Source organism: Streptococcus equinus, assembly GCF_900101445.1.
Classification (GTDB): Bacteria; Bacillota; Bacilli; order Lactobacillales; family Streptococcaceae; genus Streptococcus; species Streptococcus equinus_B.
In genome coordinates this window covers 1,095,085-1,152,755 of the sequence record NZ_FNKE01000001.1, presented here as the reverse complement: position 1 = coordinate 1,152,755, position 57,671 = coordinate 1,095,085, and the positions used below count along the sequence as shown (strand labels likewise).

59 protein-coding genes and 1 riboswitch (2 of these 60 only partly in view) are annotated in these 57,671 nt (G+C 38.1%); of the genes, 47 read left to right on the top strand and 12 right to left on the bottom strand.

The features are described 5' to 3' along the window. The 7 genes from der to greA all read left to right on the top strand — a co-directional run. Positions 1-921 carry the 3' portion of a ribosome biogenesis GTPase Der gene (gene der / locus BLR83_RS05765; RefSeq protein WP_039696382.1) on the top strand. The gene continues 390 nt to the left of window position 1, outside the view, so the window shows 921 of its 1,311 coding nt (coding positions 391-1,311); the start codon falls outside the window, past its left edge; the stop codon is at positions 919-921. 428 nt (positions 922-1,349) lie between these two features. Beyond that, positions 1,350-4,442, top strand: coding sequence for a pilus expression-regulating Snf2 family helicase (locus tag BLR83_RS05760; RefSeq protein ID WP_074560812.1), 3,093 nt, complete (start codon positions 1,350-1,352; stop codon positions 4,440-4,442). A gap of 251 nt (positions 4,443-4,693) precedes the next feature. Further along, positions 4,694-5,287, top strand: coding sequence for a divisome accessory protein ZapJ (locus BLR83_RS05755; protein ID WP_074560811.1), 594 nt, complete (start codon positions 4,694-4,696; stop codon positions 5,285-5,287). A gap of 32 nt (positions 5,288-5,319) precedes the next feature. Further along, on the top strand, positions 5,320-6,651 hold the full coding sequence (gene murC, locus BLR83_RS05750) for a UDP-N-acetylmuramate--L-alanine ligase (protein ID WP_074560810.1): 1,332 nt from the start codon (positions 5,320-5,322) through the stop codon (positions 6,649-6,651). Between the two features lie 54 nt (positions 6,652-6,705). After that, on the top strand, positions 6,706-7,200 hold the full coding sequence (locus BLR83_RS05745; RefSeq protein WP_074560809.1) for a GNAT family N-acetyltransferase: 495 nt from the start codon (positions 6,706-6,708) through the stop codon (positions 7,198-7,200). A 107-nt stretch (positions 7,201-7,307) separates the two neighbouring features. Beyond that, positions 7,308-8,999 (top strand): endolytic transglycosylase MltG, encoded by a 1,692-nt coding sequence (gene mltG / locus BLR83_RS05740; RefSeq protein WP_074560808.1) that lies wholly within the window; start codon positions 7,308-7,310, stop codon positions 8,997-8,999. A gap of 83 nt (positions 9,000-9,082) precedes the next feature. Continuing rightward, on the top strand, positions 9,083-9,565 hold the full coding sequence (gene greA, locus BLR83_RS05735) for a transcription elongation factor GreA (protein WP_020917348.1): 483 nt from the start codon (positions 9,083-9,085) through the stop codon (positions 9,563-9,565). A 95-nt stretch (positions 9,566-9,660) separates the two neighbouring features. Here the strand turns inward: greA and yidC are convergent, their stop codons facing one another. Together yidC and BLR83_RS05725 are read right to left on the bottom strand one after the other, a co-directional pair. Beyond that, positions 9,661-10,578 (bottom strand): membrane protein insertase YidC, encoded by a 918-nt coding sequence (gene yidC / locus BLR83_RS05730; protein WP_074560807.1) that lies wholly within the window; start codon positions 10,576-10,578, stop codon positions 9,661-9,663. A gap of 86 nt (positions 10,579-10,664) precedes the next feature. After that, a complete protein-coding gene (locus tag BLR83_RS05725) occupies positions 10,665-10,943 on the bottom strand; it encodes an acylphosphatase (protein ID WP_074560806.1) in 279 nt (92 codons plus the stop codon). A gap of 35 nt (positions 10,944-10,978) precedes the next feature. Here BLR83_RS05725 and BLR83_RS05720 point away from each other — a divergent pair, with 35 nt between their 5' ends. From BLR83_RS05720 to yidD, 14 genes are all read left to right on the top strand, one after another. After that, complete coding sequence (locus BLR83_RS05720) at positions 10,979-11,719, top strand: TrmH family RNA methyltransferase (RefSeq protein WP_074560805.1); 741 nt, start codon at positions 10,979-10,981, stop codon at positions 11,717-11,719. A 93-nt stretch (positions 11,720-11,812) separates the two neighbouring features. After that, positions 11,813-12,316, top strand: coding sequence for an HDIG domain-containing metalloprotein (locus BLR83_RS05715; protein WP_039696389.1), 504 nt, complete (start codon positions 11,813-11,815; stop codon positions 12,314-12,316). Positions 12,317-12,347: 31 nt separating this feature from the next. Beyond that, positions 12,348-13,040: a Bax inhibitor-1/YccA family protein gene (locus tag BLR83_RS05710; RefSeq protein WP_006532901.1), complete on the top strand. Its 693-nt coding sequence runs from the start codon at positions 12,348-12,350 to the stop codon at positions 13,038-13,040. Between the two features lie 122 nt (positions 13,041-13,162). Continuing rightward, on the top strand, positions 13,163-14,404 hold the full coding sequence (locus BLR83_RS05705) for a diaminopimelate decarboxylase (RefSeq protein WP_074560804.1): 1,242 nt from the start codon (positions 13,163-13,165) through the stop codon (positions 14,402-14,404). Positions 14,405-14,543: 139 nt separating this feature from the next. After that, positions 14,544-14,786, top strand: coding sequence for a YneF family protein (locus tag BLR83_RS05700; protein WP_006532899.1), 243 nt, complete (start codon positions 14,544-14,546; stop codon positions 14,784-14,786). Positions 14,787-14,969: 183 nt separating this feature from the next. Then, complete coding sequence (racE, locus tag BLR83_RS05695) at positions 14,970-15,779, top strand: glutamate racemase (RefSeq protein WP_074560803.1); 810 nt, start codon at positions 14,970-14,972, stop codon at positions 15,777-15,779. A 17-nt stretch (positions 15,780-15,796) separates the two neighbouring features. Then, entirely contained in the window at positions 15,797-16,825 is a 1,029-nt protein-coding gene (locus tag BLR83_RS05690) for a nucleoside-triphosphate diphosphatase (protein ID WP_006532897.1), read from the top strand. Next, positions 16,807-17,328 (top strand): metallophosphoesterase, encoded by a 522-nt coding sequence (locus BLR83_RS05685; RefSeq protein ID WP_074560802.1) that lies wholly within the window; start codon positions 16,807-16,809, stop codon positions 17,326-17,328. The genes BLR83_RS05690 and BLR83_RS05685 overlap by 19 nt, the downstream gene beginning before the upstream one ends. After that, positions 17,325-17,792 (top strand): cyclic-di-AMP-binding protein CbpB, encoded by a 468-nt coding sequence (gene cbpB, locus BLR83_RS05680; RefSeq protein WP_006532895.1) that lies wholly within the window; start codon positions 17,325-17,327, stop codon positions 17,790-17,792. The genes BLR83_RS05685 and cbpB overlap by 4 nt, the downstream gene beginning before the upstream one ends. Next, positions 17,785-18,525: a site-specific tyrosine recombinase XerD gene (gene xerD / locus BLR83_RS05675; protein WP_074560801.1), complete on the top strand. Its 741-nt coding sequence runs from the start codon at positions 17,785-17,787 to the stop codon at positions 18,523-18,525. The genes cbpB and xerD overlap by 8 nt, the downstream gene beginning before the upstream one ends. Beyond that, positions 18,525-19,229 (top strand): segregation/condensation protein A, encoded by a 705-nt coding sequence (locus BLR83_RS05670; protein ID WP_039696395.1) that lies wholly within the window; start codon positions 18,525-18,527, stop codon positions 19,227-19,229. The genes xerD and BLR83_RS05670 overlap by 1 nt, the downstream gene beginning before the upstream one ends. 48 nt (positions 19,230-19,277) lie before the next feature. Continuing rightward, positions 19,278-19,874, top strand: a complete 597-nt coding sequence (gene scpB, locus BLR83_RS05665; RefSeq protein WP_074560800.1) for an SMC-Scp complex subunit ScpB — start codon at positions 19,278-19,280, stop codon at positions 19,872-19,874. Between the two features lie 30 nt (positions 19,875-19,904). Further along, on the top strand, positions 19,905-20,630 hold the full coding sequence (locus BLR83_RS05660; RefSeq protein ID WP_003066095.1) for a pseudouridine synthase: 726 nt from the start codon (positions 19,905-19,907) through the stop codon (positions 20,628-20,630). Next, positions 20,627-20,890, top strand: a complete 264-nt coding sequence (gene yidD, locus BLR83_RS05655; protein WP_074560799.1) for a membrane protein insertion efficiency factor YidD — start codon at positions 20,627-20,629, stop codon at positions 20,888-20,890. Before BLR83_RS05660 ends, yidD begins: the two co-directional genes overlap by 4 nt. Before the next feature lie 19 nt (positions 20,891-20,909). Here the strand turns inward: yidD and BLR83_RS05650 are convergent, their stop codons facing one another. Further along, on the bottom strand, positions 20,910-22,349 hold the full coding sequence (locus BLR83_RS05650) for a TrkH family potassium uptake protein (protein WP_074560798.1): 1,440 nt from the start codon (positions 22,347-22,349) through the stop codon (positions 20,910-20,912). A gap of 3 nt (positions 22,350-22,352) precedes the next feature. Next, positions 22,353-23,702 (bottom strand): Trk system potassium transporter TrkA, encoded by a 1,350-nt coding sequence (gene trkA, locus BLR83_RS05645; protein WP_074560797.1) that lies wholly within the window; start codon positions 23,700-23,702, stop codon positions 22,353-22,355. A 203-nt stretch (positions 23,703-23,905) separates the two neighbouring features. On the opposite strand from trkA, the gene BLR83_RS05640 reads away from it, so the two are divergent. From BLR83_RS05640 to BLR83_RS05615, 6 genes are all read left to right on the top strand, one after another. Then, the gene (locus BLR83_RS05640) at positions 23,906-25,753 is read left to right on the top strand and encodes an APC family permease (protein ID WP_074560796.1); all 1,848 of its coding nucleotides are present in this window, start codon (positions 23,906-23,908) and stop codon (positions 25,751-25,753) included. A gap of 282 nt (positions 25,754-26,035) precedes the next feature. After that, positions 26,036-26,581 (top strand): tRNA (cytidine(34)-2'-O)-methyltransferase, encoded by a 546-nt coding sequence (locus BLR83_RS05635; protein ID WP_074560795.1) that lies wholly within the window; start codon positions 26,036-26,038, stop codon positions 26,579-26,581. A 124-nt stretch (positions 26,582-26,705) separates the two neighbouring features. Continuing rightward, positions 26,706-26,862: riboswitch (FMN riboswitch) on the top strand. A 78-nt stretch (positions 26,863-26,940) separates the two neighbouring features. Beyond that, positions 26,941-27,507 (top strand): ECF transporter S component, encoded by a 567-nt coding sequence (locus BLR83_RS05630; RefSeq protein WP_074560794.1) that lies wholly within the window; start codon positions 26,941-26,943, stop codon positions 27,505-27,507. 175 nt (positions 27,508-27,682) lie between these two features. Then, entirely contained in the window at positions 27,683-28,339 is a 657-nt protein-coding gene (locus BLR83_RS05625; protein ID WP_074560793.1) for a phosphatase PAP2 family protein, read from the top strand. Between the two features lie 82 nt (positions 28,340-28,421). Next, a complete protein-coding gene (locus BLR83_RS05620; RefSeq protein WP_074560792.1) occupies positions 28,422-29,360 on the top strand; it encodes a tRNA modification radical SAM protein MnmL/YtqA in 939 nt (312 codons plus the stop codon). Beyond that, on the top strand, positions 29,357-29,905 hold the full coding sequence (locus BLR83_RS05615; protein WP_074560791.1) for a tRNA 5-(aminomethyl)-2-thiouridylate-methyltransferase MnmM: 549 nt from the start codon (positions 29,357-29,359) through the stop codon (positions 29,903-29,905). The genes BLR83_RS05620 and BLR83_RS05615 overlap by 4 nt, the downstream gene beginning before the upstream one ends. A gap of 42 nt (positions 29,906-29,947) precedes the next feature. Here BLR83_RS05615 and BLR83_RS05610 read toward each other — a convergent pair whose 3' ends face one another. Then, positions 29,948-30,730, bottom strand: a complete 783-nt coding sequence (locus BLR83_RS05610) for an ABC transporter ATP-binding protein (RefSeq protein ID WP_074560790.1) — start codon at positions 30,728-30,730, stop codon at positions 29,948-29,950. Positions 30,731-30,924: 194 nt separating this feature from the next. Between BLR83_RS05610 and BLR83_RS05605 the strand changes: the two genes are divergently transcribed. The 5 genes from BLR83_RS05605 (at position 30,925) to BLR83_RS05585 (ending at position 37,099) form a co-directional block, all read left to right on the top strand. After that, positions 30,925-32,847, top strand: a complete 1,923-nt coding sequence (locus BLR83_RS05605) for a sugar MFS transporter (protein ID WP_074560789.1) — start codon at positions 30,925-30,927, stop codon at positions 32,845-32,847. A 180-nt stretch (positions 32,848-33,027) separates the two neighbouring features. Next, positions 33,028-34,359, top strand: coding sequence for a hemolysin family protein (locus BLR83_RS05600; protein WP_074560788.1), 1,332 nt, complete (start codon positions 33,028-33,030; stop codon positions 34,357-34,359). A 167-nt stretch (positions 34,360-34,526) separates the two neighbouring features. Then, positions 34,527-35,315, top strand: a complete 789-nt coding sequence (pflA, locus tag BLR83_RS05595; protein ID WP_039696405.1) for a pyruvate formate-lyase-activating protein — start codon at positions 34,527-34,529, stop codon at positions 35,313-35,315. A 60-nt stretch (positions 35,316-35,375) separates the two neighbouring features. Beyond that, positions 35,376-36,017: a hypothetical protein gene (locus BLR83_RS05590; protein WP_074560787.1), complete on the top strand. Its 642-nt coding sequence runs from the start codon at positions 35,376-35,378 to the stop codon at positions 36,015-36,017. A 149-nt stretch (positions 36,018-36,166) separates the two neighbouring features. Then, positions 36,167-37,099 carry a manganese-dependent inorganic pyrophosphatase gene (locus tag BLR83_RS05585; protein ID WP_074560786.1) on the top strand — a complete coding sequence of 311 codons (933 nt, stop codon included), beginning with the start codon at positions 36,167-36,169 and terminating at the stop codon, positions 37,097-37,099. Between the two features lie 49 nt (positions 37,100-37,148). Here the strand turns inward: BLR83_RS05585 and yaaA are convergent, their stop codons facing one another. Then, on the bottom strand, positions 37,149-37,880 hold the full coding sequence (gene yaaA, locus BLR83_RS05580; RefSeq protein WP_074560785.1) for a peroxide stress protein YaaA: 732 nt from the start codon (positions 37,878-37,880) through the stop codon (positions 37,149-37,151). Positions 37,881-37,988: 108 nt separating this feature from the next. Here yaaA and BLR83_RS05575 point away from each other — a divergent pair, with 108 nt between their 5' ends. Beyond that, positions 37,989-38,513 carry a YiiX/YebB-like N1pC/P60 family cysteine hydrolase gene (locus tag BLR83_RS05575; RefSeq protein ID WP_074560784.1) on the top strand — a complete coding sequence of 175 codons (525 nt, stop codon included), beginning with the start codon at positions 37,989-37,991 and terminating at the stop codon, positions 38,511-38,513. Next, positions 38,497-39,150, top strand: coding sequence for a DUF1803 domain-containing protein (locus BLR83_RS05570; protein WP_074560783.1), 654 nt, complete (start codon positions 38,497-38,499; stop codon positions 39,148-39,150). The genes BLR83_RS05575 and BLR83_RS05570 overlap by 17 nt, the downstream gene beginning before the upstream one ends. Positions 39,151-39,178: 28 nt before the next feature. On the opposite strand, the gene BLR83_RS05565 is transcribed toward BLR83_RS05570, so the two are convergent. The 5 genes from BLR83_RS05565 to BLR83_RS05545 form a co-directional block, all read right to left on the bottom strand. Then, positions 39,179-40,183, bottom strand: coding sequence for a FecCD family ABC transporter permease (locus tag BLR83_RS05565; RefSeq protein WP_074560782.1), 1,005 nt, complete (start codon positions 40,181-40,183; stop codon positions 39,179-39,181). Beyond that, positions 40,180-41,202, bottom strand: coding sequence for a FecCD family ABC transporter permease (locus tag BLR83_RS05560; RefSeq protein WP_074560781.1), 1,023 nt, complete (start codon positions 41,200-41,202; stop codon positions 40,180-40,182). Before BLR83_RS05560 ends, BLR83_RS05565 begins: the two co-directional genes overlap by 4 nt. A gap of 35 nt (positions 41,203-41,237) precedes the next feature. Beyond that, complete coding sequence (locus BLR83_RS05555; RefSeq protein WP_074560780.1) at positions 41,238-42,170, bottom strand: ABC transporter substrate-binding protein; 933 nt, start codon at positions 42,168-42,170, stop codon at positions 41,238-41,240. A gap of 19 nt (positions 42,171-42,189) precedes the next feature. After that, on the bottom strand, positions 42,190-42,972 hold the full coding sequence (locus tag BLR83_RS05550) for an ABC transporter ATP-binding protein (RefSeq protein ID WP_074560779.1): 783 nt from the start codon (positions 42,970-42,972) through the stop codon (positions 42,190-42,192). Positions 42,973-43,138: 166 nt separating this feature from the next. Next, entirely contained in the window at positions 43,139-44,590 is a 1,452-nt protein-coding gene (locus tag BLR83_RS05545) for a UDP-N-acetylmuramoyl-L-alanyl-D-glutamate--L-lysine ligase (protein ID WP_074560778.1), read from the bottom strand. Between the two features lie 96 nt (positions 44,591-44,686). On the opposite strand from BLR83_RS05545, the gene BLR83_RS05540 reads away from it, so the two are divergent. From BLR83_RS05540 to upp, 4 genes are all read left to right on the top strand, one after another. Further along, positions 44,687-46,321 (top strand): putative polysaccharide biosynthesis protein, encoded by a 1,635-nt coding sequence (locus BLR83_RS05540; RefSeq protein WP_074560777.1) that lies wholly within the window; start codon positions 44,687-44,689, stop codon positions 46,319-46,321. A 267-nt stretch (positions 46,322-46,588) separates the two neighbouring features. Continuing rightward, on the top strand, positions 46,589-47,683 hold the full coding sequence (locus tag BLR83_RS05535; RefSeq protein WP_074560776.1) for a cystathionine gamma-synthase: 1,095 nt from the start codon (positions 46,589-46,591) through the stop codon (positions 47,681-47,683). Position 47,684: 1 nt separating this feature from the next. Continuing rightward, complete coding sequence (locus BLR83_RS05530) at positions 47,685-48,848, top strand: MalY/PatB family protein (RefSeq protein ID WP_074560775.1); 1,164 nt, start codon at positions 47,685-47,687, stop codon at positions 48,846-48,848. A 149-nt stretch (positions 48,849-48,997) separates the two neighbouring features. Next, positions 48,998-49,627, top strand: a complete 630-nt coding sequence (gene upp, locus BLR83_RS05525) for a uracil phosphoribosyltransferase (RefSeq protein WP_021142946.1) — start codon at positions 48,998-49,000, stop codon at positions 49,625-49,627. Between the two features lie 70 nt (positions 49,628-49,697). Here upp and BLR83_RS05520 read toward each other — a convergent pair whose 3' ends face one another. Beyond that, a complete protein-coding gene (locus BLR83_RS05520; RefSeq protein WP_074560774.1) occupies positions 49,698-50,567 on the bottom strand; it encodes a LysR family transcriptional regulator in 870 nt (289 codons plus the stop codon). A gap of 113 nt (positions 50,568-50,680) precedes the next feature. Between BLR83_RS05520 and BLR83_RS05515 the strand changes: the two genes are divergently transcribed. The 9 genes from BLR83_RS05515 to BLR83_RS05475 all read left to right on the top strand — a co-directional run. Then, complete coding sequence (locus BLR83_RS05515; protein WP_074560773.1) at positions 50,681-51,574, top strand: DMT family transporter; 894 nt, start codon at positions 50,681-50,683, stop codon at positions 51,572-51,574. Positions 51,575-51,703: 129 nt separating this feature from the next. Further along, positions 51,704-52,294 carry an ATP-dependent Clp protease proteolytic subunit gene (locus BLR83_RS05510; RefSeq protein WP_039696423.1) on the top strand — a complete coding sequence of 197 codons (591 nt, stop codon included), beginning with the start codon at positions 51,704-51,706 and terminating at the stop codon, positions 52,292-52,294. Positions 52,295-52,395: 101 nt separating this feature from the next. Further along, positions 52,396-52,836 (top strand): YlbF/YmcA family competence regulator, encoded by a 441-nt coding sequence (locus BLR83_RS05505; protein WP_074560772.1) that lies wholly within the window; start codon positions 52,396-52,398, stop codon positions 52,834-52,836. Then, positions 52,829-53,080: a YlbG family protein gene (locus BLR83_RS05500; RefSeq protein ID WP_020917301.1), complete on the top strand. Its 252-nt coding sequence runs from the start codon at positions 52,829-52,831 to the stop codon at positions 53,078-53,080. The genes BLR83_RS05505 and BLR83_RS05500 overlap by 8 nt, the downstream gene beginning before the upstream one ends. Before the next feature lie 111 nt (positions 53,081-53,191). Continuing rightward, positions 53,192-54,370: an ABC transporter substrate-binding protein gene (locus tag BLR83_RS05495; protein ID WP_074560771.1), complete on the top strand. Its 1,179-nt coding sequence runs from the start codon at positions 53,192-53,194 to the stop codon at positions 54,368-54,370. Between the two features lie 57 nt (positions 54,371-54,427). Next, positions 54,428-55,312, top strand: a complete 885-nt coding sequence (locus BLR83_RS05490; RefSeq protein ID WP_074560770.1) for a branched-chain amino acid ABC transporter permease — start codon at positions 54,428-54,430, stop codon at positions 55,310-55,312. A gap of 3 nt (positions 55,313-55,315) precedes the next feature. Beyond that, the gene (locus tag BLR83_RS05485; protein WP_074560769.1) at positions 55,316-56,269 is read left to right on the top strand and encodes a branched-chain amino acid ABC transporter permease; all 954 of its coding nucleotides are present in this window, start codon (positions 55,316-55,318) and stop codon (positions 56,267-56,269) included. After that, the gene (locus BLR83_RS05480; protein ID WP_074560768.1) at positions 56,269-57,033 is read left to right on the top strand and encodes an ABC transporter ATP-binding protein; all 765 of its coding nucleotides are present in this window, start codon (positions 56,269-56,271) and stop codon (positions 57,031-57,033) included. The genes BLR83_RS05485 and BLR83_RS05480 overlap by 1 nt, the downstream gene beginning before the upstream one ends. Then, positions 57,033-57,671, top strand: partial view of an ABC transporter ATP-binding protein gene (locus tag BLR83_RS05475; protein WP_074560767.1) — the 5' portion only. It continues 72 nt past the right edge of the window; 639 of the gene's 711 nt are visible here — the first part of the coding sequence; its start codon is at positions 57,033-57,035; its stop codon lies beyond the right edge, outside the window. The genes BLR83_RS05480 and BLR83_RS05475 overlap by 1 nt, the downstream gene beginning before the upstream one ends.

Here is a 57,671-nt window from a genome sequence, read left to right as displayed (position 1 = left end):
TACGATTTCTACTCACTTGGTCTTGGCGATCCATACCCAGTTTCATCTGTTCACGGGATTGGTACAGGGGACGTTTTGGATGCAATCGTTGAAAACCTTCCAGTGGAAGAAGAAGACGAAAATCCAGACATTATCAAGTTCAGTTTGATTGGACGTCCAAACGTTGGTAAATCAAGCTTGATTAATGCGATTCTTGGTGAAGAACGTGTTATCGCAAGCCCAATTGCTGGTACAACACGTGATGCCATTGATACTAACTTTACTGACAGCGAAGGTCAAGAATACACAATGATTGATACTGCTGGTATGCGTAAATCTGGTAAAGTTTATGAAAACACTGAAAAATACTCAGTCATGCGTTCAATGCGTGCCATTGACCGTTCAGATATCGTTCTTATGGTCATTAACGCTGAAGAAGGTATTCGTGAATACGATAAACGTATCGCAGGTTTTGCTCATGAAGCTGGTAAAGGGATTATCATTGTTGTTAACAAATGGGATACTATCGAAAAAAATAACCACACTGTAGCAAAATGGGAAGAAGACATTCGTGATCAATTCCAATTCTTGTCATACGCACCAATCATCTTCGTATCAGCAGCAACAAAACAACGTTTGAACAAATTGCCTGAAATGATTAAGAAAATCAGTGAAAGCCAAAACAAACGTATCCCATCAGCTGTTCTTAACGATGTTATCATGGATGCGATTGCTATTAACCCAACACCAACAGATAAAGGTAAACGTTTGAAAATCTTCTACGGCACACAAGTTTCCGTTAAACCACCAACGTTTGTTATCTTTGTTAACGAAGAAGAGCTTATGCACTTCTCATACATGCGTTTCTTGGAAAATCAAATCCGTGCTGCTTTCGGTTTCGAAGGTACACCAATCAACTTGATTGCCCGCAAACGCAAATAAGATTAAAAAGCACCTTAAAGGGTGCTTTTAAAATGTACTCAAGATTATTTTTTAATCTAAATATTGATACACTTCAATTTTTAGATTTCATTTGCGAGCGAAGCGAGCATTAGACGATACTTTACGCCGTGGTGAAAGTGGCTAGAACTTAATAAAGTTAGCCACCCGAAAGTTTTGAGACCTTAGGCTCAAAACTTAGGCATGGAATTCCTTGGATTCCTTCAACAGTCCACTGGACTGTTGAACCTACCGACGGCACCACCTAAGTAAAGTATCAAAAAAATTTTTTTCTTCAGGTTAAGTGCACCCGTTAGGGTGCTTTTTTGATATATCTTCAGAAAATAATAAAACTGATTAATCATTTTTTCAAGCTAAAGAGAGTTGAATTTGATATAATTAAAGGATAAGGAAAAAGGTGGTGGCTTAGATTGGGTAGAATGATTCCAGGTCGAATTCGCAATCAAGGTATAGAACTTTACGAACAAGGTTTGGTTGATATTATCAGTAAGCGAGAAGATTTAATTCAGGCAAAGGTGGGCACACATCATCTTCAATATTCACTAGAAGATGAGCAAGTAAGGTGTGACTGTGACTTTTTTGCCAAGAAAAAATATTGTGAGCATTTAGCAGCCGTAGAATACTATCTTAAGAATAATACGGAAGGAAAAGAGTTATCAGATGAATTAAGCTCACATCAAGAAACACAGCAAGAAACCAAGAAAAATACCTCTTTTGGTAGTGTTTTTTTGGATGGCTTGGTGATTAATGATGACGATACCACAAAATATCGCCTGGCAGCTCATGGTAATCAAAGCCCATATTCATCAGATTATTGGTGGACGTTGAAAATCAATCGATTGCCAGATGACCGCGCTTATGTTGTCCGAGACATTAAAGCTTTTTTAAACGCTGTTAAAAATGAGGGCTATTATCAGATTGGAAAAAATTATTTTGAACCCTTGTCATTGATTCAATTTGATGAAGCCAGCCAAGAGTTGATTCAATTCTTATGGCGAATGATTCCAGATGGTGATCATCTTGATGTTGACTACATCTTACCAAATCATGGTCGAAATCTTTCATTGACAAGTGGAACTTTTGAAGAAGGTATCAACCTCTTTAATGACCTTTATGATTTTTCATTTGAACACAATCATCAAACTTATGGGCAGCTGATTTTTAGACCACTAAGTGGTTCAGAAGACTTAATTCAATTTAAAGTGGTGGTTCACCGTCAATCGATTGAATTAATCATTAGTGAAAAAGAATATCAACCGCTCTTTAATAATGCCTTTTTGTTCACAAATGGGTTTATTTATAGTTTGAATTTGAAGCAACAAAAGATTTTAACGGCCATTCGCAGTTTGCCAATTGAAGCGGATTTGGCGAAACATTTGTTCTTTGATTTAGACGACCAAGCAAAATTAGCTGCTAGCCTTTTAGATTTTAAAGAACTGGGCAAAGTGGAAGCACCGAAGAGTTTTGATATTCGTGATTTCAAAGTAGCCTTTTATTTAGAACTTAATGAATACCGAGAAGTTGCCTTGCATGTTTCTTTTGACTATGGTAATGTCACTGTTCATAGCAAACGTGAGCTTGAGGAATTACCGTTTGCCAGTCATTTTAAACATGAAGAAAAAGTCTTTAGAACTTTGGAAGCTAATGGTTTTTCAGCCTCATTCTTGTCTTATCATGCGCCGCTAGCTGATAAGGATTTGTACGATTTCTTCACACGAACTTTGGGACAATTAGCACGACTAGGTCAGGTTACTTTGTCTGATGAGCTTGAAGAGATGCGTCAATTTGAAGAACCACAGGTTTCTGTTCATACTAAAGGTGGTTTGCTTGATATCTCATTTGATTTTTCAACGGTTTTTGAAAATGATATTGATGATGCCTTAGAAGCACTCTTTAAAAATCAGCCTTATTTTGTCAATGGAGCTGGTAAGTTAGTTGTCTTTGATGAAGAGACTCAGCGTGTTAGTAGCACTCTTCAAAACTTGCGTGCTAAACAACTGGATAATGGGCATTTGCAGCTAGATGCTATTTCAGCTTTCCAAATTTCAGATTTGTTCCAAGGAAATGACCGCATTTCTTTCTCAAAAGAATTTGAACAATTGGCTCATGATTTAACCCACCCAGAAGAATTTGAGGTCACTTTGCCACCTCTACAAACACAATTGCGTGATTACCAAATGACTGGTGTTCGTTGGATGTCCATGCTTGACCACTACGGCTTTGGTGGTATTCTAGCCGATGATATGGGACTGGGTAAAACCCTTCAAACCATTGCTTTTCTAGCTTCGCATCTAACAGAAGAAAAGCGTATTTTAATCCTGTCACCGTCAAGTTTGATTTATAACTGGAAAGATGAATTCACTCGCTTTGCGCCTGAGATTGATGTGGCTGTATCTTATGGCTTAAAAGCTGTGCGTGATGAGATTATCGCTGAAAATCATCAGGTAGTGATTACAAGCTATTCTTCTTTCCGCCAAGATTTTGCGGAATACAATCAGTTGAATTTTGATTATTTGATTTTGGATGAAGCACAGGTGATGAAAAATACGCAAACGAAGATTGCGCATTACTTGCGTCAATTTGAAGTTAAGAATTGCTTCGCCCTTTCTGGAACACCGATTGAAAATAAACTCCTTGAAATTTGGTCAATTTTCCAAATTGTTTTACCAGGTTTATTACCAGATAAAAAACATTTCTTAAAAATGGATGCCAAACAAGTCGCTCGATTTATCAAGCCATTTATCATGCGCCGTCGTAAAGAAGAAGTCTTGCCAGAGTTGCCTGATTTGATCGAAATCAATTATCCAAATGAGCTAGATCGCAAGCAAAAAGCTATTTATCTTGCTCAGCTTCGTCAAATGCAAGAAACCATTGCTGGCGCTTCTGATGCTGACATTAATCGTCGCAAAATCGAGATTTTGTCAGGAATTACTCGCTTACGTCAAATCTGTGATACCCCAGCTCTCTTTATGGATTATCAAGGAGAAAGTGGGAAACTTGATAGCCTTCGTGATTTGTTAACGCAAATCAAGGAAAATGGTCACCGAGCACTTATCTTCTCACAATTCCGTGGCATGCTAGATATTGCTGAAAAAGAGATTGAAGAACTAGGTTTAACTTCTTATAAGATTACTGGTTCAACCCCAGCTAATGCTCGCCAAGAAATGACGCGTGCCTTTAACAATGGCTCAAAAGATACCTTCTTGATTTCTTTGAAAGCAGGAGGAGTTGGCTTGAACCTGACAGGGGCTGATACCGTTATTTTGATTGACCTTTGGTGGAACCCAGCGGTGGAAATGCAAGCCATTAGCCGTGCTCACCGTATTGGTCAAAAAGAAAATGTTGAAGTTTATCGTTTGATTACGCGCGGGACTATTGAAGAAAAAATCCTTGAAATGCAAGAAAGTAAGAAAAATCTTGTCACGACAGTTCTTGATGGTAATGAAACAAGAGCAAGCATGACCATTGAAGAAATCAAGGAAATCCTAGGATTAGAGCACTAAACTTAAAGTCAGTCTGCCTTAACGGAGACTGACTTTCTTTTTATGAAAACTTTGAAAAATAGGCTGAATTAGTTTATAATAAAAATGCTACAAAGTTGGAGCTACGTTTAAAAAGTTAGGGGCTTAGGCCTAGTTTTTAAGCGCTAGCATTTAGTTACTAGGACAAGGGGTTATCGAGGATAAGTTCCCTGTATTTCTTAGTGAGTGATGATAATTAATAAACATAACACGTTAAGAAAGGATGTGACACTGTGATTAGAAATCAGAGACGCTTTCCACTTGTTGCAGACGGAGAGCCAGTTAGCAATCCACCAAAAGTAATGGCTTTATATGAAAATGAAGATTTGATTACCAATATTCACGGTGCTTATCAAGATAAAAACTATGATGATGTTACTAGAGACTATAATTTTGTTGGCAAAGATGAAAAAGATGCCAGTCGAATGGAATCAGTGACTCAAGGTAAATCTTATGCTGAGTTAGCGCGTGAAGAAGCAAGACGTGATATTCGAAGAAAGCGTCAAGCTTATCTTTCAAAAGAAGTTAAAGCGCCTTCTAAAGCAGCTTTCCAGCAACAGCTTAAGGCAACATTGCCTAAGAAAACGGCAAAGCCTACAAGTAGTTTGAGTCATTTAGCTGAAAGATTGCATCAAGATGATTATATCTTGGCAGAAATTCCCGTAACCTATAAAAAGCCAGATAATTCATCAACAACTAAACCTAAGAAAAATAATTATGACTTCTTAAAAGAAAGTCAAATTTATAATAAGGAAGCCTTGCAAAGTCAAAGAGAACACAAAGTTGCTCAAGAGTTGAATTTAACACGCTTTGACGATGCAAAATAAACTGCACTGCAGTTGTATATAGAGGAGAAAACATGTCTAAAACCTATCATTTTATCGGAATTAAAGGATCTGGTATGAGTGCTCTTGCTTTGATGTTGCACCAAATGGGACACAAAGTTCAAGGAAGTGACGTTAGTAAATACTATTTCACACAACGTGGTTTAGAACAAGCAGGAATTGAAATTCTTCCATTTTCTGAAGATAACATCACATCAGATGTTGAATTAATTGCCGGTAATGCTTTCCGTGAAGATAACAATGTCGAAATTGCCTATGCTGTCAAAAATGGTTTCAAATTCAAACGTTACCATGAATTTCTAGGTGATTTCATGCGCCAATTCACAAGCTTTGGTGTAGCTGGTGCGCACGGAAAAACATCAACAACAGGTTTGATGGCACATGTTCTTAAAAACATTACAGATACATCATACTTAATCGGTGATGGTACTGGACGTGGTTCAGCTAACAGCAATTACTTTGTCTTTGAATCTGACGAATACCAACGTCACTTCATGCCTTACCACCCAGAATACTCAATCATCACAAACATCGACTTTGATCACCCTGACTATTTCAAGAGCATTGATGATGTCTTTGATGCTTTCAACGATTATGCAAAACAAGTTCAAAAAGCTTTGTTCTTGTTTGGTGATGATCCATACCTTCGTAAAATCACATCTGATGCAGATATTTACTACTATGGATTTAAAGATAGCGATGATTTCATGGCTTATGATGTTGTTCGTACAACAAACGGTTCTGCTTTCAAAGTAAAACACGGTGATGAAGAACTTGGTTCATTCCACCTTCCAGCCTTTGGTCGTCACAATATCTTGAACGCGACAGCTGTTATTGCTAACCTTTACGTAGCTGGTATTGATATGGAATTGGTAGCAGAACACATGAAGACATTTGCTGGTGTTAAACGTCGTTTCACTGAAAAAGTGATTAACAACACAACAATCATTGATGACTTTGCTCACCATCCAACTGAAATCGTTGCGACGCTTGATGCCGCACGTCAAAAATACCCAAGCAAAGAAATCGTAGCTGTTTTCCAACCACACACATTCACACGTACAATTGCACTTTTGGATGAATTCGCTAATGCTTTGAATCAAGCTGATTCAGTTTACTTAGCACCAATCTATGGTTCAGCACGTGAAGTTGACCACGGTGATGTTAAAGTTGAAGACTTGGCTGTTAAAATCAATAAATCAGCTAAAGTTATCAGCCTTGATAATGTCTCACCATTGCTTGACCATGATAATGCTGTTTATGTCTTCATGGGTGCTGGTGATATCCAAATGTATGAACGTTCATTTGAAGAATTGTTGGCAAGCTTGGCTAACAACACACAATAATAACCAATTATCTTGAAAAGGAGCGAAAGCTCTTTTTCTTTTGTGGGGGATTTTATGATTATCAGAAATGTACGCCTTGAGGATTTAGAGGCTATCGTAGCTATTGAACGTAAGAATTTTTCTGCGCAAGAAGCAGCAAGTCAAGAAGATATGAAAGAGCGCATTTTGACTATTCCAGATACTTTCTTGGTAGCTGAGCTTGATGGAGAGATTTGTGGCTATATTGAAGGTCCGGTGATTGGTCAACGTTATTTAACAGATGATTTATTTCATCATGTCGTTGAAAATCCTAAGCAAGGAGGCTTTATTGCCATTACTAGTCTTTCAGTAGCACCTGATTTTAAGAATCAAGGTATTGGCATGGCTTTGCTGGCTACAATGAAAGATTTAGCGGTTGCTAGGAAGCGTACTGGTCTTACCTTGACCTGTCATGAACAACTTATCCCTTACTATGAGAGAAATGGTTTTATCGATGAAGGTGAATCAGACTCAACTCATGGCGGTTCTACTTGGTTTAATATGGTTTGGGAGTCTCCAGTAGTAGCTTAAGAAGCGAGAAAGCGATTGTTAAGAATAGATAACAAAGACTGCTGCGAGTTGATTTTCACTATATTTTAGGATATAATGGCGATTGATTAAGAGTAGGAGGATAAGCTTTGACCGAATTTAACGACGATAAGCCAAAAACTCAGAAAGAAAAAAGTTTTAAGGAGCAAATTTTAGCTGAACTTGAAGAAGCTAATCGCTTACGCAAGCAACATGATTTAGAACTTCGCCAAAAGGAAAAAGAAGCAGAAGAATTTGCACGTCGAACGGCTGAACTAATGGCTGAATACGAAGCTGAAGATCGGAGAGAGCGTCAAGAGGCTAAGATCCGAGAGGAAAAACGCCGCCTTGAAGAAAAAGCTAAATCAGCTTTGGCTGAGAATCAGATTGAAACTAAAATAGATAATCAAAAAATTAAAGACGTACTGAGAAATATCGATCAAACTTTCAACCCTGATGGAGCAGGGTCAGCTAAGGCTGATGATGAACAAGAAAGTTATCTTGTGAGAGCAACGGATGGTGTGGGTTATGACGGTAATCCAGATATTTCTGATAAACCTTCAGGTGAGTCTGAATCAAAAGATAATCTTCAATTTGAGCAAGATTCTGAGCAATCAGAAGAGACTGATACAGACTTGGAGAACAAAGTGGGAACAAAACGCAGAAGAAAACGTCAAAAAACAGATAGCCTAGCAGGAAAAATTGCTTTATTCTTAATTTCAGCAATTATTATTGCTTTGATTGCCACAGGTTTCTTTGTATACCGTTATGTTGATAGTTCTATTAAGCCACTTGATAGTTCATCGAAGAAATACATTACGGTTGATATTCCAGAAGGCTCTGGAAATAAATACATCGGACAAATCCTTGAGAAATCTGGTGTGATTAAGAGCGCAACTGTTTTTAATTACTATACAAAATTTAAAAATTATAGTAATTTCCAAAGCGGGTATTATAATTTGCAACCAAGCATGGACTTGGATGAGATTTGTAAACAGCTTAAAGAAGGTGGAACCCCTCAACCAGAAAAACCATCACTTGGTAAAATCTTGGTAACGGAAGGATATACCATTAAGCAAATTTCTGAAGCTGTGACTAAAAATTCAGCTAAGAAACATGCCTCAACGCCATATAAGGCAGATGAGTTCTTGAAAGTTGTTCAAGATGACGCCTTTATTTCAAAAATGGCAGCTAAATATCCAAAACTTTTAGGCAGTCTTCCTGATGCCGATAAAGTAACTTATCGACTAGAAGGTTACCTTTTCCCAGCAACTTACAGTTATTATGAAAAAACAAGTATGGAAGATATTGTTGAAGATATGATTTCAACAATGGATTCTTACATGTCTCAGTATTATGATGCTATTGCTGCAAAAGGAATGACCGTCAATGATGTTCTCACACTTGCTTCATTAGTTGAAAAAGAAGGTTCAACTGACGATGATCGTAGAAATATCGCTAGTGTCTTCTATAACCGCATGAATAATAACATGCCTCTTCAAAGTAACATTGCTATCTTGTATGCGATGGGTAAACTTGGCGAAGAGACAAGTTTAGCGGCTGATGCAAGTATTGACACATCGATTGATTCACCGTATAATGTTTATACTAACACTGGTTTGATGCCTGGTCCGGTAGATGCTCCTAGCTTGTCAGCTATCGAGGCAACTGTTAACCCTGCTTCAACGAACTACTATTATTTCGTTGCAGATGTTAAGACAGGTAAGGTCTATTACTCAGAAAACTTTGATGATCACCAAGCTAATGTTGAAAAATATGTTAATAGTCAAATAAATGAATAATTGATGACAAACATGGTGTGACTAACATCATGTTTGTATTTGTAGATTATCCAAAAAATAAATTTTTAGAAAAGAGATAGAAAATGGCAGAAAAAACTTATCCAATGACCCTTGCTGAAAAAGAACAACTTGAACAAGAATTAGAAGAACTAAAATTAGTTCGTCGTCCAGAAGTTGTTGAACGTATTAAAATCGCTCGTTCATATGGTGACCTTTCAGAAAACTCTGAGTACGATGCAGCCAAAGATGAACAAGCATTCGTTGAAGGTCAAATCCAAATCATTGAAACTAAAATCCGTTATGCTGAAATCATTGATAGCGACGCTGTAGCTAAAGATGAAGTTGCTATCGGTAAAACAGTTACTGTTCAAGAAGTTGGAACAACTGATAAAGATGTTTATCATATCGTTGGTGCTGCTGGTGCTGATATCTTCTCAGGTCGCATCTCTAACGAAAGCCCAATCGCTCAAGCTTTGATTGGTAAAAAAACAGGTGACATCGTGACAATCGAATCACCTGCTGGAAACTACGATGTTGAAATCATCAGCGTTGAAAAAACTGCTTAATCATAAAAAAGGCTGTTAAGCCTTTTTTTGTTTGTTCTGTTAGTAAAAGAAAATTAAAACACCAGAAATAATTTTCTGGTGTTTTGGTTTATGGATTATTTACGGTGACGTTGTTTACCAGCGTTGCGGTTACTTTTCTTAGGTTTATTAAGTTGAGTAGTTGCTGCGGCAGGTGTAACGTCTTTGCGTTTAGTTGATTTGTAAGTTTTTGGAGGATTCTTTTCAAATTCTTCAGCGATTTGTTTACGAAGTTTTGGTTTAATGATAAACATTGTAATCAATTGTTGAATGATTGAGAAGAAACCACCGACCAACCAGTAAAGTAGAACACTTGCTGGCATGCTCATACCGAAGAAGACCATCATGAGCGGCATGACATACATTGTTCCTTTCATGGCAGCACGTTGTTCTTCAGCGACAGCTTGCATTGATAACCATGATTGGAAGAAGTAGAGGATAGCGATGACAGCTGTTAGTGGCATGCTACGGCTTCCAAGGTCAATGCCTAGGAAAGTACTTTCAGAAACACCTTGTGTGTATTGAGCTGCGAAGTACATAGCTGAGAAGAATGGCATTTGAACAAGAAGTGGAAGACATCCCATACCACCAAGCATGTTAATGCCGTTTTCTTTTTGCGCAGCCATTAATTCTGTTTGGGCAGCCAATTTTTCTTCTTGAGTAGTTGCATTACGCATGCGTTCGTTGATTGGTGCAAAGATTGGTTTTAAGTAAGCCATCTTTTCTGATTGGTAGCTTGCTTTCCATGATTGGTAAAGTCCAAGCGGAAGAATGATACAACGAACAATGATTGTTACTAAGATAATGGCTAAGCCAAAACCAAGGTCCATGTTGTTGGCAAAGTACTGAATCAGTTTTGCCATTGGTTCACCAAGCACATGCCAAATAGTCCCTGTTGGGTTACCATGTGAATCTCGGCTGACACAACCACTTAGTAAGAACAATAACGATAAGCTTAGTCCTGAAAAGAGGACGCGATTTAGTTTCTTTTTCAATTGATTGTTTCCTTTTATTATAATACCCTATTATTTTACTGTTTTTTCTGTATTTTCTCAATACGTCTGTAGTCTTATTTATAGAATTAGTTGGCAATTTGAAAATCAGTATAATCTTTAAAATTTGCCACTTTGACATCAACGTAGGTTACTTTTGCCCACTTGGATGGTCCTTTTCGAATTTCTTGGATAAATTTTGCCATTTTAGCGGAATCGTCGGACTGGGCGAGGATTTCAACGGTACCATCATCATTATTCCAGACGCGACCGTAAATATCACCTAGGCTTTGAGCAAGGGCGAAAGTCGAATAACGAAAACCGACTCCTTGAACTCGACCTGAGACAATTAGACGAACTTTTTTCATCTCAAATTCCTCCTATTATATGCTATAATCTTCTTATGACTATTATAACTTCTAAATCAAATAATCTCATTAAAAAGACTAAAAAATTATTGAAAAAAAAATACCGTGAGCATTCTTACTTGATTGAAGGGTGGCACTTGTTTGAAGAAGCGCAAAAAGCTGATGCAGAATTCTTGAACATTTTTGTTCTTGAAGAGTTTTCAGACCGCGTTGAGGGCTTATCTCATGTAACTTACGTGACGTCTGAGGTTTTAAAAGAATTAACAGACTCTAAGACACCACAGGGCATTATTGCAGAAGTGGTGATGCCAAGCTTGCCGCTAGCTGACTTGAAAGCTGGTCGCTACTTGGTATTAGAAGATGTTCAAGACCCTGGGAATGTCGGAACCATGATTCGTACGGCTGATGCTGCTGGTTTGGATGGGGTATTGATTTCTGAGAAAACGGCAGATATTTACAATCAAAAAACTCTTCGTTCAATGCAAGGTAGTCATTTTCATTTGCCAGTTTGGCGTACCAATGTTTATGAAGCTTGCCAAAAATTGCAAAGTCTTGGTGTGCCGTTAGTTGCTACGACGCTTTCAAAAGATTCTGTTGACTACAAGACTGTTGAGCACAAGGGTGAGTTTGCTCTTGTCATGGGAAATGAAGGAAATGGCATTTCAGAGCAAATGACAAAACAAGCTGACATCTTGGCCCACATCATTATGCCTGGACAAGCAGAAAGTTTGAATGTTGCTGTGGCAACAGGGATTGTTCTCTTTAGTTTAATTTAATCTTAAACGGTTTCATACTTTGAATTTTCTAGTCATCGTTTCAGTCTATTTTAAGCTGATATGCTATAATTAGGGTGAAAGAAGGTGATTCTAATGGGTGCATATAAAAAAGATAAAGAGTTCATGGAACTTGTTGGTCATCTCATCAAACACCCCCGTTTTCAAAAGCTAGACAATATTCCGCAGCATCATTATTCAACCCGTATGGAACATTCGATTAATGTGGCTTATACGAGTTATAAGATTGCTAAAAAACTAGGTTGGGATGAAAAAGCCACTGCGCGTGGAGGTCTTTTGCATGATTTCTTTTATTATGACTGGCGAGAAACCAAGTTCAATAAAGGGCATGCTTGGGTGCATCCTAGAATTGCCGTTCGAAACGCTAGAAAATTAACGACTTTAAACAAACGTGAAGAGGACATTATTTTAAAACACATGTGGGGAGCAACGATTGCTCCGCCGCGTTATAAAGAAGGTTACATTGTGACGATGGTGGACAAGTATTGGGCTGTTAAAGAAGCCATTACACCGTTTCGCAATCGTTTTGGTAAGAAAAGACGCTACAGTCGTAAGATTTTACCAAGTAACCATCGTTAATGAATAGTATTTATTAGGGAGGGAGATTCTTTTGAATCAGAACGATATTATTTACACACAGACCGATAGTGGTTTGAATCGCTTTTTTGCTAAAATATATGGATTAGTTGGTATGGGAATTGGTTTGTCAGCCTTTGTCTCATTCTTGATGCTTTATGTCTTTACTGACAATATGATTAACATCATGACTAATCACCCATTTATTTATTATGGTGCAGTTTTCTTGGAGTTGGCTTTGGTTTTCTTAGCTAGCGGTGCTGCTCGTAAAAATACACCATCTGCTTTGCCTTTGTTCTTATTTTATTCAGCTTTGAATGGCTTTACGTTAAGTTTCATCATTGTTGCTTACACACAAACAACGGTTTTACAAGCTTTTGTCTCATCTGCTTTAGTCTTTGGTGTGATGTCAGTCCTTGGTTTTGTCATTAAAAAAGATTTGTCTGGTTTTGCAAAAGCAGCCTTGGCAGCTTTGATTGGTATCATCATTGCAAGCTTTGTCAATATCTTTATTGGTTCAGGAATGATGAGCTTTGTTATCAGTATCATTTCAGTATTGATTTTCTCTGGGCTTATCGCTTATGATAATCAAATGATTAAGCGTGTTTATGAAGCGACAGGTGGTCAAGTTGGTGATGGCTGGGCTATTTCAATGGCACTTAGTCTTTACCTTGACTTTATCAACTTGTTCTTAAATTTACTTCGCTTGTTCGGAAGCGATGATTAATGAATTAACTAGTGCAACTTTGCTTGCGCTAGTTTTTTTCGTTTTTCAGGCAAAGGTCATTGGTCATTTCTTGTCTTTATGTTATAATAGTCCTAATATTTTGAAAATTCGAGGAATTAATTATGAAAACACCATTTATTTCAGCCAAAGAGCTTCAAAACATTACGAATGAATTTCCAACGCCATTTCACCTTTACGATGAAAAAGGGATTCGTGAAAAGGCTCGCGCTTTGAACAAAGCCTTTGCTTGGAATAAAGGGTTTAAGGAATATTTTGCCGTAAAAGCGACCCCAACACCAGCTATCTTGAAAATTCTGCAAGAGGAAAATTGTGGGGTGGATTGTGCGACGGAAGTGGAACTTTTAATGAGCCACAAACTCGGCTTTACTGATATCATGTTCTCATCAAATGATACGCCAGCGCGTGAATTCAAGTATGCTAGAGAAATCGGTGCAACCATCAACCTTGATGCTTACGAACATATCGCCTTTTTAAAAGAGGTGGCAGGCTTACCAGATACGGTGTCACTTCGATACAATCCAGGTGGTGTTTTCTCGCTTGGAACAGATATTATGGATAATCCAGAAGAATCAAAATTTGGGATGACCAAAGATCAGCTGATTCAAGGTTTTAAAGATTTGAAAGCAGAAGGTGTTAAAAACTTTGGTATTCATTCATTTCTTGCTTCAAATACAGTGACCAATGATTATTATCCAGAGTTAGCCCGCCAGTTGTTTGAATTAGCTGTTGAGGTGAAGGAAAAAACTGGTGTTGTGATTAACTTTATCAATTTATCTGGAGGAGTTGGAGTTAATTACCGTCCAGAGCAAAAAGCTAATGACATTGCGGTGATTGGTGAAGGGGTCCACCGTGTCTTTGATGAGGTGTTGGTTCCTGCTGGGCTTGGTGATGTGAAAATCTTTACTGAACTTGGTCGCTTCATGCTGGCGCCACATGGTTTGCTTGTAACCAAAGTTCGCCACCGCAAACAAACGTATCGCACATACATTGGTGTTGACGCCTCAGCTGTTAACTTGATGCGCCCAGCCATGTATGATGCTTATCATCACATCACAAACATGACAAATCCCAATGGAAAACTTGAGGTGGTCGATGTAGTTGGTTCCCTTTGTGAAAACAACGATAAATTTGCTAAACAGCGTGAATTACCTGAAGCGCGCATCGGCGATACCTTGGTCATTCATGATACAGGAGCACACGGTTTTTCAATGGGTTATCAATACAACGGTCGCTTACGTTCAGCTGAGATTCTTTACCAAGAAGATGGCAGTGCACGTTTAATCCGCCGTGCCGAAATACCAGAAGATTATTTTGCAACCATTAAAGGATTTGATTTTGAATAAGTCATAAAAGCAGTTTGCTAAGGACTAAAGATTGCCTATAGTTAGCTGTTTTTTTATTAAGAAAAAGCTTTCAAGAATTTGTAAACTCTTTCCATTTTTGCTATAATGAATTATGTAAAAAACTTAGGAGAAAATATTCATGACAACATTTCTTTGGATTTTGTTAGTTTTGGTTGCTTTGTTTGGTGGCCTTGTTGGTGGCGTTTTTATCGCTCGTAAACAGTTTGAAAAGGAAATCGGTGAACACCCACGCTTGACGCCTGATGCGATCCGTGAAATGATGAGCCAAATGGGTCAAAAACCTAGTGAAGCTAAAATTCAACAAACGTACCGTAACATTATCAAACAATCAAAAGCAGCTGCAGCAAAAGCTAAAAAATAATCTTTACGCTTTGGTTTGAAAAATGCTAAAGGCGGATGACTTATTGTTTGATAGTTTTTGCCCTTACATACAAGTCAGTCTTTAACAAACGTTTTCGAGCACAGAGCTCAGAAATGAATGACTCAGTTGGCTCACCAACTGGGTTTTTTCTAAGTCTAATTCCCTTATTAGAAAGAAGATTCTATGGATAATAGACCAATTGGTTTTTTAGATTCTGGAGTTGGTGGTTTAACCGTTGTGCGTGAATTAATGCGTCAACTACCACATGAAGAAATTGTATATATTGGAGACTCAGCAAGAGCTCCTTACGGTCCTAGACCTGCTGAACAAATTAGAGAATACACTTGGGAATTGGTTAATTTCTTGTTAACTAAAAATGTTAAGATGATTGTCTTTGCTTGTAATACAGCGACAGCAGTTGCTTGGAAAGAAGTTAAAGAAAAACTTGATATTCCTGTTCTTGGTGTTATTTTACCAGGTTCTTGTGCCGCGATTAAATCGACGCGTAACGGTAAAATTGGGATTATCGGAACTCCGATGACCATTAATTCAGAAGTTTACCCTGAAAAGATAAAATCATTATCACCCAAAATGGAAGTTAGCGGTCTAGCTTGTCCCAAGTTTGCTCCAATTGTTGAGTCAAATGAAATGGGGTCAAGTGTTGCTAAAAAAGTCGTTTACGAAAGTTTAGCGCCGCTTGTTGGCAAAGTTGACACATTGGTTCTTGGATGTACACATTATCCACTACTTCGTCCAATCATTCAAAATGTGATGGGACCGAACGTTAAACTAATCGATAGTGGTGCTGAATGTATTCGAGATGTGTCGGTGTTATTAAATTACTTTGAAATTAATCATAGTCGCACTGAAAATGCTGTTGATCACCATTTCTACACAACGGCAAGTAGCCAGCGCTTTAAAGAAATTGCTGTGAACTGGCTAGGAACTGACATTGATGTGCAACATGTTGATTTGGAAAAGTTGAACAAATAGAAATGAGATGGTAATAAATGGCTGATAAAATTTATGAGTATAAAGATAAAGAAAATTGGTTTCTTGGCGAGTGGGGTGGCTTCAATGCTATTTCAGGTCTTGGAAATGTCTGCGGTGACGATCTTTATGAATTGAGCCAACAAGTCGCAAAACTTGTTGCAAGCAAATGCTGTGGCAAATGTCACGGACACGGTGAAGGCGGCTGCCATAAAGATGAATTCAACGGTTACAATGTCACTGTTGTGAAAAAATCATCTGATTTTCAATTGATTCGCTTTGTTGTTGGCATGATTAATGAAGAAACTAATCGTCATTTAGAAGTGCAACAACGTGCGGGTGCGGTTGTGGTTACTGAAGATGACCAATTGTTATTTGTGCATCTACCAGAAGATGGTGTTGCTGCGTCAGCCTTTTTTGGAAAATCATCTGAAAATGCTTTTGGTGATACAATCCTGATTGCCACACGCAATGAAGGTAAAACCAAAGAATTTCGTAAAATGTTTGATCAACTAGGCATCAAAGTCGAAAACCTAAATAACCACCCAGAATTGCCTGAAGTGGAAGAAACTGGAATGACCTTTGAAGAAAATGCACGCTTGAAAGCCGAAACAATTTCAAAATTAACTGGAAAAATGGTTCTGGCTGATGATTCTGGCTTGAAAGTTGATGTCCTTGGCGGTCTTCCTGGTGTGTGGTCAGCTCGTTTCTCTGGCCCAGACGCTACAGACGAATCAAATAACGCTAAATTGCTTCATGAATTGGCAATGGTATTTGATATGAAAGACCGTTCAGCGCAATTTCACACAACACTTGTGGTTGCTGCACCAGATAAAGAAAGTTTGGTTGTTGAAGCAGATTGGCCTGGCTACATTGCTATGGAAGCCAAAGGCGACAACGGCTTTGGTTATGACCCACTATTTTTAGTTGGTGAAACTGGACGTCATGCTGCTGAATTGACAGCAGATGAAAAAAATGAAATCTCACATCGCGGGTTGGCTGTTAAGAAATTAATGGAGGCATTCCCAGTATGGAAAGCAGAACAATAATTGTAATGAGTGATTCTCACGGTGATCGTGAGATTATTAGCAATATTAAACAACGTTATCAAGGAGAAGTTGATGCCATTTTCCATAATGGTGATTCTGAACTACCAAGTTCAGATCCTATTTGGGATGGTATTAAAGTGGTTCGTGGTAATTGTGATTACGACAATGGCTATCCTGAAAGATTAACGACTTATCTTGATGATATTGTCATAGCACAGACTCACGGACACCTTTATAACATTAATTTTACATGGGATAGATTGGATTTATTTGCTCAAGAAGAAGATGCAGATATCTGCCTTTACGGTCACTTGCACCGAGCAGCAGCTTGGCGTAATGGAAAAACTGTCTTTATCAATCCAGGTAGTGTTCTTCAACCTCGTGGTGATGTCAAAGAAAAGCTTTATGCGAAAGTGACTATCACTAAAGACAAGATTAAGGTTGATTTTTACACACGTGACCACAAACTCTATCCGGTACTTTCAAAGGAATTTGACAGATGATAGCAAAAGAATTTGAAGAATTTCTTCTTAGCCATTTGGATCATTACTTGATTCCGGCAGAAGATTTGGCGATTTTTATTGATACGCATAATTCAGACCACGCCATGTTGCTTTTAGCTAATAATGGTTATTCACGTGTTCCTGTTATCACCAAAGATAAAGAATACGTTGGAACTATCAGCATTGCTGACATTATGTCTTATCAAGCTAAAAATCAATTGACCGATTGGGAATTGGCTCAGACTGATATTGGTAAGATGGTTAATACCAAATTACAAACCATTAGCGACACTTCAAGCTTAACAGATATCATGCACTTATTGGTAGATTATCCTTTCTTGCCAGTCTTAGATAAAAATAACCACTTCCTAGGCATTATTACGCGTAAATCGATTCTAAAGGCTGTTAATAGTCTCTTACACGATTTCACTGATTATTATACGATTACCCCGAAAGATGATTGATTTTATCCAAGAATTTATTGACAGTAAGTCTCTCTCAGAGAATTCTAAAAATGCTTATTTTTATGATTTGCAGCAGTTTGTTGAGGCTGTTGATGGCAAGGTCAGCAAAGAAAAGCTGGCGCTTTATGAGCATTCATTGGCACCTTTAAAAACCTCAGCCAAAAAGCGTAAGATTTCAGCGGTAAATCAGTTTTTGTATTTTTTGTATGATACTGAGCGCTTAGATCGTTTTTATAAATTAAGCAATAAAGAAAAATTGGCTACTAAACCGGTTAGTAAGGAGTTGCTGGATTATTCGGCTTTTTATCAAGAAAGTCCTTACCAGGCTGGTCAATTAATTGCGCTTTTGATGATTGAATTGGGCTTGTCGTCTAGTGACCTCCAAGGGTTAAAAGTTGCTGATTTGGACAAGACTTTTGCTGTTTTGCGCGTGCAAAAAGCTGGCTTGGTCAGAGTGCTAGAAGTTCCTGCAAAATTGCTTGATTACATGACCGCCAATTTGTCTGAAGAACAGATTTATCTTTTTGATAATCAAGGTAAATCTTATTCAAGACAATGGTTCTTCAATCAATTAAAAGCATTTTTGGCTTCTTTAGGTTTGGAAGACTTATCAGCGCAGGACATGCGCCATCAATATGTTTTACATCAAAAAGCAGCAGGAAAATCTTTATTAGAAGTTAGTCGCAATTTAGGGCTTAAGAGTCCAGTGACTTTAGAGAAATTTTATAACTAATGGATATTAAATTAAAAGATTTTGAAGGGCCTCTGGATTTGCTTTTGCACTTGGTCTCTAAATATCAGATGGATATTTACGATGTTCCAATCGTGGAAGTTATCGAGCAGTATTTGGCTTATATCTCAACCTTGCAAGCCATGAAATTAGAAGTGGCTGGTGAATATATGGTTATGGCCAGTCAGCTCATGTTGATTAAAAGCCGTAAGCTACTTCCAAAAATTGTTGAAGCAGAGCCAGAAGAAGATGACCCTGAACAAGAATTGTTGACACAAATCGAAGAATATCGTCGTTTCAAGGCGATTAGTGAGGAAATGTCAGCTCAGCACGATGAACGTGCTAAATTTTACTCAAAACCAAAACAAGAATTAATTTTTGAAGATGCGGTTCTGGCTCACGACAAGACGATTATGGATCTTTTCTTGTCATTTTCACATGTTATGGCTGAAAAGCAAAGAGAATTGAAAAATAGTCATACGGTTGTTGAGCGTGATGATTATCGCATTGAGGACATGATGACAGTTATTTCAGAACGTCTCAGTCAGTCTAAAAAACTTGTTTTGAACAAGGTTTTCAAAGAATGTCAATCTATTCCAGAAATGATTACCCTATTTTTAGCGACTTTAGAATTGATTAAAGTCCATGAGGTGGAAGTAGAACAAGAGGAAAACTTTGGAGATATTGTTTTACGAAGTGTTAGTTGAGTGAAAAAACGATAACCCTTGGTAAACAAACTTAAGAAAGGAAGTTATATGAACTATTTAGCTCAGATTGAAGCCCTTCTTTTTGTAGCAGGTGAAGAAGGCTTGAGCTTACGTCATTTGGCTAGTATGGTTAATTTAACACCAACGGCGCTCCAACAACAACTGGAAAAATTAGCACAGAAATACGAAGCTGACGAGTCATCAAGTCTTTGTTTGATTGAGACAGCAGGTTGTTATAAAATCGTGACTAAAGAGATTTTTGCTGATTTACTTCGTGATTTTGCAAAAGCGCCAGTTAATCAAAGTTTATCACGTGCAAGTTTGGAAGTTTTATCCATTATTGCTTACAAACAACCGATAACACGTATTGAAGTTGATGATATTCGTGGTGTGAATTCTAGCAGTGCTATCAGCAAATTAATGGCTTTAGGTTTAATTTGCGAAGCTGGTAAAAAAGAAGTGATTGGGCGACCAAATCTTTATGCGACAACAGATTATTTCCTAGATTTTATGGGAATTAATGATCTAAGTGAGCTGATCGACGTGTCAAATATCGAAGTGGTTGATGAAGAAATGACACTTTTTGAAGAGCCAGAATTAGCCCAAGAAGAAACAGAACTCGCTAAAACTGACGAAATGATGTAAAATAGCTAAAAAGCAGTTAAAGGAAAGAATATGAGAATTAATAAATACATTGCCCATGCGGGAATTGCCAGCCGTCGTAAAGCTGAAGACTTGATTAAAAGAGGTTTGGTAACCATCAACGGTAAAGTTGTCACAGAACTAGCTACAACGGTTAAAGCTGGTGATGTTGTTGAAGTTGAAGGAACACCAATCTATAACGAAGAAAAAGTTTACTACCTTCTTAATAAACCTCGTGGTGTGATTTCAAGTGTATCAGATGACAAAGGCCGTAAAACGGTTGTTGACTTGCTACCAAATGTTACAGAACGTATCTACCCTGTTGGACGTTTGGACTGGGATACCACTGGACTTTTGATTTTGACAAATGATGGTGATTTCACAGATGAAATGATTCACCCGCGTAATGAAATTGATAAAGTCTACTTAGCTCGTGTTAAAGGACTTGCGACAAAAGAAAATCTTCGCCCATTGACACGTGGTGTTGTTATCGATGGTAAAAAGACAAAACCAGCTCGCTACAATATCATTAAGGTAGATCCTGAGAAAAATCGTTCAGTGGTTGAATTGACTATCCATGAAGGACGTAACCACCAAGTTAAGAAAATGTTCGAATCAGTTGGACTTTTGGTGGATAAATTGTCTCGTACGAACTTTGGTACTTTGGATTTATCAGGACTTCGCCCAGGTGAATCACGTCGTTTGAGCAAAAAAGAAATTAGCCAATTGCATAATTTGGCTGTTAACAAACAAAAATGATAAAAAAACTACTTATTGCGCTTGTTAAATGGTATCAAAAACGAATTTCCCCCATGACCCCTCCATCATGTCGCTATCGACCAAGCTGTTCGAATTACATGATTGAAGCGATTGAAAAGCATGGGTTAAAGGGGGTCATTATGGGAATGGCAAGGATTTTGCGTTGCCATCCCTTTGTAGAAGGTGGGGACGATCCAGTGCCAGACTATTTTACTTTGAAGCGCAATAAAGATTATCGCAAAAAGAAAGAGGAAAGCTGAGCTTTCCTCTTTTTGTGTGTTAATATTTAGACCATGTTTTTGGGATGAAGAGGAGTAGCATTGGGTAAATTTCCAAGCGTCCTGCAATCATGGCAAATGACATGAGTAATTTTGAAAATGGACTAAAGATGGCAAAAGTTTGGCTTGTGCCAAGCATTGGTCCGATGTTGTTAAAGGTTGATGTTGCTGCGCTGACAACAACCATAAAGTTATTATTATCAAGGGATAACATCAAAGTCAATCCTAGAAGTAAGAAAATATAAAGTGTCAAATACTTAAGAACACCATGCTGAATTTCCTTATCAAGAGGTTGTTCGTTGATGTGAATAGTCATGATACGGTTTGGATAAAGAGTTGAGAGCACTTGATTTCTTGCGATTTTCGTTAGAATCAGTGCACGCATGACCTTAATACCACCTGCAGTTGATCCAGCAGATCCTCCGACAAACATGAGAAAGAGCAGAATAACCTGAGCAAATAAAGGCCAAACGGTCAAATCAGTTACTCCAAATCCTGTTGTTGTCATGACGTTAGCCACTTCAAATAATGAATTTTCCAAAGCCTTACCAGCGCTTGGGTAAAGGCCACTGACATTCAACCAGATTAGAGCTGTCGCAATCACAACAATCCCAATATAAGTTCTTAACTCCTCATCTTTAAAGAATGCTTTAAACTTACGAAGCAATAAGAAGTAGTACAAGTTAAAGTTAATACCAAAAAGAAGTACGGCGATTGAGACAATATTTGTGATTAGTGAACTGTTGTAATGGGCAATTGAATCATTGTAAACCCCAAATCCACCAGTACCAGCACACCCCATTGCTGTGATGACACTGTCAAAGGCAGGCATGCCAGCTACCATCAAAATAACCATCAAAATGGCAAACATGCTGAGGTAAATGACATAAAGGATTTGCGCTGTTTCTTTCAGTTTAGAAACCACTTTACCAAAAACAGGCCCAGGCACCTCAGCACGCATGACTTCCAAGTGACTATTTTTACTATTTTCCATAATGGCTAGCGCAAACACCAGCACTCCCATACCACCGATAAGGTGGGCGAAACTTCGCCAGAAGAGGAGAGAGTGTGATAGCACCGCAACATCAGGTAAGATAGTGGCACCGGTTGTGGTAAATCCAGAAACCATTTCAAAGAAAGCGTCAATGATACTTGGAATTTGTCCTGAAAGTACAAAGGGCAGCGCTCCAAAGAATGACCATAGTATCCAACATAGAGCAACGATTAAGAGTCCCTCTTTGGTGTAGACATGGTAATTCTTTGGCTTGAAAGCAACTCCAAGAAGTCCAATGATGACAAGCATTCCAATTGTGATGACCAGACTGTTAATCACGCGCATGTCTTCATGATAAATGAAAGCCACAATCACAGGCACCAACATCAAAGAAGCTTCGATTAAGAGTAATTTTGAAAGGAGGTAACGAACCATACTTTTATTCATAACTTACCTCGCTAACAAATCGTAGATGCGCGTGATGTTTTTCAAGAAGGTTACAACGACAATCTTATCACCAACTTCAAAGACATCCTCACCAGTTGGGTAAATGGTTTTGCCTTTGCGGATAATCGCAGCGATAAGAATATTTTCCTTGAATTTTAGTGATGACAGACTCTTACCTGCCATTTTATTGTTTTCACGAATTTCAAATTGCAAGGTCTCGATACGACCGTTAGCAACATGGTGCATGGCATCAAGGTTTGAGTCTTGGGCGTTTACACGACCACGAATGAAGTGCATCATGCTATCAACCGCAATACTTTTTGGTGTGACAATACTTGAAAATTGACTAGTATCGATAATCTCAAGCAAGCTAGTACGGTTAACTTTGGTGATATTTTTTCGCACACCAAGTGTTTCAAGGAACATAGAAGTGATGATGTTTTCTTCATCCACCCCTGTTAGTGTTGCGACTGCATCAAAGTTTTCCACACATTCTTCCAAAAGCACACTTTTAGCCGTACCATCACCTTGGACGACATGGACATTTGGAAATTCTTGGCTGAACATTTGAGCTTGCTCAGGATTATTTTCAATGACCTTAAGATTCATCTTAGTGTTCTTAAGAATGTTGAGCAAGTAGTAAGCAATGCGTCCAGCACCGATAATCATCATGTTCTTGATAGATTTGGTTTTTACAGAATTGTGGAAAAGAATCATGTCAATACGATTTCCTGTAACGAAAATCTTATCAGCTGTTTGTAGCGTTGCATCACCGTCAGGTATGATTAATTTTCCACGACGCTCGATAGCACATATCACTAAGTTACCGAATTTTTTACGGAATTGACTTAGACTCATGTGGCAAAGCTTGCTGCCATCAGAAATCACAAATTCCATCAGCATAACACGACCATTGACAAAGTGTTCAACAGAAAGGGCGTTTGGAAAGTCAACGGTGTTAGCGATATAACGTGCTGTTAACAGCTCTGGGTTGACAACCAAAGAAAAGCCAAGGAAATTCTTATCTTTGAAATAAGCATTTGAGTATTCTGGATTACGAACACGGACAACCGTTTCTTTAGCGCCCATTTGTTTGGCAAGAACGGCTGAAATCATATTAACTTCGTCTTTATCAGTCAGAGCAATGAAGATATCACAGTTAGCAACATCAGCCTGCTCAAGAATTTTAAAGTTAGCCCCATTACCAACGATTCCCATAATATCGTGACGTTTGGTAATGTTTTTTAAAACAGCTTCTTTTTCTTCAATTAAGACGACATTGTGTTTTTCTTCAACAAGTGAGCGACAAAGTGCGGTACCGACCTTACCTCCGCCGACAACAATTATTTTCATTTTAACCTCCGAAATATATCGTATCTATATTACTCTATTTTTCCTAAAAATACTAGCCATTCCAACGGTTGACAAGGGATTAAGCTTGATTTATCAAAGCTAACAATGATTGTTAAAATTAGGTTACAAATCATCAAAACGCTTGCGAAATGTCAGTGAGAGAACTATAATGAGTCGTTATCTAATTTTAGGGAGAAATTTCAATGCTTGAAAAGTTACGAAATGTTTTTATTGGTAATCCCCTGGAATCAGCTGGCGAGACTGACGAGGATCATCTGCTATCCAAATCACAAGCCTTGGCGATGCTGTCCAGCGATGCCCTTTCATCAATTGCTTATGGTCCAGAACAAGTTATCTTAGTTTTGACAACTATTTCTGCGGCGGCAATTTGGTGGTCTTTACCAATTGGACTTTTGGTTTTGGTATTGTTAGCAAGCCTAACGATTTCTTATCAACAAGTTATCCATGCTTACCCTAAAGGTGGCGGTGCCTACATGGTATCTACGGAAAATTTATCACCAAGTATGGGATTAATTGCAGGTGGTAGCTTGTTGGTTGACTATATGTTGACAGTAGCTGTTTCGGTTTCATCTGGTGCCGATGCTATTACATCAGCTTTTCCAGCCATTAAGGAATTTAATTTAGAAATTTCGATTGTTCTGGTTTTGGCTTTGATGTTTATGAATTTGCGTGGTTTGCGCGAATCGGCAAAATCTTTGATGATTCCAGTTTATTTGTTCATTGTAAGTATTTTATTCTTGATTGCTTATGGTGCCTTTCAAATTCTGACGGGGCAGTTGGCTTATACGGCAACAGCTCACATTGGTAAAGTGGTTCCAGGAGTGTCTATCATTCTTTTGCTGAGAGCCTTTACCAGCGGTTCAGCTTCGCTTACTGGTGTTGAAGCTATTTCAAATGCGGTGCCATTTTTCAAGAAACCAAAAGAAAAAAATGCAGCTGGTACCCTTGCCATCATGTCACTAATTCTTGGGATTATGTTTGCAGGGATTACATTCCTAAACTACTGGTTAGGAATTACGCCATCAGCTCATGTAACGATTTTGGCTCAAATTGCGCAACGTATCTTTGGTGATTCCACAATCGGAAATGCTTTGTTCTACATTTTCCAATTGTCAACAGCCTTAATCTTGGCGGTTGCTGCAAATACAGGCTTCTCTGCCTTTCCAATGTTATCTTTCAACATGGCTAAGAACAAATACATGCCTCACCTCTTTATGGAAAAAGGGGCACGTCTTGGCTATTCAAATGGTATCATTACCCTAGCAGTTGGAGCAATTGCTCTTCTTTGTATCTTTAACGGTTCAACTGAGCGTCTTATTCCGCTTTATACCATTGGGGTATTTATTCCATTTGCCCTTTCACAAACAGGGATGGTCATTCACTGGAAACACAAATTTGGCCAAGGCTATTTGAAACATTCTGTGGCTAATATCTTAGGAGCTATTATTTGTTACCTCATCATTTTGATTTTATTGATTTTTAGAATTGGTGAAATCTGGCCATTCTTCCCAATCATCTTTGTCTTGATGTTCTTGTTCCATTCTATTAAGAATCACTACAAGAATGTTGCCATGCAACTTCGTTTGACAGATGATGTTAAGAATATCCATTATGATGGTAATACGGTTTTGATTTTGGTCGGCAATATGACACAAGCAAGTATTCGTGCTATCAACTATGCTAAAAGTATTGGACAAACGGTTGTTGCCATGCACGTATCAACTTTGGAAACACGTGAAAAAGACTTAGAAGTTGAAGAAGAATTCAAACACTATTTCCCAGATGTTACCTTTGTCAATATTGAATCAAACTACCGTGATATTGTGAAACCAACGATGATGTTTGTTCAAAAAATGAATCATGAAGCTAAGAAAAATAATCACACCATGACAGTTATTATTCCAAAATTCATTCCAAAACACAGTTGGCAAAATATGCTTCACAACCAAATGAGTCTACGTATCCGTGCGCGTTTGCGTTGGTATGAAGACATCATCATTGCAACTTATTCATATCATTTGAAGAAATAATAAATCTTTAAGAAGCCTTTCATATCAAGGCTTCTTTTAATTTTTTAAAAGAAAAGGCTTACATCGAAAAAACATTGAAAAAAGCTGTAAAAACGTGACATTTTCGCGTTAAATACGTTGACTTTGCATGTTAAAGTGTTATAATAATTTACAAGAATTCGTTAGTTTAAATCAAACCTGTTATGATTTAAGTTAATGAATCGCCGCCAACCACGCTGTTTGCTGAGCTTGACTCCGGGCAGTGTGGTTTATTTTTATGTCAAAAAACTGAGAGGAATCGTTATGAATATCGAAGAACTTGATTATCAAGAAGAAGCTACTAAAGCCGTCAATCATGTCGTTCTTTTTCAACCACAAATTCCACAAAATACAGGAAATATTGCCAGAACTTGTGCTGCGACTAACACCCCATTACACATTATCCGTCCAATGGGATTCCCAATTGATGACCGTAAGATGAAACGTGCTGGCCTTGATTACTGGGATAAACTTGATGTGACTTTTTATGATAGCTTAGATGAATTTATGGAAAAATGTGATGGACAAGTTCATTTGATTAGCAAATTCGCTGAAAAAGTTTATTCTGACGAAAACTACAATGATGGCAAACATCATTATTTCCTTTTCGGTCGTGAAGATAAAGGACTTCCTGAAGACTTCATGCGAGCAAATCCAGAAAAAGCTCTTCGTATTCCGATGAACGATGAACACGTGCGCAGCTTGAATTTGTCAAATACCGTCTGCATGATTGTTTATGAAGCTCTACGCCAACAATCATTTCCAAATTTGGAACTCAGCCACACTTACGAGCATGATAAACTAAAATAAAAGAAAAGCAGTCCTTTAGGACTGCTTTTGACGTATAAAAGTCCAAAAAGTGAGGAAAATCAGCATAAAATCAAGCTTTTTCAGCCAAAAACATTGCAGAGCTTGATTTTTTTTGATATTCTAAGGGTGTCTTCAGGGCAGGGTGCAATTCCCGACCGGCGGTGTTGCCTCTCGTTGTTTGCTAAGAGAACGAGAGCAATATAAAAGTCCGCGAGCTGCTTGGCAGTTGATCTGGTGAGATTCCAGAACCGACAGTAAAGTCTGGATGGGAGAAGACCAAGAGTTTGCTTAGGCTTTTTGGCTACAGCGATATACTCGAACGCCTTCTTTCAATTTGAGAAAATTGGAGGAACTTTTTTATGCCTGAAACTATGACTAATACGCGAAAATTGGCTCATATTGCCATTTTATCGACGCTTTCGTTTTTGTTGATGTATTTGCAATTTCCCTTGATTCCATCAGCTAGCTTCTTGCAATTTGATTTTTCAATTCTGCCTGTTTTGATTGGTCTTGTGATGATTGATTTGCAAAGCGCGCTTGGGATTTTGATTTTGCGAACACTTCTAAAACTCATGCTAAACAATGGCGGTATTACTACCTTGATTGGTATGCCGATGAATGTGGTTGCTTTAGGAGTTTTCTTGCTAGCGATGGCTTTCATCTGGAATCGAAAACCAAGTTTGAAAACTTTTGTTTTGGCTTCAGTTGTGGGAACGATTGGTTTGACCGTGGCTATGTTGGTGTTAAACTATATCTACGCGGTGCCACTTTATGCCCAATTTGCAAACTTTGATATTTCAGCTATTCTAGGTTTAGGAAATTACCTTTTTGCAATGGTTGTTCCATTTAACTTGATTGAAGGAGTGATTTTCTCTATTTCCTTCTTTATCCTATGGACATGCCTAAAACCGATTTTAACCAAATAAATACATGATAAGTCTGGGACAGAGTCCTAGGCTTTTTAGTTAATCTGCTAATGAACTTAACCTTTGTTTAAACTGCCACAGTTTTGCCACAGAATTTAGAGGCTTTGGCTAGGCTTAAAAAATGAACTGCGTTATAATAATACTGTTGCACTAAATTCTCGTGAAAGGTATAAACATGAAACACAAACAAACCTATTTTACACTTGGCTCAACGTTTCTCGTGATATTTATGATGTTAGGCTACGTTGTAAAATTTTATCCTGAAGCTGTCTCAGGACTTGATTCAAGTATTCAATTAAGCGTTCGAGGAGACTTACCATCTCATCTGACTTCTTTCTTTAAAGTCATCACAAATTTTGGTCATGAAGCTTTAGTCTTTGTCTATACATTTGCAATTGCAGCTTTTTTCTATTTCCGAAAAAATTGGAAAACGGAAGGCCTTCTCTTAGCTGGCAATTTGGTTTTAATGGGGGCTTTTTCAACAGTCTTTAAGTACCTTTATAATCGTCCAAGACCAAGTTTGGAATTCTTGGTTAAACGTCCAATGGGGCCATCGTTCCCAAGTTGGCATGCGGCATCAAGTATGATTGTGGCTATCAGCTTGATGATTATTATCGAGCAACATTTGACCAAAACAGCAGCTAAGCGATTTTTGCAAGCTTTGGTGTTAGTACTTGCGCTTTTAACAGCTGTCTCTCGTATCTACCTAGGTGTGCATTACCCAACAGATATCTTAGGTGGCTGGTTGTTAGCTCTTGCTATCTCTCTAGCTGTATACCCAATTTATGACAAGAAGCGTTTTGAATGGCGTTTCCAAGGAAAACAGGATTAAGAATTAAAGAGGCGACCGATAGGTCGTCTTTTTAAGGTGACTTGAGTTTGTCTCGTGCTTAGAAAGTGTTATAATAAAAGCTATGAAAAAACGTTACAATACTCTAAATGATTATTATCGCGAGATTTTTGGAGAAAAGATTTTTAAAGTTCCTATTGATGCGGGCTTTGATTGTCCTAACCGTGATGGAACGGTAGCGCATGGTGGCTGTACTTTCTGTACGGTATCAGGTTCTGGTGATGCTATCGTAGCTCCAGATGCTCCAATTCGTGACCAATTTTATAAAGAAATAGATTTCATGCACCGCAAATGGCCAGAAGTTAAGAAATACTTGGTTTATTTCCAAAACTTTACCAATACTCATGACACGGTTGATGTGATTCGTGAACGCTATGAACAAGCGATTAACGAACCTGGTGTTGTTGGAATTAATATCGGAACACGTCCTGACTGCTTGCCTGATGAAACCATTGCCTACATTGCTGAGTTGTCTGAACGCATGCACGTAACTGTTGAGCTTGGTTTGCAGACCACTTATGATGAAACGTCTAAAATCATTAACCGTGCTCACACTTATGACCTTTACGTTAAAACGGTGAAACGTCTGCGTGAATTAGCTCCTAAGGTTGAAATTGTTTCTCACTTGATTAATGGTCTTCCAGGGGAAACCCATGAGATGATGGTTGAGAATGTTCGACGTTGTGTGACTGATAATGAAATTGACGGAATCAAACTTCATTTGCTTCATTTGATGACAAGTACGAAAATGCAACGTGATTACCATGAAGGGCGTTTGAAATTGCTCAGTATGGACGAGTACGTTAACATCATTTGTGACCAATTGGAAATTATTCCGAAAAATATTGTTATTCACCGTATTACAGGTGATGCTCCGCGTGATATGTTGATTGGTCCAATGTGGAGTCTTAAAAAATGGGAAGTCTTGAATGCTATTGATAAAGAAATGGAACGCCGTGGCTCTTATCAAGGCTGTAAGGTAGAAGAGGAGTCTAAATCATGATAAAACGACCTTTGCATTTGTCGCATGATTTTTTGGTAGAAGTGCTAGATGCTAGTGCAGTAGCTGTTGATGCGACAATGGGAAATGGTAATGACACAGCTTTTTTAGCCCAGCATGCTAAAAAGGTTTATGCTTTTGATGTGCAAGAACAAGCTTTAAAAAGCACCAAAGAACGCTTAGAAAAACAAGCTATTTCAAATGCACAGTTGATTCTTGATGGGCATCAAAATCTTGACAAGTACGTTAGTGAGCCTATCCGCGCAGCGATTTTCAATCTGGGCTATTTGCCAAGTGCTGATAAAACAGTGATTACCAAACCAGATACGACGCTTGTAGCGATTGAAAAAATCTTAGAACGTCTTGAAATCGGTGGGCGTTTAGCCATCATGATTTATTATGGTCATGAAGGTGGAGACATGGAAAAAGACGCAGTGCTAGAGTTTATTTCAGCGCTCGACCAAAAAGAGTTTGCAACTATGCTTTATAAACCTCTTAACCAAATTCACCAACCACCATTTTTGGTAATGGTTGAAAAATTACGTTAATAATAAAACCTCTATGATTAAGGTCATAGAGGTTTTTCGTTATTAAAATTCAGGTTTGATGTAAATGCGGTTATCACCGAGCGGTACGATTGAGACTGGTTGGTCATAAAAATCAGATAAAATCTTTTCAGTCAGAACTTCATTTTTTGGTCCTTTGGCGATGATGTTTCCTTTTTTGAGTAGGAGAACATGGGTGAAGGAACGTGTAATTTCTTCAGCATGGTGAGTAACATAGATAATAGTTGGCGCATTTGGCAGACTAGTGATTTGCTCAATTTGCGTCAGCAATTTTTCACGTGCAAAAAGGTCAAGTCCACTAGTTGCTTCATCGAGAATCAGGATTTCTGGACTTTCCATTAAGCTCCTTGCGATAAGAAGAAGTTGCTTTTCACCTTGTGAAAGGCTAGCGTAAATACGTCCAAGCAGATGTTCACCTCCGATTGAGATGAGCATTTGTCTAGCTTCTTCGAGTTCTTTTTCGCCGTATTCAGTATAAAGGATGCTGGATTTGTATTTTCCAGTTAGGACGATTTTTTCAGCTAGCATGTGTGGTGAGAGTCGTTCGGCGATGAAAGAGCCAACGATACCAATTTTGGTACGCATATTGCTGATATCTGTGCCACCAAATTTATTCCCAAGAACTTCCACATTTCCCTGGCTGGTCCAATATTCTGCTGTGATGAGTTTTAGAAGGGATGTTTTGCCAGAACCGTTAAGCCCAAGAATTGCCCAGTGTTCGCCCTTGTTGACTTGCCAAGTGACATTATTTAAGAGTTTTTTATTCTGTCGTTCTAGACTAACATTGGTTAAAGAAAGTTGAATCATAGGAGAACCTCCGTCAAGTATTTGATAGTTATTATATCATTTTTCAGAAAATTTAGATATTTATTTCTGAAATAGTTTGATAAACAAAACTAAAAATTAGTAAAACTTTACTAAAACTTATTGACTTTGTTTAGGAAAGCGTTTACTATAATCATGTAATCAAAAAACAAAGTTGTTAGAAGAAGGAGAGTTCTATGAATCAAACGACTCATGCAAGCAAAGATTTGAAAAAATCTGCAGCTACTTCACGCATTTCATATGCTTTTGGGGCATTTGGTCACGATATTTTTTATGCGACCTTGTCAACATACTTCATCACTTTTATTACCTCACACTTATTTAATACAGGTGATGCAGCACAAAATAATCGCATGGTTTTGTATATCACTCAGATTATCGCAGGTTTGCGTATTGTTGAATTGATTATTGACCCTTTTATTGGAAATATGATTGACAATACAAAGACACGCTGGGGAAAATTTAAACCATGGGTAGTAGCTGGTGGTACAATCAGCTCACTTGCTTTATTGATTTTATTTACTGATATGGGTGGACTTAACAAGACAAATCCAGTGCTTTACTTGATTATCTTTGCCTTCATCTATATCACGATGGATATTTTTTATTCTTTTAAAGATATTGGTTTTTGGTCAATGGTTCCAGCACTATCATTTAGCTCTGAAGAACGTGAAAAAACAGCAACTTTTGCTCGTATTGGTTCAACTATTGGTGCTAACATTGTCGGTGTTGTGATTATGCCAATCGTTCTTTTCTTCTCACTTCATCGTAATGGCGGTGCAGGAGATAACCGTGGTTGGTTCTGGTTTGCCTTTATTGTGGCTTTGCTGGGTGTTTTGACAGTACTTGCCGTAGCCTTTGGTACACATGAAATCGAGTCTGACCTTCGTAAAAATACCGAAAAAACAGGCTTTAAAGATGTTCTTAAAGTCTTAACTAAAAACGACCAATTAATGGCAATTGCTTTGTCATATGTTTTGTATACAACTGGGATTAGTATTTTAAATGCGTCTGAATTGTATTACTTCACTTACATCATGGGACACGCCGCTCAATTTTCAATCTTAGGTACGATTAATACGGTTGTCGGTTTGCTTTCCGTTTCTCTTTTCCCACAATTAGCTGGAAAATTGAATCGTCGTAATTTGTTCTTTGCTTGTATCGCTGTGATGCTTTGTGGTATTGGGCTCTTTTCAGTAGCTGGAACATCACTAGCTCTTGTTTTACTTGCTGCTGAATTATTCTTTATTCCCCAACCTCTTGTTTTCCTTGTGGTCTTGATGATTATCACAGACTGTGTGGAATATGGTCAATGGAAACTTGGTCACCGTGATGAAGCTTTGACCTTGTCAGTTCGTCCTTTGTTGGATAAATTTGGTGGGGCTATTTCAAACCTTGTCATTGGTGCAGCAGCGGTTGCTGCTGGGATGACAACAGGTGCGACAGCTGATTCCATTACAAAAGCAGGAATTATTTCTTTCAAACTTCACGTCTTTGCTTTACCGTTTGCTTTGATTATTTTAAGTAGTTTGGTTTTCTTCTTCCGTGTTAAATTAACTGAAGAAAAACACGCTGAAATTGTTGAAGAACTTGAACGTACTTGGGGACATGAATACATCGAAGACGAGGTCGAAACAGATGGTGGTCTTAACATCTCAGCTCCAATTGCAGGTCAATTGATTGACTTATCAGATGTAGATGACCCAATCTTTGCCAAAGAAGGGCTTGGTAAAGGATTTGCCATTAAACCAAGCGATGGTTGTGTTTATGCGCCTTTTGATGCAATGGTTCGTCAAGTCTTTACCACTCGTCACGCTGTTGGTTTGGTTTCTGAAGATGGTATTGTCTTGTTGATTCACATTGGTATTGGAACCGTGAAACTAAAGGGAACAGGATTTGTCTCTTATGTGGTTGAAGGAGACCATGTTAAAAAAGGTGATAAATTGATTGAATTCTGGGATCCAGCAATCAAAAAAGCTGGACTTGATGATACGGTTATTGTCACTGTCACAAATTCACATGTCTTTAATGACTTTGTGATGAAAGCTCCTGCTGGCACAAACGTACAAGCTGGTGATGATGTGTTGACCTTGAACTAAGGAAATATGAAAAGGACTCAGTTTATGTAACTGGGTCTTTTATATAGAAGAAAGATAGTAGATGCTTGCAGTATTTGTTTGGCACTTTAATTCGAAAATATGCTATAATGTAGTCACTGTATTAAGAATAGAATATAGGTGATTAAAACCTATTTGAGATAGAAGAGGAGTAAGATTTATATGGAAGACCCGAGTCAGAATTTAGTATTGCAATTTGTTTTATTGTTAATTTTGACCTTATTAAACGCCTTTTTCTCAGCTTCTGAGATGGCTTTAGTGTCTTTAAATCGTTCACGTGTTGAACAAAAAGCAGAAGAAGGAAATAAAAAATATATCCGTCTTTTGTCTGTCCTAGAAAAACCAAATAACTTTTTATCAACGATTCAGGTTGGGATTACTTTTATTGGGCTGTTGCAAGGGGCTAGTTTGTCTGCTTCACTTGGTGGTGTGATTGCCTCTTGGTTTGGAAATTATGTCTGGGCAAAAACAGCTGGTAGCGTGATTTCACTTGTCTTTTTGACTTATATTTCGATCGTTCTTGGGGAACTTTACCCAAAACGTATTGCCATGAACCTTAAGGAAAACTTGGCGGTTATTTCAGCTCCAGTCATTATCCTTATTGGGAAATTGGTTAGCCCATTTGTCTGGTTATTATCAGCCTCAACCAATCTTTTGTCACGCATCACACCAATGACATTTGACGATGCTGATGAAAAAATGACACGTGACGAGATTGAATACATGCTGACAAATAGTGAAGAGACTTTGGATGCAGAAGAAATTGAAATGCTTCAAGGTGTCTTCTCACTTGATGAATTGATGGCGCGTGAAGTCATGGTACCACGTACAGATGCTTTCATGATTGACATCAATGATGACACACAAGAAAACATTCAAGAAATTCTGAAAAGACATTTTTCACGTATTCCCGTCTATGATGATGACAAGGATAAGATTATTGGTGTCCTTCACACAAAACGTTTGTTAGCTGCTGGTTTCAGCGAAGGATTTGACAATATTGTCTTGCGTAAAATCTTGCAAGAACCTTTGTTCGTTCCTGAAACGATTTTCGTTGATGATTTGTTGCGTCAATTGCGAAACACTCAAAATCAAATGGCAATCTTGCTTGATGAATACGGTGGTGTTGCTGGGATTGTAACCCTTGAAGATTTGCTTGAAGAAATTGTCGGTGAAATTGATGATGAGACAGATAAAGCAGAACAATGTGTTCGTGAAATTGGTGAAGATACTTATATTGTCCTTGGGACAATGACCTTGAATGATTTCAATGATTACTTTGACCTTGATTTAGACAGTGATGATGTCGATACTATTGCTGGATTCTATTTGACAGGGGTTGGTAACATTCCAAGTCAGGATAGTCGTGAAAGCTTTGAAGTTGATTCAAAAGAAAAACACCTTGTTTTAACAAATGATAAAGTAAAAGATGGTCGTGTGACGAAATTGAAAGTTGTGATTTCTGATATAGAACAGACCCCTGAGGAAGACTGAGCTTTTAGCTTAGTCTTTTTTCAATAGATTGATGTGATGGCTTAACGCCTTGATTGACTTAAAAAACTGATATATAAGAGCTGTTTTACTGGCTTTTTTATCACCATCTTTTCTCTGGAAAATGGTATAATGAAAATTAGAAAAACGGTTACAAAGGATGATAGAAAATGACTGAAATAGATTACGGAAAAGTGACAGGAATGATTCATTCAACAGAAAGTTTTGGTTCTGTAGATGGTCCTGGTGTTCGCTTTGTCATTTTTATGCAAGGCTGCAAGATGCGTTGCCAATATTGTCACAATCCAGATACTTGGGCATTAGAGACAAATAATTCTCGTGAACGCACTGTTGACGATGTTTTGGCAGAAGCCTTGCGTTACCGACACTTCTGGGGTGAAAATGGTGGGATTACCGTTTCAGGTGGTGAAGCCATGTTGCAAATTGAGTTTGTAACAGCCCTTTTTACCAAAGCTAAAGAATTAGGAATTCATTGCACGCTTGATACGTGTGGGTTTACATTCCGAGATACGCCTGAATATCACGAAATTGTGGATAAGTTACTAGCTGTGACGGATTTAGTTCTTTTAGATTTAAAAGAAATCAATCCTAAACAACACATTGTTGTAACACGTCAACCCAATACTAATATTCTAGCTTTTGCACGCTATTTGTCTGATAAAGGTGTTCCAGTCTGGATTCGTCATGTCTTGGTTCCAGGCTTGACAGATTTTGATGAAGACTTGATTGAGCTAGGAAAATTTGTTGAAACGCTAAAAAATGTGGATAAATTTGAAATTTTGCCTTATCATACCTTGGGTGAATTCAAGTGGCGTGAATTGGGAATTCCTTATACCCTTGAAGGGGTTAAACCACCGACTAGAGAACGTGTCCAAAATGCCAAAAAGCTTATGCACACGGAGTCTTACACAGACTACATGAAACGCATTCATCACTAGACAGGTTGACTATTGACATTGAGATGAATCTTTGATAAGCTCTATCACAAGGTGGACACTATGAACAGTTACAAAGTTTTAAAATTTGACGATCACTTCGTTTATTTAACGCAAGATGGCAAGATTAAAAAAATAGCGCGTGACTTATTTGATTTTGATATCGCACTAGGGGATAGAGTTGATTATATCCAAGATGGTGATATTGTCTTAGTGATGCCAAGCCAAGGAGAAATGGATATAAGCAGTGATAAATCTGTTAAGTCTGGGCTTTTACAAGGCATTCTTAATCTTTTCTTGGAAACTTTATCCATTCATAATAACGACTTAGGAAATCTAAAGAAGATTTTTTCACAACTTTTGGTCACACTTTTTATGGCATGGAGTTTGCTTGGTGTGGTTGTGATTGAATTATTACTTTTACTAGAATCCTTGATTTCTGTTATCTGGCGCTTACTAGTTAAAGGCATTAAGAATTTGCACATTGTGGATAATAGCCGAAAATATATGGCTTACCGCAAACGCCAAGAAGCTATTCGCAATCAAGAAAATCGTGAGGAAGAAGAACGTCTTTTACGTCTTGCTTTAGAACAGGAAAAGTTAGATAAAAAAGACCATGTTTCTGAAAAAACATCAGAAACTCTTACGACAGATTCAGAAAATACTCAGGAAGATTCTGTAAAAGAAACGAAAGAAATAGACTAAAAATGAAAGCATTTTTATCACTAGACATTAGAGCTTGTTGATAAAGGTGCTTTTTTGTTGGAATAATGGCTTAAAAGAGCTTGCTAGCTTTGCTATCTCCTTTAAATTTTGCTAAAATAAGAATAAATAATTATTATGAGGTAAAAAACATGTCTAAAATTTTAGTTTTTGGTCACCAAAATCCAGACTCTGATGCGCTTGGTTCATCAATCGCATACGCATACTTGAAACGTGAACTTGGTGTAGATGCTGAAGCTGTTGCTCTTGGAACTCCAAACGAAGAAACAACTTTTGCATTGAACTACTTTGGTGTAGAAGCACCACGCGTTGTTGAATCAGCAAAAGCTGAAGGTGCTGACCAAGTTATTTTGACAGACCACAACGAATTCCAACAATCAATCTCAGATATCCGCGATGTTGAAGTTGTTGAAGTTATTGACCACCACCGTGTTTCTAACTTTGAAACTGCTAACCCACTTTACATGCGTTTAGAACCAGTTGGTTCAGCTTCATCAATCGTTTACCGTCTCTACAAAGAAAACGGTGTTGCTATTCCTAAAGAAATGGCTGGTTTGCTTTTGTCTGGTTTGATTTCAGATACACTTCTTCTTAAATCACCAACAACTCACGCAACTGACCCAGCTGTTGCTGCTGACTTGGCAGAAATCGCAGGCGTTAACCTTGAAGAATACGGTTTGGCATTGCTTAAAGCTGGTACAAACTTGGCAACAAAATCTGCTGAAGAATTGATTGATATCGATGCAAAATCATTTGAACTTAACGGAAACCAAGTTCGTGTTGCACAAGTTAACACAGTTGACATCAACGAAGTTCTTGAACGTCAATCAGAAATCGAAGCTGCAATGACTGCTGCTATCTCTGCTAACGGATACTCTGACTTTGTTCTTATGATTACAGATATCCTTAACTCAAACTCAGAAATCTTGGCACTTGGTGCTAACATGGATAAAGTTGAAGCTGCCTTCAACTTCAAACTTGAAAACAACCACGCATTCCTTGCTGGTGCAGTTTCACGTAAAAAACAAGTTGTTCCACAATTGACAGAAAGCTTCAACGCTTAATCAAAGTGAGAAGAATAATAAAAAGGCGACTTAAGTCGTCTTTTTTATGTTATTCTTCCTCTCGGATAAAGGTGATGGTTTTGTCATCTGAATGGTCTTTGGCAAATGAGAAACCGTCGAAAGTTAATTTTTTGAGGTCATCAAGTGTTTCAATTTGCTTTTCAGCCATGAGTGAAACCAAGCGTCCTCGTCCTTTTTTAGAAATGGTTGAGTGGATTTTGAGTTTGCCAGATCGATTTTCCATAAAGATAACTTTTATCATGCGCTTACGGATGTTTGGTGAAAAGACCTGTTCGAATTCTGATGATAGAAGTGAGATGATAAGGTCATCATCTTGCACGTCTTTGTCATAATCTTCTCGCCAGAATTGTTTTAATGAGGTATTGTTGATTTTGAGATTGCCTTGAAAGTCAAGTCGGTGTGGTGCAATCAGTTCTGTCGGTTTGATTAGACCGTAAAAAGCTGTTGCAATGCGAAGGTGCTTATCGAGATAATCTTTCTCAGTCTGGCTGACATTTTGACGCTTTAAGTAACGGTACATGAGTCCGTCGTAAAGCACCCAAGCTGGGTAATATCTGGCATCTTTGTTAGCAATTCGTTGCCAGCGCAGCCATTCCTGGTCAGCCTTGACTGGATTGATTTTGTAAAAATTAGCCAAATCTTCTACAGAGTAATCTAGCATGGTCTCAAGAATGTCTCTGCTTTTTGATTCTAAGTTTTGGTTGGTAAAAGCGTCTTGATTAGTATTTAATTCTTTAGCGTTAGGGATAAGTAATTTCATACTGGCATTATAGCACAGACTTAAAAATTTCTTCAAAGATAAGTCCTCATAAATGTCGTAGCAAATCTTCTTATAGCAGGACACTTTGTTTTTTGTTACAATTAACATATGAAACTACAAGACTTGCAAGCTGGTGACTTGCTTTTTATGCGTGACAATCAAGCCATGTCTCAGGCAATTCAGAAAGCGACAGGACAGTACAGTCATGTTGCGATTTATTTTGACCAGATGATTTACCACGCGACAAAAAATAAAGGTGTTGTCAGAGAAAATCTTAGAGAGTTTTTGCTTACACATGAACAGCTTGTTTCGGTTTATCGCTATCCCAAAATCAATCAAGAGCAAGTTCTGGTGGCAGCAAAGGCCTTACTTGGAAGACCTTATAATGATAGCTTTTATCCAGATAATGGCGCTTATTATTGTTCGCAATATATTGCAGAAATTCTGCCAATTTTTAAGACCATTCCTATGCAATTTGGGGATGACCAGCACGTGATTTCAGATTTTTGGCAGACCTATTATGATAAATTGGGACTTGCTGTGCCTTTAAATCAAGCAGGAACCAATCCTAGCCAGCTATCGCAATCAGAGGATTTACAGTATTTAGGAGAATTACATGATTATCATTTTTAATCCAGATAAATTAACACGACAAACTTTCTTTAAGGATTTGGTTAACTTTTTGTACCAGACAGATGATGTGACCTTGCGCCAAATCAAAGCTAAATTTCAAGAAGTGCCAAAAATTGATCGTTTGATTGAGGAATATGTCCAAGCAGGTTATATTATCCGTGATAACAAACGCTATACAATTGGTTTTGAATTGCTTAACTCTCTTGAAAATATCAGTTTAGACAGTCAGATTTTTGTGGATGATGAGAGCCAAATATATGCTGAGTTGAAGAAACTTTCTTTTGAAACACATTTAGACAATGAGACAAATGACTTGGTTCTTGTTGAAAAAACAAGCATTGCTCGAGATGAATTGACGCTTTCTAACTACTTTTTCAAACTAGCTGAGAATTTACCAATGTCAAAAGCACAAGAAGTTTTGTTTGATTTGCTTGGAGATGTTAATCCGCAATACGCTTTGAAATACATGACTACTTTTCTATTGAAATTTGCAAGAAAAGACGAAGTCGCTCAAAAACGACCAGATATTTTTGTGGAAGCTTTGGAAAAATTGGATTACATTCGAAAAAATGACCAAGGCAAATACCAATTGAACATGACATTTGATAAAGAGACATTAATTTTTACAAGAAAATAAAGCAAAAAATCTGGGTGTGCCCAGATTTTTATGTTGCTGTTTTTATCATGAGATAAAGAAAATAAGGGGCTCCAATCACTGAAATAATCAGTCCTGTCGGAATACCTGTCCCGACAAGTAGGCTTCGTCCGATGGTATCTGCAATCAGCATTAAAATCATACCAATCAGCATGCTAGCAGGTAGGACGATTCGGTGGTCATTTCCAAATAAGCGGCGCGTGATGTGACCAGAAAGTAAGCCGACAAAAGTAATGTTTCCAACCAGCACAACGCTAAATGCGGCTAAAGATGTTGAAAGCGTAAGAGTCCAAAGTCGTTCTTTCTTTAGGTCAAGACCGAGAGCGATGCTCGTTTCTTGGCTAAACATCATCATGTTTAGACGGTAGCTGCGCCACAAAGTCACTCCCAAAATAATCCCCAGAAGAGGTGACATGATAGCCAGTAATTGCCAGTTTCCACCGCTTACTTTGCCACTTAACCATGAGACGACATAATCGGTTTTCCCGACATCAAGATTGGCAACGACAGACACCATAACACCTGAAAGCAAACTTGATATCCCTACACCTGAGATGATTAAGCGTGTTGGTTGAATTGGCTGATTTTTACGGTGAGAAACGACGTAGACAATGCTGATTGTTAAGAAACCACCAAGCATGGCTAAGAAAGGCATGAGTGTTAGGTTAGTAAGATTTGTGATATCTAGCACGCCAACCATCATAGCAATGACTAAGCCAGCTCCCGCATTAATTCCCAAAATTCCAGAATCAGCCAGAGGATTTTTAGTTAGGGTTTGTAACAAGACTCCTGACATGGCAAGAGAAGCCCCACCAAGCATACAAGCTAAGATACGAGGAAGCCTGATTTTAAAAACAATCAAAGACATTGTAGTGTCAGCTTGCCCCAAAAAGACTTGAAGGACTTTAATAAAGGAGGTATTAGCGTAGCCAATGGATAAAGAAAGTAGGAAAATAACTAGCAAGCTAAGAAGAAGGAGAAGTAATTGGCTTGTTCGTTTTTGCTTAGACGTCATAGATTTTCCCCTTTTCTGACCAACCAAAGAAAGCAAGGAAGCCCAACGATGCTGATAATGGCACTCAGAGGTGTTTCGGCTGGAGGATTGATGACTCGACTAAGCAAATCAACCCAAACCATGAAAGTCGCGCCAGCAAATGCCGTGAGTGGAAGAATCACACGATAATCTTTAGCGACAAAAAGTTTGATAAAATGAGGGATAATCAAACCAAGAAATGCAAGACTTCCCACCAAAGCAACAGCAGCTGCTGATAGAATAAGAACAATACTAAGCAGACAAATGCTAGTAGCCAGCGTTTTTTGTCCCAAAGCTTTAGCGACGGTTTCATCAAGGCAGAGAATGTTCAATTGATGAGACATTAGCTGCGCTAAGACCAGACCGACTAGGATAAAAGGAGCAATGATGGCAAGCATTTTCCAATTGGTCTGAGCGAGTCCACCAGCTTGCCAGCCAATCACAGCTTTTGACAAATCAAAATACAAGCTGAGTGCTTGACCTAAAGATGAAAAGAGAGTCGAAATCATAGCTCCCGCTAAAATGAGCCGAGTTTGCTGGTAGCCTTTTTGAGGATGGTAGCTAATTCCAAAAATCAAGCAAGCAGAAAGACTAGCACCAATCAGACAAAGCAAGAGTGTCATGCTGTAGTGCATGCTACCAAAAATGGCATAACCAGCAATCAAGGCTAGCCCAGATCCTGCATTTATTCCAAGAAGCCCAGGGTCAGCAATGGGATTTCTTGTCACCCCTTGGATGATGCTACCAGATTGAGCCATAGCTGCTCCAACTAAAATAGCAGCAAGGATTCTTGGCAACCGCAAATCAAAAATCACGTCTTGTAGGTTTGAATCAGATAACGGTGCTCTTAAAACACTAAAGACTTGCTGATTAGTGTAAGCAACCGCCCCAAAACGCAGACTTAAGTAACAACCCAGAATAAAAAGTATTGCAATACTGAAAAAAACAAGCCAAGGTTTACTTGGCTTATTTTTCTGAATAAGAAAGTTCGCTTCTTTCATGAGATTTCCTTTTTCAGAGAAGGGAGTCATAATCATTAGCTGTTAGCTTTTTTAATGGCTGCTGTGAAAGTTTCTAATTGTTTATCAAGTGAGATTGGGTCAGAGAAGTAGAAGAGATTTTCATCAACTTCAAGTACTTTTTGATTTTTAACCGCTGGAATATTTTTCCAAACATCACTTTCTTTTAGAGAAGCAGCAGCGTCATTGGTGTCTTTGCTGACATTGAGCACAAGATAGTCGCCGACATAATCAGCAAGTACTTCTTGTGAAATGCCAAACCAGCCAGCTGAGAAGACGTCTTTTTTGACAGTTTCGGGAGCAGAAAAGCCAAGTGAATCATAAATCAATTCGCCTCCACGCCCCCAGTTATTACCATAGAGGTAGATAGCTTTGTCATAAAAATCCATCACAGTGAAGCTTGTTGAGGCATCAAGGTATGGTGCAAGCTCTTCTTTAGCTTTAGTGGTTTTCGTTTTCCAATTATCAAGCCATTTTTGAGCTTTGTCTTCTTTGTCAAAGACTTTTCCAAGATTAGTCATCATTTCAAGATAATCGCTCTTACCATATTCAATGACTAAGACGGGAGCAATATCTTTTAATTCTTTGAGGTGTTCATCAGTTGAAAAAGCAATGATGAGGTCTGGCTCTTGCGCAGCGATTGCTTCGGTATCATCTGAGGTTAATTTCACCGCGTCAGCTAATTCATTTCCAAAAGCAGGACTATTTTTTTCTAAATCTAGTGAGTAACTAGACACATTAACGCCTAGTTCAAGAAGGTAGCCAGTGTAAGAGTAAGCAAAGTTAACGACTTTTTTAGGATTTTTAGGAATATCGCCTTGATAAGAAAATCCTGTGATTTTAGGCATGCTTGATAGCTCAGTGTTATCTGAAGTTGATGAGTTATTTTGACAAGCAACCAGCATAAGCGTTGCTAGAAATGTTGTTAAAGCGACAAAAAACTTTTTCATGTCTAAGGTCTCCTGAAATTTATGTGAGCTGATAAGTCAGCAAAATAGGACAGTTATGAATCGGATCTTGAACGATCTGTGCCTCGATGCTAAAAATATCTCTTAAAATATCAGTGGTCATTATTTCTTCAACCTGACCGTGATAGCAAATAGCACCGTTTTTTATGGCAATTAAGTTATCAGAAAAACGCGCTGATAAATTCAAATCGTGCAAAACCATGATGATGGTTTTATGGGCTTCTTGGTTAAGTTTTTTCAGCAATTCCAAAATTTCCAATTGATGATTCATATCTAGGTAAGTTGTCGGTTCATCAAGAAAAATCGTCTCAGTATCTTGAGCTAATGCCATGGCAATCCAAACGCGTTGGCGTTGTCCACCGGATAAGGCATCGACTTTTTTATTAGCAAGGTTAGTGATTTTTGTCATTTCCATTGCCCACTTGATTTTAGCTTTGTCAATATCGCTTAGCTGTCCAAAATAACTTTGGTGAGGAAAACGACCGTAAGACACGAGCTCATAGACGCTAATGCCTTCAGTAGCTTCAAGCATTTGTGGGAGCAGGGCAATTTGCTTTGCAATTTCTTTGGTTGGCAAGTCAGCGATGGCTTTGCCGTCAATTAAGATTTGCCCAGTTTTTACCGCTTGAATCCGTGTCAAAGCCTTTAGTAAGGTTGATTTACCGCAGCCATTTGCCCCGATGATTGTAGTGATTTTCCCGTCAGCTATCTTGGTTGATAAATCCTGAATAATCGTTTTATCATCATAAGCAATAGTGATATGTTCAGCACGAATTTCTGACATGGTGGCCTCCTTTCTCGAAAAAATGAATGTGGTTACAAGTCTCAAAAAAATCGAGAATTGTTTTTTCATTGTAACAAGAAAAAAGGCCTCTGAAAAGCCTTTTTTAAAAATATTTTTATAAAATTTTAATTAATTAGAATAATTCTAAATAGTAATTGTAATCGTTTTAGTTAAGGTATTTTTTGGCGATGTTCATATCACCAGCATAAGCTGTGCGTTCACCGTTAACGATTTGGTAAGCGTCAGCACCTTTACCAGCAATGATAACCGCATCATCAGCGGTTTGAGTGAGTGACATAGCTTTTGCGATAGCTTTTTCACGGTCGACTTCGATTTCAAGTGGTCGATTGACTTGGCTAGCAATCTCGTCTGCAATAGCTTTAGGGTCTTCGTAGTTAGGGTCATCAGCGGTTAGGATGACTTGAAGATTTGGGTGAGCGTTAATCACACGAGCAAAGTCAGCGCGGCGACTTTCACCTTTATTACCAGTCGCTCCTAGAATGAGGTGAAGATTTCCAGCTTGATGTTCTTCAACAACAGATAATAATTTTTCAAGGCTATCACCGTTGTGAGCGTAGTCAACGAAAACTTTGGCACCATTTGCCTGAGTAATGACTTCCATACGACCTGGCACGCTTGTTTCAGCAATTCCTTTTTTGATGTCTTCAGGGCTTGTCCCTAAACGAAGACAAGCGAGACCTGCAGCTAGTGCATTTTCTTGGTTAAAGGAACCAATGAGTTGAATGTCGTAATGTCCAGCTAGTTTTCCTGTCACGTCAAAGTCAAAAGCTCTGCCATTTTCAATAGTATTATCAGAATCCTTACCGTAAAAATCATGCGGAAGGTCAGCAACTTGCTCAGCAACGACTTTAAAATGATCCATGCCTGCATTGACAACAACAGCTTTGCTATTTGCCATCAACAGACGTTTGTGGTAGAAGTAATCTTCAAATGTTGGGTGTTCAATCGGTCCAATGTGGTCTGGACTGATATTAAGAAATGCTCCGACATCAAAAGTTAAGCCGTAAACACGATCAACAAGATAAGCTTGGCTAGACACTTCCATGATAAGGTGTGTCATGCCATTATCAACAGCAGTTGCCATCATCTTGAAGAGGTCAAGACTTTCAGGTGTGGTTAATTTTGATTTGAAGAATGTCTTACCATCAAGTGTTGTGTTCATTGTTGAAAACATGGCAGGTTTATGGCTTTGTTTCAAAATGTTGTAAGTAAAGTAAGCCGCTGTTGTTTTCCCTTTAGTTCCAGTAAAGGCAATGATTTTTAGTTTTTCTTCTGGGTGACCGTAGAATTCCATGGCAATCAAACTCATGGCTTTTTTTATATCTGTTACGATAATCGCAGGAATATCAAGTTCGTAGTCAACTTGGCTGACGTAAAAAGGTAAGCCTTTTTGGATAGCTTGTTCAAGGTATTCTTTTTTAAAAGTTGCCCCTTTAGCAAAGAAAAGGGTTGAACTATCGACATCACGACTGTCAAAACTGATTTTTGAAAAGCTAGGATTTTCCTTCCAAGTTAGACTGTAATGATTGTGGAAGATGATTTCGCGGAAATTATGGTCTTTTTTCAGAATTTCGAGGGTTTTTTCAAGTGTAATCATACACTCTATTTTAGACTTAATGTCTATGTTTTACAAGTCACAAGCAAAAGTTTATAATAAAATGTAACGCTTATTTTTAAAATTAGGAAGAATACTATGTCTGAAAACAAAACAAACGTGACACAGCAACAGCAGATGGTGCGTGGAGCTGCTTGGTTAACAGCTTCAAACTTCATCAGTCGTCTCTTGGGTGCCTTCTACATTATTCCTTGGTACGCTTGGATGGGGACTCATGCTGAACAAGCCAATGCTCTTTTTGGAATGGGCTACAATATTTATGCGGTATTCCTACTTATTTCAACAGCAGGGATTCCCGTGGCAATAGCTAAGCAAGTGTCTAAGTATAATACACTTGGTCAGGAAGAGACAAGTTATTATCTCTTACGTAAAATTCTAAAATTAACCTTGGTACTCGGCTTTATTTTTGCGGCTATTATGTATCTTGGAGCACCAATTCAAGCTGCTTGGAGTGGTGGTGGCGACGATTTGATTCGCGTCATGAAAAGTCTATCTTGGGCAGTCTTGCTCTTTCCATCAATGAGTGTGCTTCGTGGCTTCTTCCAAGGATTTAATAATTTAAAACCATATGCCATGAGCCAAATTGCTGAACAAGTCATCCGCGTGATTTGGATGTTATTGACAGCCTTCATGATTATGAAAATTGGTTCGGGTGATTACGTTTCAGCGGTTGTTCAATCAACCTTTGCAGCCTTTATTGGGATGATTGCCAGCGTCATGGTCTTGATTTTCTTCCTTTGGAAAGAAGGAAAACTTCAAGCTATTTTAGCTAAGGAGACTGAGGATATTGACATTGATGCTAATGCCATTATCATTGAAACTGTAAAAGAAGCTATTCCATTTATCATTACTGGAGCTGCTATTCAATTGTTCCAATTGGTTGACCAATGGTCTTTCATTAATTCAATGAAACTCTTTACGTCACACAGCTTGAAAGAATTGCAAATCTTGTATGCTTACCTATCAAGTAACCCAAATAAGGTAACAATGATTTTAATCTCGCTTGCGACTGCGATTGGCGGTGCAGGTATTCCGCTTTTGACAGAGAACTTTGTCAACAAAGATAAAAAAGCTGCGGCACGTTTGGTGATTAATAGTTTGCAAATGTTGTGCATGGTGCTTTTACCGGCAATGATGGGAGCTATTATTTTGGCACAGCCACTTTACACTCTTTTCTACGGTGCACCAAATAACGATGCACTTTGGCTATTTGTTGTAGCCTTGATTCAAGTGATTTTCTTAGCCCTTTATAGTTTACTTGCACCAATGCTACAAGCTCTTTTTGAAAATCGCAAAGCCATCAATTATTTTGCTTATGGTTTGGTGGTTAAGATTGTTTTACAAGTGCCGTTTATCTTTTTATTTAAAGCTTATGGTCCACTCTTATCAACAGCAATTGGCTTGATGATTCCAATTGTTTTGATGTTCAACCAAATTCATGCCGTAACACAGTTTAATCGTAAAGCCTTGTGGCGTGGGATTCTATTAGTTTGTATTTTGACGGCTATCATGGGAGTTGTCGTTGTACTAGGAACATTTGGACTTCACTTTTTCATCAGTCCAACGACACGCCTAGGCAGTGTGATTTACCTTGTTCTTATGGGAGCACTTGGAGTTGCTGTCTATGGATTCCTAGCCTTAGCAACACACCTTCTTGATAAATTAATTGGCAGTAAAGCAAAAACACTACGTAAAAAACTCCATTTAGAATAAAAAAACAGCCCAGTGGGCTGTTTTTTCATGAGCCTAGAAATAGAGAAGTGAATCAAGCCCATTGGGCTGTTTTTTCATGAGCTTAGAAATAGAGAAGCGAATCAATCCCATTGGGCTTTTTTAATTCAATAAGTTATAGTTTTTTCTTATAGCTAACTATCAGGAATTAGAATAACAAAAGCACACTAATTTTTGAGAATAAATGTTAGAATATAGTCTATAAATTTTGAATGAACGTTATGTTTTGAGATGAGAAGGGGGATTATTATGACAAGTGACTGTCGATTGGCTACAATTTTAGCGCATGCTGGTATTAAATCTGATGAAGCAACGGGAGCTCTTGCAGCGCCGATTCATTTTTCGACGACCTATCAGCACCCAGAATTTGGAAAATCAACGGGATTTGATTACACAAGAACAAAAAATCCGACACGCGCAACCCTTGAAAAGACCCTTGCAGCAATTGAAAAAGCTGATTATGCCTTAGCGACTTCATCAGGCATGAGTGCTATTGTTCTAGCACTTGAAATTTTTCCTGTTGGAGCAAAGGTGGTTGCTGCGCGTGATTTGTACGGCGGTTCCTTTCGTTGGTTTAATGACAAAGAAAAAGAAGGACGTTTTGTCTTTACTTATGCCAACACACAAGAGAAGCTTCTAGCTGAAATTACTGAAGAGACTGACATTGTCTACCTTGAAACACCAACTAATCCCTTGATGATTGAATTTGACATTGCAAAAGTAGCAGAGGTTGCGCATAAAAATGGGGCTAAGTTAGTGGTTGATAACACCTTTTATAGTCCGATTTATCAAAATCCGATTGAGCTTGGTGCGGATATCGTGGTGCATTCTGCGACAAAATATTTAGCAGGGCATAATGATGTATTAGCTGGAGTGGTGATTACCAGTGACCAAGCCATTTATGATAAGCTCTTTTATAATCTCAATACGACAGGACCTACCCTTTCACCTTTTGATTCTTACATGCTGATGCGAGGGCTTAAGACGCTCAAACTTCGCATGGAAAAAGCTACCGAAAATGCTCATGACATTGTAGCTTTTTTGGAAAATTCACCAGCTGTTAAAGAGGTGCTTTATACTGGAAAAGGTGGCATGATTTCGTTTAAAGTAGTTGATGAAGAAAAAATTCCTCACATTATTAATAGCCTTCAAATCATCACTTTTGCAGAAAGTCTTGGGGGTGTGGAAAGTTTGATTACTTACCCAAGGACACAAACCCATGCTGATATTCCAGAAGCTGTTCGCCTTTCTTACGGTTTGACGAATGATTTGCTGCGCTTGTCAATCGGTATCGAAGATGTTGAGGATTTGATTGATGATTTAAAAAATGCCTTGGAGGGATAGTATGGGAAAATACGATTTTACAACAAGACCAAATCGTTTGAAACAATTTACTTACAAATGGCAGAGCTCAGAAAACAATCCTGATTTGCTACAGTTATGGGTAGCAGATATGGATTTTTTGCCAGTTCCAGAAATCAAACAAGCTATTATTGATTACGGTCAAGAACACATTTTTGGCTATAATTATTTTAAAGATTCTCTTTACCAAGCTGTCATTGATTGGGAAAAAGAAGAGCACGGCTATGCGATTAATAAAGAAGATATTTCGTTTATTGATGGTGTTGTACCTGCCATTTCGGTAGCCATTCAGGCATTTACTGAAAAAGGTGATGCAGTTTTGATTAATTCGCCAGTTTATTATCCTTTTGCCAGAACCATTCGTCTTAATGATCGTAAATTAGTTGAAAATTCTTTGCAGATTAAAAATGGGCATTTTGAGATTGATTTTAATCAACTGGAAAAAGACATCGTAGACAATCAAGTTAAACTTTATGTCTTTTGTAGTCCACATAATCCTGGCGGACGTGTTTGGTCAAGTGATGAGTTGCAAAAACTTGGAGACCTCTGTCGCAAACACGGTGTGATTTTAATTTCGGATGAGATCCACCAAGATTTAGCGCTCTTTGGTCACAAGCATCATTCCTTTAATACTGTTGATGACTCTTTCAAAGATTTTGCCATTGCTTTGGCCTCAGCTACAAAAACTTTTAACATTGCTGGAACTAAAAATAGCTTTGCGATTATCCAAAATCCAGACCTTCGTCGAAAATTTCAACGTGTTCAGTTGGCCAATAACCAGCACGAAGTTCCAACCATTGGCATGATTACCACAGAAACAGCTTTTAGATACGGTAAACCTTGGTTAGAAGAACTCAAAAGAGTGATTGAAGAAAATGTGGATTATCTGACAGATTATCTCGAAAAGCATACTAAAATCAAGGTTATGAAACCAGAAGGAACCTATCTGGTCTGGTTAGATTTCTCTGCTTATGACATTAAGCAACCTGAACTTGGGGAAAAATTGCAAAAAGAAGCCAAAGTGGTCTTAAATGATGGGGCGCATTTTGGTAAAGAAGGCAAGACTTTTGCACGCTTAAATGTAGCAACGCCTTTTGAAACCATTAAGGAAGCTAGCGAGCGCATTGCTAAAGTCTTTGGAAAATAAGAAAAAGCGGGCTGATGCCTGCTTTTTTGTGATGCTTTTGGCAATTTTCGCTAAAAAATGTGACATTCGTCATAAAATTTTAGCAAATTTCCTTATTTTCTGCTATAATTGGTAAGGTTAAACTAAATTCAGTATAAAGGAGTACAATCATGGGAAAATTCCAAGTTATCTCACATCCGCTAATCCAACACAAATTGTCAATTTTACGTCGTACAACAACTTCAACTAAAGATTTCCGCGAATTGGTTAACGAAATCGCAATGCTTATGGGTTATGAAGTTTCTCGCGACCTTCCTTTGGAAGATGTTGAAATTGAAACACCTATCACAAAAACAACTCAAAAACAATTGACTGGTAAAAAATTGGCAATTGTTCCTATCCTACGTGCTGGTATCGGTATGGTTGATGGTTTCTTGAGCCTTATTCCAGCGGCTAAAGTTGGTCACATTGGTATGTACCGTGACGAAGAAACTTTGCAACCAGTTGAGTACCTTGTGAAATTACCAGAAGATATCGATCAACGTCAAATCTTTGTTGTAGACCCAATGCTTGCAACTGGTGGTTCTGCAATCTTGGCAGTTGATTCTCTTAAAAAACGCGGTGCAGCTAACATCAAATTTATCTGCCTAGTAGCTGCTCCAGAAGGTGTTAAAGCTCTTCAAGAAGCTCACCCAGATATCGATATCTACACAGCTGCTCTTGATGAAAAACTTAACGAAAATGGTTACATCGTACCAGGTCTTGGTGACGCTGGTGACCGTTTGTTCGGTACAAAATAATAAGCTAAAGGCTTAATAAAAAAGGTTTGCGTTCCAGCTAAGGAACACAAGCCTTTTCTTTTTAGTCAAATTAATCGTTCATTTTACTTGAAATGGTTTTAGCGAATTCCTGAGCTGCCAAAGGAAGAGTTTGCCAGTTTTTCCAAGCAAGCACAATGGTCCTAAATGGCTTTTCAGCAATGTGACGAATGGTCAAATCATCAAGTGTCAAACCGTCAAGAAAGTTTTCGTAAAGAAGACTAGCCCCTAAATCTTGTCGAATCATTTCCAAAATAGTGTAGTCATCATAAATTTCATAAGCGAAATTTGGTGTGATGTTAGCCTTTGCAAAAGCAGCGCGTGTTAGGCTGTTTTCCCCCTCGTCAAGTAGAATCAATTCTGTCTTAGCTAAGTCAGCCAGCGAAACGTTATCTTGTTTTGCTAGAGGGTGTTTGATAGGCAGTACAGCGTAAAGACAATCTTGGTAAAGGACTTGGGATTGTAATTGTCCGACATAATCGATATGCGTGAAACCTAAATCAACTTGTCCTGTATCTAGCCATTGGTGAATGCTGGTATAATCCCCTTGCTTAAGAACGAAATTGACTGCAGGATGTTTGGCTTTGAAGTCTTTAATAAAGGGTAAAATAAAATTTCGACTAGCAGAGGTGAAGATGCCAATGCGGATTTCAGCTTTATTGAGCCCTTGTAATTCCTCGATTTTTTTGGTTAGCTGCTTTTCCCCCTGAACAATTTGCTGGAAGTAGGGATAGAGAGCTTGACCGTCTTTGGTCAAATTGACGCCCTCGTGACCACGTGTTAATAAGCAAGTCCCAATTTCTTTTTCAAGATTTTTGATGGTCTGACTAACGGCACTTTGTGAGTAGTTTAATTGCTGTGCGGTTTTAGTAAATGACCCTAATTCGATAACTGAGCAGAAAATAGCATATTTTGAAATCATATTGTCACCTTTCGATAAGTAAAACTTATGTTTCTATTATATACTTTAATTTTACTTATATCCAATATCACCTTATAATAAAACAAGATATTAGGAAGTGAGAGGTGAAATTCATGGTTCAAAAACATGCTAAACTTTTTTCAGTGACCGTTCCTCTTGCGTGGGGGATGTCTTATCTATTTATGGCGCTTGGGGCTTCTGAAATTCCAGCCATTGAATTAGTAGCTCTGCGTTGTGGGTTAGCTTTTTTGGCTTTAGTATTAATTTTTTATCGCCATTTGAAAGAAACATTTTCTTGGAAATTGATGGCTTATAGTGCTTTTGCAGGAATATTATTATTTGCTGTTTTTTATTTTTTGATTGTTGGGGTCATTGATACGTCAGCTTCGACGGCTGGTTTTCTAGCTTCGACGACAGTAGTGATAGTTCCTACCTTACGTGCTATTGTCACTCGAAAAATGCCTGATATAAAAACAATAATCGCAATTTTGATTGTTTTATCAGGGCTTTATCTTTTGACGGGTGCAGATTTGTCACAATTTAATCTGGGTGCTGTGATGTGTCTGCTTTCTGCCACTTTATATGCTGTTTATATCATTCTTTCTAAGCAGATTGTTGAGAAGGTAGATCCGATGAGTTTAGGAATTTGGCAACTTGGTTTTTCTAGCTTGTATGCTTTAATAGGAACATTTTCTTTTGAGAAACCTGTTTTGCCACACTCAAGTATTGTTTGGTTCTCAGTTTTAGGCTTAGCGCTTATTTGTTCGGCTTATGGTTGGGTAATGCAAACTATCGTTCAATCGTATGTCAGCGCTGAGTTTACAAGTATCATGTTTACGCTGGAACCTATTTTTACAGCTATTTTTGCCTTTCTTTTCTTTGGGGAATGGCTGAGCGGTATAGCTTTTTTGGGAACGGTTTTGATTTTTGTCGGTGTCCTTTTAACCATTTATCAACCGAAAAAAAGCCGTTCTATTGTTTTACTTCAGGAAAAAGTCGAATATTAAAATTTTTCATTTGACCTTTTTTGACCATTTGACTATAATAGTCTCAGGTTAATATTTAAAACAAGGGCAAGAAAAAGTAGCATTGGGATGCTATGTCTATGTTTTCTAGCCTAGTAAAGGAGAAACGATATGATTCCTGTAGTTATTGAACAAACAAGCCGCGGTGAACGCTCATATGATATTTACTCACGTCTTTTGAAAGATCGTATCATCATGTTGACTGGACCAGTTGAAGACAATATGGCAAACTCTATCATTGCTCAACTATTATTCCTTGATGCACAAGATAATACAAAAGATATCTACCTTTATGTTAATACACCTGGTGGATCAGTTTCAGCTGGTCTTGCTATTGTAGATACAATGAACTTCATTAAATCAGATGTTCAAACTATCGTTATGGGTATGGCAGCATCAATGGGAACAATCATTGCTTCATCAGGTACAAAAGGTAAACGATTCATGTTGCCAAATGCTGAATACATGATTCACCAACCAATGGGTGGTACTGGTGGCGGTACTCAACAAAGTGATATGGCTATTGCTGCTGAACACCTTTTGAAAACACGTCAAAACTTGGAACAAATTTTGGCTGACAACTCAGGTCAAAGTTTGGAAAAAGTTCACGCTGATGCTGAACGTGATAACTGGATGAGCGCTCAAGAAACTCTTGAATATGGCTTCATCGATGAAATCATGGTTAACAACGAATTGAACTAATTTGTTTATAGACAAAGAAGAGGCTGAGATATAAAATCTTGGCCTTTTTTGTGCAAGCAGAGCAGGGATACATTTGCGGCTAATTGTGGTATAATCGATTTATGTTGGCAATTGATGAACACTTATTTGAAATTGATGAAGCAATCGATGAGGTTGCGAAAGCCTTTTTAGCTTTAGACGCTGTTCAGGCATATCTAGAGATTAAAAAGATTTTTTTAGCTGATACGGCTTTACAAGAAAGTATTTCAGAATTTCAGGACTTAAAGCAATCTTATGAAGAAGTGAAAGAGTACGCAGCCTTTCGCCCAGAAGTAAAAGAGCTACGTCGTCAGCTATTACAGAAAAAAAGAGAACTTGATTTGAATCGTACAGTTAGCTTATTAAGACAAAATGAAGTTGCTGTTCAAACGATTTTAGCAGAGTTGACTCAAGAAATTTCATCAGTGATTTCACCAACGATTTTTGTCGATACTGGCTTGCCTTTGGCACCCCATAAATCACACCATCAGAATTGTAGTAAGGGAGGAAAGAGAGATGTTTGAAAAGCAGGAACGTCAGGGAATTATCGTTTATTTGTACTATAACCGTGATGCTAGAAAATTAAACAAATACGGCGATGTTCTTTACCATTCACGAAAATTACATTATCAAGTTTTATATGTTAATAAAGAAGAAGCAGCGGATATTGTTGAAGAAATTTCAGCCTTAAAATTCGTGAAAGCCGTTTCTTTATCAGAAATTGATAATATTGATCAAGATTTTGTGGGCAACTTGGCTCATTTCTGATATAATACTATCTTGAATAACTTATAAGTGCTCAAAGAATAGTTTAAATTTTCAGAAAAATCAGTATTCTTTGAATAAACTTTTTATTAGAAAATAAGGAGATAACGTCTTATGCATAAAAAGATTGCGCTAACAGCGCTAACTTTTTTAGCCTCAATCGCTTTAGCGGCTTGCAGTAAGTCTCCAGATGTGACTGCAAATGCTACGGGTACAACAATTGGTGATACTATCAAAGTCGGTGTTAATCTTGAATTGACTGGTACAGTTGCTGCATACGGTAATGCTGAAAATAACGGGGTTAAACTCGCTGTTCAAGAGATTAATAAAGCTGGCGGTGTTGATGGGAAAAAAATCGAACTTGTCACAAAAGACAACAAGTCAGAAAATGCAGAAGCTTCAACAGCTGCAACTAACTTAGCTATCCAGAGTCAAGTAAATGCCATGATTGGCCCAGCGACTTCTGGTGCGGTTGCTGCAGCAAGTTTGAATGCCCAAAAAACAGGAGTTCCTTTGTTAACACCAAGTGGAACTCAAGATGACCTAACGCTTGATACGGTTGATGGTGTTAAAAAATATGTTTTCCGTACAACTTTCCAAGATAGTTTCCAAGGTCAAGTTTTAGCTCAGTATGCTTACAGAAATTTGAATGCTAAAAAAGTTGTCCTTTATTATGACAATTCAAGTGACTATGCTAAAGGGATTGCAGAAGAGTTCAAGAAAAAATATCAAGGCGATATTGTCACAACCGCTACTTTTGCTTCAGGGGACAAAGATTTCCAATCTGCTTTAACAAAAATTAAAAACTTGGATTATGATGCCATTGTAATGCCTGGTTATTACACTGAAACTGGTATTATCACAAAACAAGCGCGTGATATGGGCATCAGTGTTCCAATCCTTGGACCTGATGGTTTCAACGATGACAGCTTTGGTGATTTGGCTGGTAAAGCTAATACGAATGGTGTTTACTACGTATCTGGTTATTCAACCAAAACAGCACTTTCAGCTAAGGCGACAGACTTTATTAAAGCTTATAAAGCTAAATACGGTTCAGAACCAAATATGTTTGCAGCGCTTGCTTATGATTCTGTTTACATGATTGCAAAAGCAGCAGAAGGTGCTAAAACATCAATTGACATTGCTGATAACCTTGCTAGCTTAAAAGATTTTGATGGTGTGACTGGTACAATGACCATTGATAAAAAACACAATCCAATCAAAACCGCTTTGATGGTTGCCATGAAAGATGGAGCTGAGGCTTCAGCAGACGCCGTTGAAATTAAAAAATAAAACTTATTTGATTTGCTATTTGTTTTTATATCACATGACTAGAAAGTTTGGTATTTTATGTTTTTAGAACAACTTCCCCAACAACTGGTTAATGGTATTATTCTAGGAAGTATTTATGCTTTGCTTGCCTTAGGTTATACCATGGTTTATGGGATTATTAAATTAATTAACTTTGCACATGGCGATATTTACATGTTGGGTGCTTTTATTGGTTACTATGCGATTAGCACACTTCATATGAATTTTTGGCTTGCACTGATTGTGACAATGATTGCGACTGCCTTTATCGGAATGGTTATTGAATTCTTGGCTTATCGTCCTTTGCGTCACTCAACTCGTATTGCCGCCTTGATTACAGCTATCGGTGTTTCTTTTTTGCTTGAATACGGTATGGTTTTCTTTGTGGGAGCCAATACACGTTCATTCCCGCAAGCTATTGATATTGTTAGTTATAAGCTTGGTCCTGTGACGGTTACTAACATTCAATTGTTGATTTTGCTTGTCTCACTTATTTTGATGGTTGCTTTGCAATTGATTGTTCAAAAGACAAAAATGGGTAAAGCCATGCGTGCGGTATCAGTCGATAGTGATGCAGCTGAATTGATGGGGATTAATGTTAATTCGACAATTAGTTTTACCTTTGCCCTTGGTTCAGCACTTGCTGGAGCTGCTGGTGTTTTGATTGGACTTTACTATAATTCAATCGAGCCGCTTATGGGGATGACGCCTGGTATTAAAGCCTTTGTCGCTGCCGTTCTTGGTGGTATTGGAATCATTCCAGGTGCTGCTCTTGGTGGATTTGTGATTGGTATTTTAGAGACTTTATCAATTTCGGTTAACCTCTCAAGCTACCGTGATGCTATTGTTTACGCTGTCTTAATCATTATTCTTTTGGTAAGACCTGCTGGTATCCTCGGTAAAAATGTGAAAGAGAAGGTGTAGAAAATGAAAAAGAATCTAAAACTTAACCTTTCTTGGCTTGCGATTATTGTGGTTCTTTTTGGAATCATTGAATTATTAACCAAAACCAATATTTTAAACCTTTACTATATCCAAATCTTAATGGGAATTGGTATTAGTATTTTGATGGGACTTGGGACTAACTTGGTGCTTGGTTTCTCAGGTCAGTTTACTCTTGGACAAGCTGGTTTCATGGCAATCGGTGCTTATGCGACAGCCATTATTACGCAGCAAAATCCAACTTATGGCGGCTTTTACTTCTCAATGCTTGTTGGGGTAGTGATTGCGGTTTTTGTCGCTCTTGTCTTTGGTGTGCCAACACTTCGTTTGAAGGGTGACTATCTTGCCATTGCAACGCTTGGTATGGCTGAAATCATCCGTATCGTTATCGTTAATGGTGGTGATTTAACAAATGGTGCGGCTGGTTTGACAGGAATTTTGCCCTATACATCATGGCCAGTTATCTTTATCTTTGTAGCAGGAATCACCGTTTTGATTTTGAATTTCTTGCGTTCATCTACTGGACGTCAAGTTATTGCTGTGCGCGAAGATGAGATTGCAGCAGAAGCAATGGGAGTTAACGTAACGAAAATGAAAGTCATGATTTTCGTTATGGGAGCAATTATTTCTGCTATTGCAGGGTCTCTTTACGTTGGTTATATCGGAACAGTTGTGCCAAAAGATTTCACTATTATGAAGTCAATTGATTATCTCATTATTGCTGTGCTTGGTGGTCTTGGTTCAATTACAGGAACTATTCTTGCTGCTATTGTTTTAGGTATTTTGAACATGTTCTTGCAAAATGTTTCAAACCTTCGTATGATTATTTACTCACTTGCTTTGATTTTAGTCATGATTTTCCGTCCAAGTGGACTTTTAGGGACAAAAGAATTTACCTTGTCTCGATTCTTTAATAAAGGCAAAGGAGGTAATCACTAATGGCATTGCTTGAAGTTAAAAATCTAACTAAAAATTTCGGTGGTTTGACAGCCGTTGGTGATGTGACAATGCACCTTGATAAAGGTGAGTTAGTTGGGCTTATCGGACCAAATGGTGCTGGTAAAACAACGCTTTTCAATCTTTTGACAGGTGTTTACGAACCAAGTGAAGGATCAGTTTCTCTTGATGGTACATTGCTAAATGGTAAGAAACCTTATAAAATTGCATCGCTTGGACTTTCACGTACTTTCCAAAACATCCGTCTCTTTAAAGATATGACAGTTTTAGAAAATGTCCTTGTCGGTATGGCTAACCAAAACAAACCATATCTTTTAGCAAGTTTTCTTCGTTTGCCTAAGTTCTATCACAGCGAAGCGAAACTTCGTCAAAAAGCAATGAATCTTCTTGCTATTTTTGACCTTGATGGGGATGCGGAAACTTTAGCCAAAAATCTTCCTTATGGTCAACAACGTCGTTTGGAAATTGTTCGTGCCCTTGCGACAGAACCTAAAATTCTTTTCTTGGATGAACCCGCAGCAGGGATGAATCCACAAGAAACGGCAGAATTGACTCAATTAATTCGTCGTATTAAGGAAGAGTTTGATATTACCATCATGCTTATCGAGCATGATATGAGTCTTGTTATGGAAGTGACTGAGCGCATTTATGTTCTTGAATATGGACGTTTAATCGCTCATGGAACACCAGATGAAATTAAAACAAATCAACGCGTCATTGAAGCATATCTTGGAGGTGAAGGGTAATGGCAATGTTAAAAGTTGATAATTTATCAGTACATTACGGCGTCATCCAAGCTGTAAAAGACGTTTCTTTTGAAGTCAATGAAGGTGAAGTTGTAACTCTTATTGGTGCCAACGGTGCTGGTAAAACATCCATTCTTCGCACAATTTCAGGCTTGGTTCGTCCAAGTGCTGGTAAAATTGAATTTCTTGGTCAAGAAATCCAAAAAGAACCAGCTCGTCGAATTGTGGCAAATGGTTTGTCTCAAGTTCCTGAAGGACGTCATGTTTTCCCTGGTTTGACTGTGCTTGAAAACCTTGAATTAGGAGCTTTCTTACGCAATGACCGTGAAGAAAATCAAAAGAACTTGAAAAAAGTCTTTGATCGTTTTCCACGTCTTGAAGAACGTAAAATGCAAGATGCTGCCACACTTTCAGGTGGTGAACAACAAATGCTTGCCATGGGGCGTGCTTTGATGAGTCAACCTAAATTGTTACTCCTTGATGAACCATCAATGGGACTAGCACCAATCTTTATCCAAGAAATTTTTGATATTATCCAAGATATTCAAAAACAAGGAACAACGGTTTTACTGATTGAACAAAATGCCAATAAAGCTCTAGCAATTGCTGACCGTGGCTATGTGTTAGAGACAGGTAAA

Excerpts from the sequence above, each read along its gene's own strand:
- BLR83_RS05510 (WP_039696423.1), top strand. The coding sequence starts at position 51,704 with ATGATTCCTGTAGTTATTGAACAAACAAGCCGCGGTGAACGCTCATAT.
- pflA (WP_039696405.1), top strand. The coding sequence starts at position 34,527 with ATGACTGAAATAGATTACGGAAAAGTGACAGGAATGATTCATTCAACA.
- BLR83_RS05715 (WP_039696389.1), top strand. The coding sequence starts at position 11,813 with ATGGGTGCATATAAAAAAGATAAAGAGTTCATGGAACTTGTTGGTCAT.
- BLR83_RS05605 (WP_074560789.1), top strand. The coding sequence starts at position 30,925 with ATGAATCAAACGACTCATGCAAGCAAAGATTTGAAAAAATCTGCAGCT.
- BLR83_RS05725 (WP_074560806.1), bottom strand. The coding sequence starts at position 10,943 with ATGAAAAAAGTTCGTCTAATTGTCTCAGGTCGAGTTCAAGGAGTCGGT.
- racE (WP_074560803.1), top strand. The coding sequence starts at position 14,970 with ATGGATAATAGACCAATTGGTTTTTTAGATTCTGGAGTTGGTGGTTTA.
- BLR83_RS05660 (WP_003066095.1), top strand. The coding sequence starts at position 19,905 with ATGAGAATTAATAAATACATTGCCCATGCGGGAATTGCCAGCCGTCGT.
- BLR83_RS05545 (WP_074560778.1), bottom strand. The coding sequence starts at position 44,590 with ATGATTACACTTGAAAAAACCCTCGAAATTCTGAAAAAAGACCATAAT.
- scpB (WP_074560800.1), top strand. The coding sequence starts at position 19,278 with ATGAACTATTTAGCTCAGATTGAAGCCCTTCTTTTTGTAGCAGGTGAA.
- BLR83_RS05485 (WP_074560769.1), top strand. The coding sequence starts at position 55,316 with ATGAAAAAGAATCTAAAACTTAACCTTTCTTGGCTTGCGATTATTGTG.
- murC (WP_074560810.1), top strand. The coding sequence starts at position 5,320 with ATGTCTAAAACCTATCATTTTATCGGAATTAAAGGATCTGGTATGAGT.
- BLR83_RS05515 (WP_074560773.1), top strand. The coding sequence starts at position 50,681 with ATGGTTCAAAAACATGCTAAACTTTTTTCAGTGACCGTTCCTCTTGCG.
- cbpB (WP_006532895.1), top strand. The coding sequence starts at position 17,325 with ATGATAGCAAAAGAATTTGAAGAATTTCTTCTTAGCCATTTGGATCAT.
- BLR83_RS05620 (WP_074560792.1), top strand. The coding sequence starts at position 28,422 with ATGAAAAAACGTTACAATACTCTAAATGATTATTATCGCGAGATTTTT.
- BLR83_RS05585 (WP_074560786.1), top strand. The coding sequence starts at position 36,167 with ATGTCTAAAATTTTAGTTTTTGGTCACCAAAATCCAGACTCTGATGCG.
- BLR83_RS05570 (WP_074560783.1), top strand. The coding sequence starts at position 38,497 with ATGATTATCATTTTTAATCCAGATAAATTAACACGACAAACTTTCTTT.
- BLR83_RS05575 (WP_074560784.1), top strand. The coding sequence starts at position 37,989 with ATGAAACTACAAGACTTGCAAGCTGGTGACTTGCTTTTTATGCGTGAC.
- BLR83_RS05530 (WP_074560775.1), top strand. The coding sequence starts at position 47,685 with ATGGGAAAATACGATTTTACAACAAGACCAAATCGTTTGAAACAATTT.
- BLR83_RS05700 (WP_006532899.1), top strand. The coding sequence starts at position 14,544 with ATGACAACATTTCTTTGGATTTTGTTAGTTTTGGTTGCTTTGTTTGGT.
- BLR83_RS05630 (WP_074560794.1), top strand. The coding sequence starts at position 26,941 with ATGCCTGAAACTATGACTAATACGCGAAAATTGGCTCATATTGCCATT.
- BLR83_RS05490 (WP_074560770.1), top strand. The coding sequence starts at position 54,428 with ATGTTTTTAGAACAACTTCCCCAACAACTGGTTAATGGTATTATTCTA.
- yidD (WP_074560799.1), top strand. The coding sequence starts at position 20,627 with ATGATAAAAAAACTACTTATTGCGCTTGTTAAATGGTATCAAAAACGA.
- BLR83_RS05745 (WP_074560809.1), top strand. The coding sequence starts at position 6,706 with ATGATTATCAGAAATGTACGCCTTGAGGATTTAGAGGCTATCGTAGCT.
- BLR83_RS05560 (WP_074560781.1), bottom strand. The coding sequence starts at position 41,202 with ATGAAAGAAGCGAACTTTCTTATTCAGAAAAATAAGCCAAGTAAACCT.
- greA (WP_020917348.1), top strand. The coding sequence starts at position 9,083 with ATGGCAGAAAAAACTTATCCAATGACCCTTGCTGAAAAAGAACAACTT.
- BLR83_RS05635 (WP_074560795.1), top strand. The coding sequence starts at position 26,036 with ATGAATATCGAAGAACTTGATTATCAAGAAGAAGCTACTAAAGCCGTC.
- BLR83_RS05565 (WP_074560782.1), bottom strand. The coding sequence starts at position 40,183 with ATGACGTCTAAGCAAAAACGAACAAGCCAATTACTTCTCCTTCTTCTT.
- BLR83_RS05480 (WP_074560768.1), top strand. The coding sequence starts at position 56,269 with ATGGCATTGCTTGAAGTTAAAAATCTAACTAAAAATTTCGGTGGTTTG.
- upp (WP_021142946.1), top strand. The coding sequence starts at position 48,998 with ATGGGAAAATTCCAAGTTATCTCACATCCGCTAATCCAACACAAATTG.
- BLR83_RS05550 (WP_074560779.1), bottom strand. The coding sequence starts at position 42,972 with ATGTCAGAAATTCGTGCTGAACATATCACTATTGCTTATGATGATAAA.
- BLR83_RS05685 (WP_074560802.1), top strand. The coding sequence starts at position 16,807 with ATGGAAAGCAGAACAATAATTGTAATGAGTGATTCTCACGGTGATCGT.
- BLR83_RS05720 (WP_074560805.1), top strand. The coding sequence starts at position 10,979 with ATGACTATTATAACTTCTAAATCAAATAATCTCATTAAAAAGACTAAA.
- BLR83_RS05505 (WP_074560772.1), top strand. The coding sequence starts at position 52,396 with ATGTTGGCAATTGATGAACACTTATTTGAAATTGATGAAGCAATCGAT.
- BLR83_RS05500 (WP_020917301.1), top strand. The coding sequence starts at position 52,829 with ATGTTTGAAAAGCAGGAACGTCAGGGAATTATCGTTTATTTGTACTAT.
- BLR83_RS05650 (WP_074560798.1), bottom strand. The coding sequence starts at position 22,349 with ATGAATAAAAGTATGGTTCGTTACCTCCTTTCAAAATTACTCTTAATC.
- BLR83_RS05610 (WP_074560790.1), bottom strand. The coding sequence starts at position 30,730 with ATGATTCAACTTTCTTTAACCAATGTTAGTCTAGAACGACAGAATAAA.
- trkA (WP_074560797.1), bottom strand. The coding sequence starts at position 23,702 with ATGAAAATAATTGTTGTCGGCGGAGGTAAGGTCGGTACCGCACTTTGT.
- BLR83_RS05670 (WP_039696395.1), top strand. The coding sequence starts at position 18,525 with ATGGATATTAAATTAAAAGATTTTGAAGGGCCTCTGGATTTGCTTTTG.
- BLR83_RS05535 (WP_074560776.1), top strand. The coding sequence starts at position 46,589 with ATGACAAGTGACTGTCGATTGGCTACAATTTTAGCGCATGCTGGTATT.
- BLR83_RS05705 (WP_074560804.1), top strand. The coding sequence starts at position 13,163 with ATGAAAACACCATTTATTTCAGCCAAAGAGCTTCAAAACATTACGAAT.
- BLR83_RS05615 (WP_074560791.1), top strand. The coding sequence starts at position 29,357 with ATGATAAAACGACCTTTGCATTTGTCGCATGATTTTTTGGTAGAAGTG.
- xerD (WP_074560801.1), top strand. The coding sequence starts at position 17,785 with ATGATTGATTTTATCCAAGAATTTATTGACAGTAAGTCTCTCTCAGAG.
- BLR83_RS05590 (WP_074560787.1), top strand. The coding sequence starts at position 35,376 with ATGAACAGTTACAAAGTTTTAAAATTTGACGATCACTTCGTTTATTTA.
- BLR83_RS05600 (WP_074560788.1), top strand. The coding sequence starts at position 33,028 with ATGGAAGACCCGAGTCAGAATTTAGTATTGCAATTTGTTTTATTGTTA.
- BLR83_RS05690 (WP_006532897.1), top strand. The coding sequence starts at position 15,797 with ATGGCTGATAAAATTTATGAGTATAAAGATAAAGAAAATTGGTTTCTT.
- BLR83_RS05625 (WP_074560793.1), top strand. The coding sequence starts at position 27,683 with ATGAAACACAAACAAACCTATTTTACACTTGGCTCAACGTTTCTCGTG.
- BLR83_RS05640 (WP_074560796.1), top strand. The coding sequence starts at position 23,906 with ATGCTTGAAAAGTTACGAAATGTTTTTATTGGTAATCCCCTGGAATCA.
- yaaA (WP_074560785.1), bottom strand. The coding sequence starts at position 37,880 with ATGAAATTACTTATCCCTAACGCTAAAGAATTAAATACTAATCAAGAC.
- BLR83_RS05555 (WP_074560780.1), bottom strand. The coding sequence starts at position 42,170 with ATGAAAAAGTTTTTTGTCGCTTTAACAACATTTCTAGCAACGCTTATG.
- BLR83_RS05540 (WP_074560777.1), top strand. The coding sequence starts at position 44,687 with ATGTCTGAAAACAAAACAAACGTGACACAGCAACAGCAGATGGTGCGT.
- BLR83_RS05495 (WP_074560771.1), top strand. The coding sequence starts at position 53,192 with ATGCATAAAAAGATTGCGCTAACAGCGCTAACTTTTTTAGCCTCAATC.
- BLR83_RS05520 (WP_074560774.1), bottom strand. The coding sequence starts at position 50,567 with ATGATTTCAAAATATGCTATTTTCTGCTCAGTTATCGAATTAGGGTCA.